This window comes from Streptomyces sp. NPDC054872, assembly GCF_053610705.1.
In genome coordinates this window covers 1-57,671 of sequence record NZ_JBSGYY010000051.1, presented here as the reverse complement: position 1 = coordinate 57,671, position 57,671 = coordinate 1, and the positions used below count along the sequence as shown (strand labels likewise).

The window sequence follows — 57,671 nt, the reverse complement described above, 5'->3', positions numbered from 1 at the left end:
CACCGCGGTACCGGCCCCTTCCGCGCGGCCGGACTTCGTGAGCTTCCCGGGCCCGCCGCCCGGACTTCGAGAGGAGACGTCATGGCCGAAGGCATCATCGACCTGCAGTACCCCAAGGTCCAGCAAGCCATCGAGGAACTGATGGAGCAGACCCAGCTGATCATCAACACCCTCAACAACCTCGAGGACGAGCTGAAGCCGCTCGTCACCTCCTGGGAGGGTGCGGACCAGGAGAAGTACCGCGAGGTCCAGGCGGAGTGGGACCAGGCCACCAAGAACATGGCCCGGCTCCTCGGCGACAACGGCGAGCTGATCCGCTCCATCCACGACAACCACTCCCGTGACGAGCGCAAGAGCGCCGACAACTGGGGCGGTGTGCGGGCCCGCTAGGCCCTCGCCCATCGGTCCGGCGGTCGCCCGCGCACGGGGCGGCCGCCGGACCGCCCGTGCCCCCGCCCGGCGCCGAGCAACAGGAGTACGTCCATGGCCGGTGAGAAAGCCGACGTCAAGCACTTCGATCTCAAGCAGATGGAGAACTTCCGCGACAACGAGGTACAGGTGGTCTACAACCGCGCCAAGACGCACCGCGAGGACGGCTCGAAGGCCGGCGTCCGCACGCTCGGCGAGCTCATCGACGGGCACGTCACCGCCGGCAACCTCGAGCAGGACCAGCAGCTTCTGCGTATCGGCAAGATGGTCAAGGGTCCCCTGATCTCGGGACCGAAGCTGATCGAGGGCGTCACCACCGCGGCCACGGCCCTCGACAAACTCCTCGGTGACCAGGTCGAGCTCTTCAAGGAGCTGAAGGAAGCGCTCACCGACACCATCGACGAGGCCGGCAAGACCAAGGACAAGAACCTGGACGCGATCGACGCGAAGACGCTGCTGCAGAGCTTCGAAGATGTCGACACGCTCACCGCCGGGAGCAGCGGCGGTGGCGACAGCTCGGACGACGACTCCTGAGTCCGCGCCGCGCGTAGCAGCCGGGCCACGGCCGCCCGGCGCGCCCGCGTGAGGAACATCCGGCTGCGCACCCCCGTGAGGACACGGTGCGGCGGCCCGGACGACAACAGATCAGAAAGGGCTCCCGGTGGCGGAAGACAAAGGCATTGACGGCAAGCACGACGAGCACCTCGGATATGTCGCCGACGCCAAAGAGATGCCGACCGACACATGGGCCGCCCTGGTCACCCACATCACCGGCTACCCGGTGCCGGACCGCGCCACCCTCTTCGACACGCTCCGCTCCGACAAGGGCGGCAAGCTCTTCCGGATGGACTTCCGGGAGAAGAGCATCAAGCACGCCGTCGAGGACTCCACCGGCTTCGCGATGAACGCGGACGACGACTACGACATCTGGTTCTTCGACAAGGGCGACAGGACGATCGTCAAGCAGGCCCGGATCGTCTTCGAGGGCCGCGTGAAGTCCGGCGACGAGGTCATCTTCGCCTCTGCCGGCTCCGACGACGTGAACAACGCGAATGTCCGGTCGGGCAACGAGTTCACGGACTACAACAAGGACAAGATGGACAGCCGGCCGCTCGCCCGTTACATGAACGGGCCGCGGGCGGCGCTGATGGCTCTGCTGGAAGGCGACACGGAGGGCACCAAGTTCAGCGAGCTGGGCGTTCCGGGCAACGACGCCGTGGTCCTTAAGTCCTTCGACGACACCGGAAGGTCCTTCGACTACGCCGCGAAGTTCTTCAAGGACCAGGCGCCGCTCCTGAAGGAGTGGGAGGACCGCTTCGGCGCGGACGACGCGAGCTGGAAGGGCGAGGCGGCGGACGTCTTCCGCAGCCTGCTCGGGAAGATCCGCGAGAACTACGACAACTATGTCGAGACCTTCAACTCCGCGGTCGGCGACGGCGAGACCAGCACCGAAGGCACGGTGTACTCACGCGCGCTCGCACAGGGCCGCAAGCAGTTGGAGGACGCCGCGAGGGATCTGCTCGCCGCGTGGCTGAAGTGGGCCAACTCCCCTCACTACGACCCGCATCAGGTACTGCGTTACGTCCTGGACGACGTCGCCACGTGGGTGAACGAGCACAACGTGAAGAAGACGGACATCGAGTTGGCGGGCAGCCGCTACTACACCACCTACAGGCACGTCCCGCACGGCGACTTCACTCAGGTGCACGAGTACGGCGACCTCACCGACTCCGCCACGTGGACGAAGATCGGCGACAAGGCGGTCGAGATCTGGTCCCAGGGTGTCGACAAGTACCTGGGCGAGGAAGCGGCCAAGGTGCAGGCCCGCCTGAACAACGCCTTCATCGACCTCGGCAAGGACTTCTCGGACAACGTCCCCAAGCCGAAGACGACCAGCACGGCTTCGGAGGACTACGCCGACAAGAAGGCGGACGACGCACAGGCCGCCGCCGACAAGGCGGCGGCGGAGGCCGCCGCGGCCGCGAAGAAGGCGGCCGACGACGCGGCCAAGCAGCGCGCGGAGGACAAGGCGTACGCGGACGAGCTGCGCGACGAGGCGAACAACCAGCGTGCGGAGGACAAGGCGTACGCGGAAAAGCTGCGCGCGGAGGCGGAAGCGCAGCGAGCCGAGGACGAGGCGAAGGCGGACAAGGCGCGCGAGGAGGCCGAGGCCGCGGCCAAGGCCAACAGCAAGGCCTTCCAGGACAGCCTCGGCAACCTCAATGGTCCCGGCGGGGGCAACGGCGAGAAGCTCAACCTCGACGACCTGCTGAATCCGGGCAACCAAGACAACCCGAACAAGCCGCAGACGGAGAGTCTGGGAAACCTGGGCGATCTCAACAACCCCGGTGGCGGTCCCGGCGGCCTGAACAACCCGGGTGGCGACGGGGGACAGCAACCCGCCGCGGCGCCCCCGATCCCCACGAACTTGGGCAGCCTCGGCAACCTGAACAGTCCGGGCGGTGACACCGGTGGCCTCAACGGCCTCGGTGGTGACGGAAGCCGGCAGCCTGCCGCCATGCCCCCGGCCCCGACGAACCTGGGCAGTCTCGGCAATCTCAACGGCGGCGCGAACAACCCTCTCAAGACTCCGACCGGCGGCAGCACCCGGCTGAGCGACGACAAGGTCACCACCGGCTTCCCGGACGGCAGCAAGAGCAGCTTCGACCCCGACAGCGGGACGCTCACCACCACCAACCCGGACGGTTCGACCACCACGCAGAACCTGGGCGACGGCACCAAGGTGACGAACCCGGACGGCTCGGTGACCTCCCTCGGCGACGACGGCAAGCTGACCACTACCTTCCCCGACGGCACCGTCCAGAGCGTGGACCCCTCGACCGGCCAGGGCCTCACCACCAACCCCGACGGCTCCACCACCACGACCAACCTGGGCAGCCTCGGCGACCTCAACGGCCTCGGCGGCGCGGACAGCGTGCTCAACTCGCCCACCGGTGCGGACACCCGCCTGACCGGAGGCGGCGACCTGGCCACCGACTTCCCGGACGGCAGCAAGAGCAGCTTCGACCCGGACACCGGGACGCTCACCACCACCAACCCGGACGGCTCGACCACCACCGCCGACCTGGGCAACGGAGCCGACGTCACCAACCCCGACGGCTCGGTGACCTCCCTCGGCGACGACGGCAAGCTGAACACCAGCTTCCCCGACGGCACTCGCCAGAGCGTCGACCCCTCGACCGGCCAGGCGGTCACCACCGACCCGGACGGCCGCACCACCACCCAGAACCTGGGAAGCCTGGGCAATCTCAACGGCGGCAACGGCGATACCGGCGCGGGGAATCTGGGCAACCTGGGAGACCTGGGGGACCTCAACTCCCGTCCGGACACCCAGTCCATCAGCGACCTGGGCAACCTCGGCGACCTCAACGGTGGCCCATCCGGTCTGGAGACCTCGACCGGCGCGCACACGTCGCTCGACCACGGCGACTTCGCCACCACGTTCGCGGACGGCAGCAAGGCCAGCTTCGACCCGGACAGCGGCATACTCACCTCCACGAACCCGGACGGCAGCACCACGCTGACCGATCTGACCCACGGGGCGAAGGTGACCAACCCGGACGGCTCCGTCACCACCCTCGACAACGGCATGCTCACCTCCACGAACCCGGACGGCAGCAAGCAGGTCATCGACCCCGACACCGGCATCGCCACCGTCACCGACCCGCAGGGCAACACCAAGACGATCGACCTGCACGACCTCAACTCCGCGGGGAACAAGAACACTCTCGACATCCCCGACGGCCTGAACAGCCCCGGTGGCGGCGGCTCCGACACCCGGAACATCACGCTCCCCGACCTGAACACCGGCGGCAGCGGCGCGGGCTCCGGCGGTGGCGGTGCGGCCTCCGTCGGTGGCGGCGCGGGCCTCGGCGGCTCCTCCCCGTCCCTGGACGGTCTCGGCGCGGGCGGAGCCGCCCCGCTGTCCGACGGGGCCTCCCCGAACAGCCCGGCCGCATCCGCGGGCGGCGCCGGCACACCGGGCGCCCCCGGTACACCCGGCTCGCCCGGCATGCCGATGGGCGGCGGCATGGGCGGCATGGGCGGGGGCGGTGAGAAGGGCAACGGCGAGCGGGTGCGCGCCGTACTGGTCGACGCCGTGGAGGAGAGCGAGCGGCGCAAGCGCCGCGGGCGCAGCCCCTGGAACCGCCAGGAGGACAGCGACACCTTCCTGGCGCCGGCATCGCGCGTGTCGACCACCGGCGGCGACACCTCCGAGGAAGAAGCGGACTCGGGCCGCAGGTCCACCACCTCCGCCGACTACCTGGAAGAGGACGCCGACGTGTGGGGCACCGAGGAGGGCGGCACCCCGGCGGTCATCGGCCGATGACCGCGCCGCGGACCCCGGCTTTCGTAACGGGCCCTCACCAGGCAAGATCAGATACGTAGTTGATGTACGGCAGACCAGGTACGCATGTGATGTACGGCAGACCAGGGCGTACGCGAAGAGCGAGGCGAAGGGAGGCGCGGGCCTGATGGAACCGTTGGAGAAGCGTCTGGAGAAGGCGATGGCCGAACTCCGCACGGCCCAGGAAGGGCTCGCGCGCACCGAGCGCGAGCTGCGGCAGGCGTCGTTCGCCGTGCTCTCCTCAGACCGCGCGGTCCGCGCCACCGCGGGCCCGCAGGGCGAGCTGACCGGGATCGAGTTCCTGGAGAACAAGTACCGCGACATGTCGCCCCAGGAACTGGCCGCCAGCGTCCTGGAGGCGGCGAGCGCCGCGCGCCTGAAGATGAACCGCCACGTGATGAAGGCGATGGCTCCCTTCACCGAACCCAGCAGCGAAGTGCCCGAGTTGAAGGGCTTCGAACTGGACTGGGAGAAGATGTTCGGCCCCGAGGTGCTCCGCGAGGACGCCGAGGACACGACACGCGGCAGTCAGCCGTCCCCCGCCTGGCGGGACGCGATCGGCGAGGACGGGGAGAACTGACCATGGGACAGCGGTACTACGCCGACCCGCAGCGCATCGAGGCCCTGGCGGAACAGCTGGAGGAGATCGGCACCCTGGCCAGGAGCATGACCGAGGAGTTCCTCGACGAGCTGGCCCCCACCGTCGGCTGGCCCGGCACGAGTGGTGATTTCGCCGAGAAGGCCAAGCCGCAGGAGCAGAAGGAGCGGCAGACCACCAAGGACACCATGCTGGCCATCCGCGACGCACTGACGGGCATCACCGAAGCCACCATCAGCCAGGTCCGCATGATGCAGGACACCCGCGACCACAACCTCGACAACATCGAGCAGGGCAACAACCGTCTCGAAGCGGGCGGTCTCGACGGCGGCTCGGGCGGGCATGGGCGACGCTGACCACCACCGCACCGCCGGCCGCTCCCGCACCATGCAGGGAGCGGCTGACGTGTGGTGCCCGTGCGGGCTCCCCGGCGGGCTCTCGGACGGGTTTTTGAGCGGGTTTTCGGGTGGGTCTTTGGGCGGATCGCGATGAGCATCCAGGTCTCGCCCGAGGTCAACGCGATGATCTTCATCCTCACCGGGGAGAAGCTCATCGACGCGGACGAAGACCTCGCCTTCGACAGCCGGATGCCCTACTCCGGCCTGGGCCGGAAGCTCAACAGGATCTCCTCGCTGATCGACAAGTCGGTCCACGACATCGCCGAGTCCATGCCGGACGACCTGTCGAAGTCGTACGCCAAGGCGATGGGCACGCTCACCGGCGACGGCGGCAAGAATTACCTGCTCGAATTCGCCGATCAGCTGGAGAAGATCGCCGAAGGCCGGCGCAAGACCTCCATGGACATCATGGAGTCCAAGTGGCAGGTCATCGCCGAAGTCATCCGGCTGCTCATCGAGATCGCCATCTATCTGGCGATGTCCTTCTTCACCGGCGGCGCGTCCGCAAGCCAGATCATGATGGCCAAGCTGCGCAGCCGGTTCATGATCCTCACCACGCTCACCCACCTGCTCCAGCGGCTGCACATCGCGCCCTCGCTGACCGAGGCGTTCGCCGAGGCGTTCACCACCTTCGCGGTGCGGCTCGCGATGATGAACTTCGCCCCCGACGGCCGGCGCCCCGACGGCTTCGACTGGAGCGACATCCTCAAGTCGGCGGCGTTCGGCGCCGCCGCCGGTGGCCTCACCAGCATCTTCAACGACTTCGCGAAAAACATCGTCAACAGCTACGACAACAACTTCTTCAAGAACGGCCCGGGCAACGACTTCAAGAACAACCCCAATGTCCCGAACACCCCGCCACCCGACATCAAGAACAACGTCCCGGATCCCAAGCCGAACCCCAAGCCGACCCCGGAACCCAGCCCCAGCCCGACACCCAGCCCCACGCCCAGCCCCACCCCGAGCCCCGGCCCGCACGGGAGCGGCCCGCACGGGAGCGGACCCAACCGCACCGACGATCCGCTCTCCTTCTTCAACAACCCCAACCTGTGGCGGAACAACTATCTGCTGAACAACTACAGCCACCAGCCCGGCGCGCTGGCGGGGCACTACGGGATCAAGGGGACGGCCGACTTCATCGCCGCCGGTGCGGGCGAGGCGCTGGCGGAGATCCTGATCAAGGGGGCCTTCGACGGCGACTGGTCCACCAGCTGGTCCACGTTCGTCGGCGCGGGCATCAGCAGCCAGGTCGAGTCCACGCTCACCGACGGGGCGCTGAACACCGGCGCCGAACTGCGCAACGCCATCGACAACTTGCGCAACCAGCCGCCGCCCACCGTGTCGGGCGGCAGCGCCGACTCCGACGGGTCCACGCGCTCCGGTGAGGGCTCCGGGCGCACGGACGGCGCCTCGCGCCCCTCGGACGCTTCGGGCAGTGAAGGCTCGGCGCCCAACTCGCCCCCGCCGGTCACCCAACAGACCACCGGGCAGGGCGATCTCACCGGCAGTCAGTCACCTCCGCCCTACGTCGCCGAGAAACCGCCGCCGTACTCGCCGGGCCCGATGCCCGTGACCGCCGCCGAGAACGAGCTGTGGCAGCAGGTCCACCACGGCTCCGCCGAGGTCCGCGACCAGGCCCTGCGCGATATCGCCGACCTGCGTGGATCCCAGCAGCCCGGCAGCACCGAGATCGGCGTACGCGACAGCCTGCACGGCAACCTGTCGCAGGTGCCAGAGGTCCGGGTGGTGCCCGCGGGGAACACCCCCGGCGGCCAAGTGGACGTCGACCAGGTCCGCCGGGCCCTCGACGGCTTCGGCACCCCGGTCACGGTGGACACGCCGATCACGTCGGAAACGGTGGGCGCGCCGCCGGTATCGGTGGACACACCGGTCAATACCGCCGCACCGAACGCTTCCGCTCCCGGGGCGACTCCCGAGAATTCGGGCGCGGGGGCCCTGGACAGCGACGGTCACAATGAGAACCCGGGCGTGGGTGCCCCGGACAGCGGTGTCCGGAACGAGAACCCCGGCGTGGGCGCCCCGGACAGCAGCGTTCAGAACTCTCCGGATGGGGTGGCCGGGCAGGGCGGCGATGGTGTGGTGTCGGGGCCGGAGCAGGGTGTCGGTGGTCCGGTCGGCTCTTCTGCCCCCAGCAACTCCGCTTCTTCCGGTGTGGACACCGGCGTTGCCCCCGGGCCGGCTGCCGAGAATCCGGGCGTGGGTGCCCTGGACGGCAACGTTCAGAACGAGAACTCCGGCGTGGGTCCGGATGAGGTGGCCGGGCAGGGCGGCGACCGTACGGTGTCGGGGCCGGAACAGGGTGTCGGTGGTCCCGTTGTCTCGCCTGCCCCCGTCAGCTCCGCCTCGCCCGGCATGGGTGCCGGTACAGGACCCGGCGCGGGTGCAGGCGCCCAGCCGAACGGTACTTCCACTGGCGGGGGCACCCAGACTCCCTCTGGCACCCAGCCCCCGGGTGCCCGTACCCCGGACGGTTCGCAGGCCAACACCACCGACGATGACCCGTCGGCCTCTCGACCCCCGGAGACCGCCACTCCTCCGGACGCCACTGCCTCGCCGGAGACCGCCAACTCAGGTCAGGGCAGCGGTACGTCGAGCTTCCCCGAGGCCCTTACCGTCCCCGGGGACTCCACCCCGGCCCCCGACCTCACCACCGTGCCGCCGAAGGTGAGCACCACCGGCTCCTACGCCGACACGGGCGACACGGACGGCAAGGGCGACATGAAGGTCAGCCCCGTCGATCCCGCAGGGAGCCTGTCGCCCACGCAGGCCTCTCCGTTGACGATCGTCGTCTCGGAGGTGCCGCCGCCGGGGGAGGGGGCGCCGGAGGCTGCGGAGGTGCTGGACGGGGCCGGGGTCGACCGCGCCGTCGTACTCGGCCCCGCGGTCGTGCCGGACGGGGCGGGGCCCCCGGTACGCGCCGCCGTCGAGCTGACGCGTGAGGGGCCGGGCGCTCCGGTCCGGGTCCGCCCGCTCACCGGACCGCCGACCGTCGCGCCGCCGGACGGCACCGGCGCCAGCACCCCGGACGCCGCGTTCCCCGGTGCGGACGTACTGCTGCCGCTCGCTGACGCCCTCGGTCCGGCACCCTCCGCGATACCTGATGCCGTCACGCAGAGCAGCGCGACGGCTGACGGCGACCATGCCGCCCCCGCCTCGGATGTCCGTCCCAAGACGGTCTCGGATGTTCCGCCAACTACCGTGAGCGACAACGGGGTTGGTCCGAACATCGTCAGCCCTGTCGACCCCGTTGTCACCAAGCTCGCCACCCTGTCCCGCCCCTGGGCCGAGCCCGCCACCGACCTGCACCTGGAGTCAGGCCAAGGCGACGGCAACGTAGGCGGCGGACGTGGACGCGGAACCGGGAACGGGGTCACCCCGCCGCCCCCACCGACCGTCACGCCGGGCCACACCCCGGCGGCACCCCCCGCCGCACTCCCGCCCACGGGACGGATCGTCGTGCGGCCCGCGACCAGTAGTGAGACCCCGGCCGACGGGACCGCCCCCGCGCGGCCCGCGGGCGAGCCAGTCGTCACCACCCTGGACGGCCACACCGTGCCCGTCGCGCAGCTGCGGCGCTGGGTACCGGACGCGAACGCCAAGCCCCAACCAGGGCGCGCCATACGGACGTTGATCATCTCGCAGAGCGCGGCCGAGGACGGTACGGCGCACAGTGCCGGGCGTCGCGCGCTCCTTGGCCAGGACACCTTCCGCGGCGTCCGCACCACCTCCACCCACCAGACCCCGGCCCCGGCCCCGACTCCGGCTCCGGAGACGGCGGCAGCCTCGCCCGTCAGCCGTACGGTGTTCACCGGTCCGCCGACCGCGCTGCCGGGCTCAGGCACCCACCAGGGCGCCGACTACTTCGCGGGGCACGGCACGCCCCGTACCGTCACGCTCGGTACCGAAGACATGCAGCACCCCACCATCAAGGTCAGCGGCGTACAGCTCGGTGAAGTACTCAAATCCTGGGCGGCGGACGGTGATCAGGACCGGCCCCTGGTGCTCTTCTCCTGCGAGACCGGACGGCAGCCCGAGATCGCGGGCCTGCCGGTGGCGCAGCACGTGGCGAACCGCACCGGGCGGCCGGTGTACGCGCCCACCACCGAGGTGGGCACGGCCCGTGACCGGGACGGCGATGTACGCGCGGTGCTCACCGAGGGCCCGGACGGGCCAGGACGCTGGCGGCTCTTCACCCCGGAGCCCAGCGGCGCCGACCTGGACGCACTCGCGCGTGTCGCGGGCCTGCACGCGGGACCGGACCCGGCCGACGCCTTCGCCCGGGCACGTACGCTTCAGCAGGTCCGCACCTTGCGCGACGCCTTCGGGTCCGACGCCGAACAGCGGTCGGAGAACGCCGATTTGCTCGCCGGGCTGGCATTCGTGGACGGCCTGCGCTGGCTCAGCCCCGACACAGCGGCCCGCTACGGCGACGGCCGGATGACCCCGGACCTGCTCCGTCGGATGGTCGTCGACCGAAGCGGTGCCACCGGCGGAGTCACCCCCGGCCAGGCGGCCGACCCCACCACCGAGCAGTACGCCGAATTCCTCGGCGCCGCAGCCCAGTTGCGCAACACCGCTGGCCCCGACACCACCCTGGACGCCCTGCTTCCCCCGCCGCCGCCCGCGCTCCCTCCGACCACTATGGTCTCGCCGGAGGACGTACGCGGACTGGCCTACGCGCCCTCCGCGCAGATCACCTGGTCGCTCTCCGGCACCCCGCTGCCGCTGTCCGAGCTGGGCCTGAGCCCCGAGGACACCGCCGAACTCGCCCGCCGCAGGCCCGATCTGGCGCCCGCGCCGAGCCGCCCGGAGAGCCTTGCCCAGGATGTGACCCTCCTCAGCAAGGCCACACCCGGCACCGCGGACACCGTGCACGCGGACGGTCTTGCCCTGCGGCGGCTCGACACGCCCGGCGGCGGCAACTGCCTCTTCCGGTCGCTGCTCGACAGCGCGCGGAGCCAGAACACACCGCCCGCCTGGGCCGCGCGGAACGTCGCGGGACTGCGCCGCCTGCTGAGCGACCGGATCGCCGGGTCCGAACTGGGCGACACCGTGGCCCTGGCGATCCCGGACCCGGTCTTCGCCGTGGTGGACGACCTGCGGATGCGCGCCATCGCCGGGGTGCGGGACCCGGCCGAGCAGAGCCGCATCACACGGATCTGGAACCGGATCGCGCAGGACGTCGTCACCGGCGGCGACACCGGCGAGTGGCAGCGGATCCTCCGGGAGAGCGACTACCCGCACCTCGCCGACGTGGCGCCCACTCCAGCCGACGCGAAGCGACTCGGCGCCAAGGGGCTCGTTGCCTCGGCGGCCGAGCTCCCCGCGCTGTGGGCCTCTCCCTTCGCCGACCTGCTCCCGGAGGCCCTCGCCCACACCCTCGACCTCGACCTGCGGCTCGTCCAGCCAGACCCGCAGGCACTCACACCGGGGAACACCCGCGTCAACACCCTCAACCCGGGCGGCCAAGGCCCCGCCCTGCACCTGGCCTACAACGGCACCGACCACTACGATGCGCTGATCCCGGCCTCGGCCCCGCTCACCCCCGTACCGGACCTGGACCCGACCCCGGACCCCGATCCGCACAGCACCTCGGACCCGGACCCGCACAACACCCCGGACCCGGACCCGCACAGCGCCCCGGCCCCGGACCCGACCCCCGACCCGACCCCGGAGCCCGCCGAGACCCCCGAGCGCGGCGACCCCGTACCCCTGGAGACCCAACTCGACCGGTACCGGCCGGCCCGGCTGCTCACCGGCCCGGACGCCAGGCCGCCGGGCCCGGCGCCGGCCACCGTCACCTTCGACGACGGCAGCCGACTGCCCACGGTCCTGATCAGCCCGGACACCGACCCGGCAGCCGGAGCTGTGCAACAAGGCCCCGCCGGACTGCTCACCGGGCCGGGCACCACCACCCTGCGCTCGCCCGAGCAGGTGGCCGAGGAGATCCTGGGCAAGCTGCCGACGAAGCTGCGCGGCCAGTTCGACGAGGCGGAACTGCTGCGCCTGCTCACCGAGCAGCCCGGAGCCTTCACCGCCCCGCGCGGCGCGCGTTTCGTGGGCCGCGAGAAGTCCGGGGTCGGCCACGAGATGACGGTCGAGGCCATCCCGTACAACCGGTGGGAACGCTTCTCCGACGTGGACGGCGGCACCGTCCGCCTCGACACCATGCGGCGCGGCCAGGCCGGTACGGGCGGCGGGCGCAGCGTCGGATTCGGGCGCCGGATCGCCGGCGGTCTGAGCATGGGTCCGCCGCTCAACTGGCTTCTGAAACTGGGCGTTTCGCTGGGATGGACCCGCAGGACCGACTACGCGCAGGGGACCGCGGCGTACAACCAGACCGAGTGGCGCGCCCACGAGGGCTCGCACCTGCACCTGGACGATGTCCACTACCGGGTGCGGGTCGACCGCGTGACCGAGGCGCCACCGGCAACGACGACCGGACCTGCCGCGACCGCCAACCCGGCGCATGAGACGCCCAGTTGGCGGCGCGAGCAAGTGCACACGGCCGAGTTCGCGATGCGTGACGGGCTGAGCTGGCGGCTGCCGGACGACCTCACCGTGCCGTACGGCGGGCCCCGGCGTGCGCCGGAGACGCTCACGTTCCCGGACGGGATCGAGCCGCGGATCACTGACACCACCGGGCTGCATCTCAAGGACCCGCCGGAGGATTTGGCGCTGGCCATCTCCGGTGCCAGGCCCGGCAGTTCGGCGCACCGCACGCTCGTCTCGTACGTCCGGCCGGGGCGGCTTCTCGCCCTGTTCGGCCGGTTCTCCGGGCCGGTCACCGGGCCCGAGCTGAGCCGGGGCAGCGGGCAGCATCCCCTCGGGCATCTGATCGTGGAGCGTTCGGTGCCGCACCGGGCCACCCTGGTCACCGAGTCGGTCAAGGCGGAGCTGCGTGAGCTCACCCAGACCACGTACCAGAACGAGCGCGGTCACGTCCGTGACACCCGCCTGGGCGTCCAGGTCACCTCGGGGCCGAACTACACCCTCGTCGGCCCGGACACCGACGTACGCCTCCAGGGCGGGCCGCTGGTCCGCGCGGACCTCACCACCGGGCGCGGCCACTACCTGGGCGCCGACGCGGCCCGGAAGACCACCGGCCGTCTCCGCAACACCCCGGTCGCGCTCTATCGGGTGGAGCGCACCCTGATGGTGCGCAAGCCCGGCGAGCTGCCGTCGGCGGCCCGTCCGGTCCGGGTGGTCAGCCTGGACTGGATGTCCACCCAGGACGCGCGGCGCCTCGCGGGCTGGGACAGCCGCACGCCCGGCCAGGCCGGGCCCGACCCGGACGCCGAGCCGCCGGTGCCGTGGTACCTCTCGCGGGAGGATCCGGTGCACCTGAGCGGCCAGGTCCGCGCCGAGGGCTTCCGGCCCGTACGGCCGCAGACCCGGCCGCAGGCTCTGGTGCAGCCGCAGCCCGAGTCTCAGCCGATGCCCGAGTCCCCCTCCCAGCCCGAGTCCCAGCAGCCCCAGCAACCCGCCCCCCAAGACCCCATGCGGGCCTTCGCGGACTCCGTCCTGGACACCTTGCACCGTGCCCATCCGTCGCTGTTCGTTCCGCCGATGATGCTGCGGCACCCGCGCCTCGCCAAGTTCTGGTACGGCGATGGCCGGATGCGGACGGCCCTGCACAACGACCGCCAGGTGCGCGAGGCGCTGAACCGGCCCACCTTGGCGCAGAGCCTGGACGACCTGACCACCACCGGAGTGCCGGTCGCCCTCACCGAGGACGGCAAGGTGCGCCGCGGCCACCACACGCTCATCCTGAAGGCGCGCCTGACCGACCGGCAGTTCGAGACGACGATCAGCGAACGCGCCCTGCGCAACGGGGTGATCGGCACCGAGGTCTCGGGGCAGGGGCAGCAGGCCTCCACCACCCTCTCCGGCGGTGTCGAGCTCGGCATCTCGCCGCGCGACCACGACAAGGTGGCCGAAGTCGGCCTGCCGCGCCGGGCGGGCAGCGTGGCAGTCGGCGTACGGCACGCGAGGACCGACCAGAAGACGACGAGGAACACGGTCGCGGTCACCCACGACCATCTGATGTTCCAGACGGGTGCCGACCTCTACAGCTACCAGGTGGAGTTGGGCGCCTCCTTCGAGGGTCACCGCCGCCCGCGCGGCTGGGCCAGGCTCGCCTCGGTCGGGCTGCTCGGCGCGGGTGTCTTCGTCAGCAAGGTCGAGCAGCAGCCGTTGTTCAGCCGGGGCAACGAGACCGTCGGCCGGGTGGAGCTCGCCGTGCCGTCCGCGCACGGCTCCGACCGCCACGCGTCCGCCGACCCGCCGCCCGGCACGACGGCGCCGGCGACCGTGGCCCCCGTACCGCAGCCCCTCTCCTCCGACGAGGCCGACCAACTCCTCGACGGTGCAACCCCGTTGCCTAGGTCGAACCCCGCCGACCGGCAGCTCACCGGAAAGCTGCTGAGCGTCCCGCACGTGGTGCTCAGCACCGAGGGCGGACCGCAGCGCCAGCAGCTCATGCAGGACACCGCCGACCGCGCCTCGGGCACCTCCTGGCACGTCAGCGCGCCCGGCGCCCCGGTGCGCACCGCGCTGCGACGGGCGATGGCGAACCTGAGCGTGGCCGGGCAACTGGGCCAGTACCTGGGCCCGTTCGGGTCCCGCGTCACCGGACTCAACGGCGCCGGGCCCTTCCGCACCCACTACCTCAAGGCAGCGGTCCGCGGCGAACTGGAGAATTTCCGGGTCAAGAGCGACCCGAAGCCCGCCAGCCTCGAAGCAACCGTCGGCAACGAGCACCGCGTCCTCGGCAGCGCGAGCACCGTCACCCACACCACCCTCGGCCTCCAGGGCACCGAAATGCCGCTGCAGCAGGCGCCGGGCCAACAGGCGGTGATCGGCTCCTACTCGACCGCCCTGCAGTACGCGTGGGGCAAGGGCCGCGGCATCTCGCAGACCCTCACCCGCGGTCGCAACACCACCCTCGCCTTCGCCGGGCGGATGTACCTGGTGGTCGCCGATGCCACCGAGACCGTCGCGGTACGGGACCGCTGGACGGCGGCGATGGGCACGGTCGGTACCGGCGCCGGGGCCCGCATCAGCTCCGCGGCCGGGCGGCTCTCCGGGCGCCTCGGCGACAGCCTCGCCCCGCGCCGGGCCGCCGCCGCGCTCCAGCGCATCCGCGACGCGGTGATGTTCCATCTGCCGATGCAGGACGTCATCGAGGCCGGTCTCGCCCCGGACGGCCTCGGCACCACCACCCCGCACAACCTCGGCGGCGGCTACCGGCTGCCCCCTTACTTGCGCGACCGCCGCTTCCCGACCCACCCCACCGGACGGCTCGACGCGAGCGGCGCGGCGCGGCAGCTGACGGACCAGCTGGCGAAGATCGGGGTGCCCTCGCACGACCGGGAGCAGGCCTTGCAGCGGCTCTCCCCGGACTTCCTCCAATCGCATCTGCACGAGCTGACGACCGGCGGGATGACCCTGCCGGTGCGCTACCGCACCTGGTCGAACCCGTTCCACCTGCCGGTCGGCGGGAGCCCCGGCAGGCTCCGGTTCGAGCTGACCCCGGTCACCACCACCGTGGACAGGCTGCGTACCGGGTTCGAGCTGGAGGACTACCGCACCACCGCCCGTGACGACGCCGCCGGCACCTCCCAGGACCGCGGCGCCGACGTGACGCTCAGCGGGGGCGAGCGCGCCGCGGACAGCGGCATCCTCATCGCCAATCCGTCCCTCCAGGGCACCGCGGCCAAGCAGCGGGCGAGCACCCGCACCCAGACCGCCGGCACCACCTCGATGCCGAACATCGCCACCACCCAGGCGCACGCCGAGATCGTCACCAGCTACACCCTGACCGTCACCATGACGGACGCGGCCGGCGATCCGCTCGCCCCCCGCGTCGACGCCACTCCCGTCGGCAGCCTCAACGAGATCCTCCCGGCGAGCCTGCTCACCCCGGACGGCGACGGCGCCGACGGTGCTCTCACCGAGCAGGACGTGCCGGAGCCCGAGCGCGCGGTGCGGATACTGACCGCCGAGCAGGCCCGCCCGGAGAACATCTCCGCCTGGCGCATCACCTCCACCGACGGCGCCGAATCCGACGTAGCGCCCTCGGACATCCTTCCCTTCGACGACCGGATCGGCTCCGGCATCCTCGCCGTGGACATCCGCGGCGCGGCCAACGTCCAGGACGCCCTGACACTGGCCACCGCCCGCGCCGACGGCATCGGCGACAGCGACCTCGGCGAGCGGCACACCGGCGCCACCCTCGACGGCCGCGTGCGCATGGCCCACCTCACCTCGCTGACCGGCATCGGCACCGCGCCCGCCCAGGCGCAGGAGGAGGCCACCACCCAAGTCGGCCTGACCGCGGGCTTCCGCGAGGCGCTCGGCACGCACGGCGCACCGCTGCCCACCCAGGCCTCGTCGCACCTCTTCGGCCAGTCCCACACCGCCGACTCCCGCCTCTACGCGAAGATGCACCGCAACGGCGCCCGCCTCCTCGCCGTGGAGAACAAGCCGCGCATGGAGGCCATGCAGCGGGCGAAGACCTCCGACGCGTCGGAGGCGGGCATCACCGACAACGTCGAGGGCGCCGTGGGCACCGCACCCCTCGCGGGCAACAGCAACGCCGGTGTGACCAACCCGGGCGCCACGGTCCCGATCGGCGGCACGAACGACGGCACCACGCTCAAGGGCGCCGCCGACACCACCCTCGGCACCCACGTCAAGGTCGTCACCGATCGCAGCATGCTCTTCGCGCTGCCGGTGAGCTGGCTCTCGGTCGCCGAGGTGGACCACCGGTTCACCGACAGCCGCCCGATGCACGCGCTCGGCAAGGCCAAGCGCGGCCCGCGCGCCGCCGAGGCCGAGACCACCGCCCTCGTCTGGCTGCGCGAGGACCTCGCCCGCGACTACGGCCTCCTGGACGACACCACGTTCACCCCCGAGGCCCGCACCGCCTGGGACGACCAGGCCAAGGCCGCGGCCGACCTCGCCACGGCCGAGAAGGGCTACTACGACGCCCGCGCGCGGGCCCGTGAGGCGTGGCTCGGCCTGAGCGCGAAGGAACGGGCCGCACTCGGCGACGACAACTCCGGCCCGCCGACCGATCTTCCGCAGGACATGATCTGGTCCCCGGCCGTCGTCTCCTGGCAGGCCGCCCGCCAAGAGGTCCACCGTTGGGGCCAGTACACCGACGCCGCCGCCGCGGACCACCACCGGCTGCACCTCGCCGCCTCCCGCCTCACCGCCCACCACCAGGGCCCGGCCTCGGGCCCGGCGCCGGACCTGCCGCAGAAGTACACCAAGCCGGCCTGGCAGTCCGAGGCACCCGAGCCGTACGTCATCACTGACGGCGTCAGCACCGAGGGCACCGCCCCCGGCCCGCGCACCATCATTTCGCCGGACGGCGCAACGGTGCGCGAAGTGCACGACATGCCGCACGACGGCGCCTCGTTCTTCCACGCGCTGCTTGCCGCCGCCGACAACCGGGACCGGCTGCCCCACCTGCTCGGCACCGACCTCGCCGACCGGTTCGCGAACGCCCCCGGCGACCCGGCGGTCACCGCCGAAGCCATCGGCGCCGCCCGCGACCGCCTCGCCCTGGCCCTCGGCGACGACGGCAACGAGGACCTGCTCGACGCCCTCGCCCTGGATGCCGCGGACACCTTCACACAAGACGAACTCGACTTCGCGGGGGTGGAGTTCACCCCTGCCCAACAGGCCGAGTTCGACGCCTTCGGCAGGCTCCCGCAAACCTACTGGCCGACTCCCGGACAGCGGGCGGCGCTCGCCGTCGCGGCCCTGGCACGCCCCTTCGCCGCCGAGCCGCGCCAGGACGGCACCCCGTCCCCGGACGGCACATCCCCCGAGCGCCGCGCGGGCGACCACGGGGGCGCCGACCTGCTGCCCGCCCTCGCCGCCCGCGTCCTCGGTACGCCGCTCACCGTGGTGACCGGTGAAGGCCGCGACCAGCTCTTCCTGCCACACGGCACCGACCCGGCCGCCGTCGACCCGGCCGCCGACCCGGTCCTCTTCGCCACCGGCGGCTTCTTCTCCGCCGCGCTCCCGCCCGGCACTCCGGTTCCGGTCGCCACCGCGCTGCCGGGTGCGACGACCGCCGCCGAGTCCGGTACGGAAACGGGGAACCTCGAGTCCGGTACGGAAACGGGAAACCCGAAGTCCGGTACGGAAACGGGGAGCTCCACGAAGCCGCCCGTGCACCGCAGCCACACCACCGCGCCCTGGCTGCCGCCCACCGACGGCAGCGGCCCGCGCTACCGCCTCGCTCGCGACGGCGTCCTCACCGCACCCGACGGCGCCACCTACACCCAGGGCGCCCCCACCGGCCGCGGCAACGGCTTCTTCGGCGCGCTGTCCACCACCATGCGCCAGGCCGCGCAGGAGCCGGGCCTCGACCCCAACGAGGCGGCGCGGCTGCGCATCCGCGCCGAGGCGACGCCCGCCCGGCTGATGCGCATGAACGGCTTGCCCGGCGACCGGGCGGAGCACGACTCGCTCTTCACGCCCCCACCCCTGCGGGTCCGCCCCGGCGCGCCGACGCCGAGCCAGGACGCCCGCGACGGCTACCTCCGCCGCCACCTCGCCGAAGCTCCGTGGGGCCCCGGGGCGGACCGTGCGGTGGCGGAGTGGGCCGCCACCGCGACCGGCACCACCATCACCCTGATCGAGGAGAACGGAACCGCCCACACCTACACGGGCCCGGGCGGCGCCAGCAGCCCGCACATCCGACTCCGCCGCCGGGGCGGAGACTTCGTACCCCTGACCCTGCACACTCCGGCACCCGACCCGGCACCCGCCCCGACCCCGCAGGACCCGGCGGCCATTCCGCTGCCCCCGTCGCCGACCGGCAGCGAGCTCCCCGGCCTCCTGGAGGAGGAGGCGTACGAGCTGAGCACGCTGTCCGGCAACGAGGCGAACGCGCACGTCCCCACGACCACCTCGGACGCGGACGCGGCGCCTGCGGCGCCGCCGGAGCCGACCCTCCGTTCCTTCAAGCTGGGCAATTACGAGTTCACCAACCTCAACCAGACGGACAGGTACGTCGAGAAGGCGATGCGGATCGTCGAGTTGCTGGACGAGCACGGCACGATCAAGGACTTTGTCGGTGGCCGTCCGGTCCGGATCACGCTGCATGTGCGGACGACGGAAACCCCGGCCGATGTGCATGACCGGGGCGACGCGGGTGTGGAGATCAACCTGGCGAGTTACTACTTCGAGAAGTACGACATCGGTTATGTGATGGGGATGCTGGCCCATGAGATCGGCCTGCACCCCCTGGCATCCGCGAACACCAAGATTCCCGAGGAAGAGGATCTGTATGCGGGCATGCCCTTGCTGGTGCCGGGCCTTGAGACGCTGAAGACGCCGCGTTTCATGAACACGGTGGGTGCGGGTCAGGCGGATCACGTGATGGCGGCGTTCCCGCACACCATCCGGCACGGCATCTATCGCGACATCGTTGTGGAGATGGCGCAGGTGCTGGCGCAGCATGCGAGGGTTGGGGTAGCGGGCGCCAAGGCCAAGGATGTCACCGACTTGATCGACACGTACCTGATGGACTTGGCGTCGATCGCGGTGACCAATGACCACCGGGCGAGGGCGATCACGGACCCCAGCTACACGGCCAGGTCCTACAACGCTTACAAGGCGCAACTCGCGGAGCACCTCGCGCCGGACAGCCCCCTGCACGCCCTGCTGCCCGCCGACAAGGGCAGGTTCGGTGTCCTCGGCGACTTCGCGGCCCTGGCCACGAGCGTCGGAACCAACAACCGCGGCGACAGCATCCAACAACCGGCACCCCCCGACCAGACCGGCACCAACACAGCAGGCAACCCAGGCGAGGCTCGCCCCAGACTGCCCTCGGCCAACACCGACACCACCCCGCAGGCCGCGCCGCCCACCAGCTCATCGGTGGGGGGTCCGCGTGACAGCCGCCCCCGATTTGTTGTGCGTTCCGCCTTCGACGCCCGGCGGTTCTCGTATCAGGGTGAGCCGGTCACCGATCTCACGGTCCGTGTCGCGCTGCGCGGCACGAACGACCAGGCTTCACATGTGTTTGACCAGCTCAGCGCGGGTGTAGAGGAGTTCCTGAACGGCCCGGAGTACCGCCTGTTCAACGGCGACCGGCTGCACGTGACCGTCGAGTACGTCGACCCCGCCGATGCCCCGCACCTGACCGTGAACCTGGCGGGCCGGGACCAGGGGATGGATCAAACCACCTGGTGGGCCGACGCCACCCCGGTGCAGCTGGTGCACGAACTCACCCACCAGTTGGGCCTGCGCGACGAGTACCGGGACACCGACACTCCGCACCGCCCCCACATCCTCGGCAGCCTCCTGGGCGACCTCAACGTGGCACCCGAGGATTCCTCCCTCGCTCCCGCCGGGCTGCGCGACAGGCACCTGGCCCTGCTCGGGGCGCTCATCGGCGACGTGACCTCTGCGCCTCAGCACGACACTGATCAGAGCTGGTCGGCAGCCCGGAGTTCCGCCGTCGAGGAACTGCGCGAGTCCATCTGGGTCGACCCGGTCTCCCTTCCCCGGCCTGACGACGGCATGGAGGCAACCGAGGTCCCGGCCCACGCCCCACAGGGTCCGGGCACGGCGACCGCCGCGCCGGAACCGACCCTTCGTACCTTCAAGTTGGGCAACTTCGAGTTCACCAACCTGAATCAGACGGACAAGTACGTCGAGAAGGCGGTTCGGATCATCGAGCTGCTGGACGAGCACAACACGATCAAGAGCTACGTCGGTAACCGTCCGGTGCGGATCACTCTGCGCCTGCGCACGACCGAAGCCCCCGCCGATGTGCGTGACTTGGGCGAGGACGGCGTCGAGATCAACCTCGCGAGTTATTACTTCGAGAAGTACGACATCGGTTATGTGATGGGGATGCTGGCCCATGAGATTGGTCTGCATCCGCTGGCTTCCGCGAATACGAAGATTCCCGAGGAAGAGGATTTGTATGCGGGGATGCCTTTGCGGGTGCCGGGTCTGGAGTCGCTGAGGACGCCGCGGTTCATGAACACGGTGGGTGCGGGTCAGGCGGATCACGTGATGGCGGCGTTCCCGGCCACCATCCGGCATGGCATCTATCGCGACATCGTGGTGGAGATGGCGCAGGTGCTGGCGCAGCATGCGCGGGTTGGGGTAGCAGGCGCCAAGTCCAAGGACGTCACCGACTTGATCGACACGTACCTGATGGACTTGGCATCGATCGCGGTCACCAATGACCACCGGGCGCGGGCAATCAAGGACCCCAGCTACACGGCCAGGGCGTACAACGCCTACAAGGCGCAATTGGCGGAGCACCTCGCCGAGGACAGCCCCGTACGACCCCTGCTGCCCGCCGACAAGGGCGCGGCGGGTGTGCTGGGCGACTTCGCCGGACTGGCCGCCGGTGTCGGGGTCAACAACCGCGGCGACAGCATCCAGAAGCCCGCACCCCCGGACCGAACCGGAGCCAACACCGGCGAAACCACCGGCGAAACCACTGGCGAAGCGCGCCCCAGACTGCCCCAGGCCGACACCGAGAACACGGAGCCCACCGCCGCCCCGGTCCCGGCCTCCTTCAAGTTGGGGAACTACGAGTTCACCAACCTGCGCCAGACGGACAGGTACGTCGAGAAGGCGGTTCGGATCGTCGAGTTGCTGGACGAGCACAGTACGATCAAGGACTTCGTCGGCGGCCGTCCGGTCCGGATCACGCTGCATGTGCGGACGACGGAAACCCCGGCCGACGTGCACGACCGGGGCGACGCGGGTGTCGAGATCAACCTGGCGAGTTACTACTTCGAGAAGTACGACATCGGTTACGTGATGGGCATGCTGGCCCATGAGATCGGCCTGCACCCCCTGGCATCCGCGAACACCAAGATTCCCGAGGAAGAAGAGCTCTACCAGGGCATGCCCTTGCTGGTCCCCGGCCTGGAAACCCTGAAGACGCCGCGTTTCATGAACACCGAGGGCGCGGGCCAGGCGGACCATGTCATGGCGGCCTTCCCGCACACCATCCGGCACGGCATCTACCGCGACATCGTGGTGGAGATGGCCCGGGTGCTGGCCCAGCATGCGCGGGTCGGGGTGGCGGGCGCCAAGGCGAAGGACGTCACCGACCTGATCGACACCTATCTGATGGACCTGGCTTCCATCGCGGTGACCAATGACCACCGTGCGAGGGCGATCACGGACCCGAGCTACACGGCCAGGTCCTACAACGCCTACAAGGCCCAGCTGGCGGAGCACCTCGCGCCGGACAGCCCCCTGCACGCCCTGCTGCCCGCCGACAAGGGCAGGTTCGGTGTCCTGGGTGACTTCGCCGCCCTGGCCACGAGCGTCGGCACCAACAACCGCGGCGACAGCATCCAACAACCGGCACCCCCCGACCAGACCGGCATCAACACCGGACCCAATACCGGCACTGACACCGGACCCAACACCGGACCCAACCCGGGCGAGGCACGCCCCCGACTGCCCCAGGCCAACACCGACAGCACGGCGAACGCCGACATTCCGGCCCCCTTCAAGCTGGGGAATTACGAGTTCACCAACCTGCGTCAGACGGACCGGTACATCGACAAGGCGGTCCGCATCATCGAGCTGCTCGACGAGCACAGCACCATCAACAGCTACGTCGGCGGCCGCCCTGTCCGGATCACCCTGCACCTGCGCACGACCGAGACCCCGGCCGACGTGCGCGACCTGGGTGAGGACGGTGTGCAGATCAATCTGGCCAGCTACTACTTCGAGAAGTACGACACCGGTTACGTGATGGGCATGCTGGCCCACGAGATCGGCCTGCACCCTCTGGCGTCGCGCAACACGGACATTCACGAGCAGGAGCAGGCTTACCACGGCATGCCGCTGCCGGTGCCGGGACTGACCGACCTGGCGATACCGCGCACCATGAACACCGAGGGAGCGGGTCAGGCCGACCACATCATGGCCGCCTACCCCCGCACCATCCGGCACGGCATCTACCGCGACATCGTCATAGAGATGGCCACGGTGCTCGCGCGGCGCGCACGCGTCGGTGTGGCGGGAGCCAAGTCCCAGGACGTCACCGACCTCTTCGACACCTACCTGATGGATCTCGCCTCCATCGCGGTCACCAGCGACTACCGGGTGAACGCCGTCAAGGAGCCCAATTACACGGCGAGGGTCTACAACGCCTACAAGGAGATGCTCCGCGCCCAGTTGGCGGAGAGCCCTGCGCTTCGGGGCCTTCTGCCGTCGAACAAGACCCTGTTCGGCGTGGCACGGTCCTTCACCCAGCTCGCCACCAGCATCGCGACCAACAACCGCGGCGACAGCATCCAACCGCCCGCTGCCCCGGAGACAGACACCACCACCGGCGAGGCACGCCCCAGGCTTCCGCAGACCGCGCCGTCCGCCACACCGCCGACCAGCGGGACGCGCGACAGCCGCCCCCGATTCGTGGTGCGTTCGGGCTTCGACGTCCGGCGGTTCTCGTACCAGGGCCAGCCGGTCACCGACCTCACGGTCCGTGTCGCGCTGCGCGGCGCCGACGACCAGGCCACCCACGTGTTCGACCAACTCACCTCAGGCGTTGAGGAGTTCCTGAACGGCCCGGAGTACCGCCTGTTCAACGGCGACCGGCTGCACGTGACCGTCGAGCGCGTGGATCCCGCCGATGCCCCGCACCTGACAGTGAACCTGGCGGGCCGCGACCAGGGGATGGACCAGATCACCTGGTGGGCCGATGCCGCCCCGGTGCAGTTGGCGCACGAGCTCACCCACCAGCTCGGCCTGCGGGACGAGTACCGCGACACCGACTCCCCGCAGCGCCCCCACATCCTCGGCAGCCTCCTCGGCGACCTCAACGAGGCTCCCGAAGACCCGTCCCTCGCCCCTTCCGGCCTGCGCGACAGGCACCTGGCCCTGCTCGGCGCGCTCATCGGCGGCGTGACCCCGGCGCCCCACAACACTGATCAGAGCTGGTCGGGCGCCCGCAGCTCTGCCGTCGAGGAAGTGCGCGAGTCCATCTGGGTCGACCCGGTCTCCTTGCCCCGGCCTGCCGGCGACGGCACGGCAGCAACCGACGTTCCGGCCCATATGCCGCCGGACTCGGAATCGGACACTGCCCCCGCCGCACCGGAGCCGGCCCTCCGCCCCTTCAAGCTGGGGAACTTCGAGTTCACCAACCTGAATCAGACGGAAAAGTATGTCGGGAAGGCGGTCCGGATCGTCGAGCTACTGGACGAGCACAGCACCATCAACAGCTTCGTCGGCGGCCGGCCGGTCCGGATCACGCTGCATGTGCGGACGACGGAGACCCCGGCCGATGTGCGTGACCTGGGTGACGCGGGTGTGGAGATCAACCTGGCGAGCTACTACTTCGAGAAGTACGACATCGGTTACGTGATGGGGATGCTGGCCCATGAGATCGGCCTGCATCCCCTCGCTTCCGCGAACACCAAGATTCCCGAGGAAGAGGATCTGTATGCGGGCATGCCCTTGCTGGTGCCGGGCCTTGAGACGCTGAAGACGCCGCGTTTCATGAACACGGAGGGCGCGGGCCAGGCGGACCACGTCATGGCGGCGTTCCCGCACACCATCCGGCACGGCATCTACCGCGACCTCGTCCTGGAGATGGCCCATGTGCTCGCCCAGCACGTCCGGGTGGGAGTGCCAGGAGCCAAGGCCAGGGACGTCACGGACCTGATCGACACCTATCTGATGGACCTGGCGTCGATCGCGGTGACCAATGACCACCGGGCGAAAGCCGTCACGGACCCGGGCTACACGGCGAGGTCCTACAACGCCTACAAGGCTCAGCTGGCCGAGCACCTCGCCGCGGACAGCCCCGTCCGCCCCCTGCTGCCCGCCGACAAGGGCAGGTTCGGTGTCCTCGGCGACTTCGCGGCCCTGGCCACCAGCGTCGGCACCAACAACCGCGGCGACAGCATCCAACAACCGGCAGCCGGTACGGACTGATCCCGTAGCGCGGTCAGCAGCGCAGCGAGTACGCGGAGTACGCCCCGGGTGGGTCAGGGCCGGTTGTACCACCCACACTTGAGTCCCATGCCCGCATCAAGGCAGATCCTGACGGACGCCGCCCCACCGGGCACATCCGCAGGGAGCATGGCACGGAACTGGTATGTCACGTTGCACCGAGTGGGGCTGCTCCACATGCCGAGTTCGTTGCCAGAGGCGCCGTACGTGCTGAACCACACCCTGCTGCAGCCGCCGGCCCGGTGTGTTCCAGCGGCCTCGACCGACCGGTCGCGCCACGTCAGGGTGCCGCGGACGGAGCTGGCACCGCTCGTGAGATCGAAAGGGGTGCTCGGGTAGGGGGCCGGCTGCGCGCCGGCGGCGGGAGCGCCCAGCAAGGCGCCCGCGGTCAGCACGAGGGAACCGAGGGCGGCGGTGACATGAGTCTTCATGTGATCTCCAGGATCGCGTGGCTGTGACCTGCCGGATGTGTCAGCCCCGCCCTCTCCGGACGGCCCGCCCAGGACACCGGCAACGTCCTGGACGACTACCGGATCCGCCGCTAGTGCAGGCCGTCGATGCAGCCGCCGGTGCGGTAACAGGTCTGTCCCTTGAGGTAGTTCAGGTTTTCGTCAGTCATGTAGACCCAGATTCTGTCGGCCCCACCGACGACGTTCGCGGAAAGGGCGAAGTCCGCCGGTCCGGATCGATTGCACCAAGTGCTGCTGCTCTTGAAGTCCAGTGAGGTGCTACCGGCGAACGCCCGCGCGTAGACCCGCCGGCAATTGCTGGCCTTGAACGACGCGTCGATGCCGACCGACCGGTTGGACCAGCTGGCCGTGCCCTTGTAGTAGCTCGCCCCGTACTCGATCGAGATGGTGGCGGCAGCGGCGCCGACGGCGGTGGCGGGTGTTGCCGCGAAAGCCATCCCGGCAATCGACGCGGCTGCGGTCACGGCCACGCCGACCTTCCTCGTGCGGCTCTTGACCTTCGATGCGTCCTTCAACCTCACCATGACAACCACTCCCAGGGTTCGTCGAGTTCCGGATGCGCAACCTCACCGCCATACGGAGGCGACCGCCTCAGATCGGGCAGTGAACGTTGCTGCCGTTGTTCGGCAACACGACTCCACCACGCGGGGACCACACGCCGGAAAGCATTTGAGCCCGTTCAAATCCATCGCGACGACTGCTAGCGTCGGGGCGGTGCTGACCCTGCGTGTAGACGCCAATACAGTGTCCAGGACCCGGTTGGCGCCTTCCCCTGCTGCGGAATCCATGGCGTGGCTGCAACTCACCGCCGCGTCGGGACGGCACCCGGTCTTCGGGGATCCCGGACCACGCGCCCGAGCCTCACTCGCCCATCCCGACGTTGCCTTGCTCGTTGACCTGTTACCGCAAAACGGCGACACCTACAGACCTGACCTGCTCACCCCTCAGCCGGGAACGGACGCACAGCGCCACGACCTGATCGACGAGCAGATCGCGCACATCGAGGCCGTAGCGCAGGACGACCTCGAAACCCAGGTCTTCACCCACACCCGGACCCACTGGAACAGGCCGCTGCTGCCCACCACCCGTCGGATCGCGGAGTCGGGGCAGATGCAGCGCCATCTCGCCAACGGTCTCGCCCGGTTCTGGCGTGACACCTTGTCCGAGGGCTGGCCCGAACTGCGCTCGATCATCCAACAGGACATCGCCCACCGCGCGGCAGCCATCGCCACCCACGGCGTCGGCCGGACGCTCGGAGCACTCCACCCCGACATGGCCTGGGCAGGCGACGCGATCACCCTGGCCAAGCCGTGGGAGGCGGAAATCGATGTCGCAGGCAGGGACCTGGTCCTCACCCCCAGCGTGCTCAGCCGGTCCGCCGTCGTCATCCAGGTCGACACCCCCGGGCAGTTCGTCTTCTACTACCCCGCCCAGCGGATCGGAGCCGACCGGGATCGCAGGTCCGGAAAGATCGCGCAAGTGGTCGGCAACGCCCGAGCGGCCTTGCTGGCGGACCTCGAAACCGCCCGGTCCACCGCGGAACTCGCCGCCCGAACCGGATACACCCCGGGCACCGTCTCCTACCACCTCAGCGCCCTGCACCGCGCACGTCTCGTCACCAAGGTCAGAGACGGGCGCTACGTGTTGTACCAGCGGACCGCGCATGCGGCAGGACTCCTGGAAGAAGCCCACTGCGGTACTCGACGTTCCTCGCTCTGACGGTTACCCCCCGCTGATCAAGGAGTTCGCCCGGCTGGATGCTGACGCAGGGCAAGTAACCGCTCACACAGGGGAGTTGAAGCGGCAGAGATCGAGTGTGTTACGCATACGCAATCCCGGGGGCGGGACAAGAGCCCTGGCCGGTGGCAGGATGCACCGCAGCTTGCGCAGCACACAGCGCTGTTGATCTCGCTCGCGCCCTGGTTCGAGCCTGCCCTGGAGGTCCTGTGTCCGCTCGTCCCCCGAAGTTTGTTCGTTCCCCGGTAACTGCCGTAGCCCTGACCGCAGTCGCCGGCCTGCTGATGACAGGCTGCACCAGCACCAAGTCCGACAGCGACGGCGACAAGGGCGCCTCGGGGATCAAGCTCGTCTCCTCCGGCAAGATCAAGACCTGCACGCATCTGCCCTATCCGCCGTTCCAGTCGAAGAAGGACGGCAAGATCGTCGGGTTCGACGTGGATCTGGTCGACCTGGTCGCCAAGGAACTGGGGGTCGAGCAGGAGATCGTCAACACCCCCTTCGAAGGCATCGAAACCGGCCAGGACTTCAACATCCGCAAGTGCGACCTGGCCGCCGCGGGCATGACGATCACCGACGAGCGCGACAAGGTCATGGACTTCTCGGACCCCTACTTCAACGCCACCCAGGCGCTGATCACCAAGAAGGGGCAGCCCTACAAGACCTTCGAGGATCTCAAGGGAAAGAAGCTCGGCTACCAGAAGGCCACCACCGGCGGCATCTACGCCAAGAAGGAGAGTAAGGGCCTCGACATGGAGCTCGTGGAGTACGAGGACGTCGGCTTGCTGCTCACGGCGGTCAAGGCCGGCAAAGTCGACGCGGGCATCAACGACAACGGCGTGCTCTTCGAATACATCAAGGACAACCCGGACACCGAGGTGACCGCGGAGTTCGACACCGGTGAGAAGTACGGAATCGGCTTCCGCACGGGCAACGACTCACTGCGCAAGAAGGTCAACGCAGTCCTCAAGGAAGCCCGAAGCGACGGAAGTTACGACAAGATCTACAAGAAGTGGTTCGGCACCACTCCGCAGAGCTGACCTCGAGCATTCAAACGGCTGACCAGAGGAGTTCTGCACGTATGTCCATGTCCCGACGGCGGCGGGCACGGCTGTTCCGCGGCGTCCAGTACGCCGTGCTGCTCATCGCCATAGCCGTGTTCGCGCTGGTGGCCGACTGGGGGACACTGCGCCAGGCGTTCTTCGACGTGGAGATCGCCAAGGCGCTGTTCCCCGAGGTGATCACCACCGCGCTGGTCAACACCGCCTACTACACGCTGCTCGGTTTCGGCTTCGGCCTGGGGCTCGGCGTCGTCCTTGCGCTGATGCGGCTGTCCACGGTGCCTCCGTACCGCTGGCTCGCGATCGCCTACATCGAGTTCTTCCGCGGCATTCCCTCCCTCCTTGTGTTCATCGCGCTCGGCTTCGGTGTGCCGCTGGCCTTCGAGGTCGCGCTCGACATGGACATCACGGTGATGCTGTCCCTGGGCCTGGTGGGCGCCGCCTATATGGCCGAGACGATCCGCGCGGGCATCCTGGCGGTGCCCAAGGGGCAGACGGAGGCGGCCCGTTCGCTGGGCATGTCACCGGGGCGTGCGATGGTGTCGATCGTGATGCCGCAGGCGTTCCGGATCGTGCTGCCGCCGCTGACCAACGAGCTGATCCTGCTCACCAAGGACTCCTCACTGGTGTATCTGCTCGGCCTCTCGCTCGGCCAGTTCGAGCTGGCCAACTTCGGCCGGGACGCGCTGAACGAGCACAAGAGCCTGACCCCGATCCTGATCGCCGGACTGTTGTATCTCGTCATCACCCTCCCGCTCGGCCATCTGGTGCGGCGGCTCGAGGCCCGTACGGCGAAAGCCAGGTGAGCACCATGAAGTTGGACAAGGCACCCGACGCGCCCGCACCTTCGGGCCAGGCGATCGAGGTGCGCGAGCTGCGCAAGTCGTTCGGCGATCTGGAGGTGCTCAAGGGCATCGACCTCACGGTGGGGCGCGGTGACGTGGTCTGTGTCATCGGCCCTTCGGGCTCCGGCAAGTCGACCCTGCTGCGCTGCGTCAATCTTCTGGAAGAGCCCACGTCGGGCACGGTGACGGTGGCCGGTACGGAGGTCACGGACCCCGATGTGGACATCGATCGCGTACGCCGTCGGATCGGCATGGTCTTCCAGTCCTTCAACCTCTTCCCGCACCTCACGGCGCTGGAGAACCTGACCATCGCGCAGCGCCGTGTGCTGCGGCGCGGCAAGGAGGAGGCCGAGCGCATCGCGCGGGCCAACCTCGCGCGGGTGGGCCTCGTCGGCAAGGAGCGGTCCTATCCTGCGCAGCTCTCCGGCGGCCAGCAGCAGCGGGTCGCGATCGCTCGGGCGCTGTCCATGGATCCCGAGTTGATGCTCTTCGACGAGCCGACCTCCGCGCTCGACCCCGAACTGGTCGGGGACGTACTCGCGGTGATGCGCTCGCTCGCCCAGGAGGGGATGACGATGCTGGTCGTCACCCATGAGATGAGCTTCGCGCGCGAGGTCGCCGACCGGGTGGTCTTCATGGACGACGGAGTGATCGTCGAGGAGGGCACGGCCGAACGTGTGGTGGGCGACCCGCAGCACGAGCGGACCCGGACGTTCCTGGCGCGCGTGCTCGATCCTGCGGCGGCGGAGGTGGGCGAGGTCCCGGACACAGGACCTCACGAGAAGCGCGTGGACCGCTGACCTGCACGGATATCAAGTTCGGCGGGGCTGTCGGACACATTTCCCCGCGTCCTCGGGAAGCGGGGCCTTGGGCGTCGGGGAAAGCCTTCGAGTCAAAGGCGCGCCGATGTACAGTGAGGAACGCCCTTGACCTGCAGAAAGCAGGCAGGGAGCCGTCTTCTAGGAGACCAAAAAATGCTGCGTACCATGTTCAAGTCCAAGATCCACCGTGCCACGGTGACCCAGGCGGACCTGCACTACGTGGGCTCCGTCACCATCGACGCCGATCTTCTCGACGCGGCCGACCTGTTGCCCGGCGAGCTCGTGCACATCGTCGACATCACCAACGGCGCCCGCCTGGAGACGTACACCATCGAGGGCGAACGCGGCAGCGGCGTCATCGGCATCAACGGGGCGGCCGCGCACCTCGTGCACCCCGGCGACAAGGTGATCATCATCAGCTACGCCCAGGTCGACGACGCCGAGGCCCGCACCCTGCGGCCCAAGGTCGTGCACGTCGACGGCGTCGACGGCGCGGTCAACCGCATCGTGGCCCTCGGTGACGACGCGGCCGCGCCGGTGCCGGGCGCCGAAGACATGGCCCGCAGCCCGCAGGCCGCGCCTGCCCTCCAGGAGAGCCGATGAGCACGAAGTCGGACCCGGCCGCATGGTGACCGCCACGCTCGCCCTGCTGCACACCTCGCCCGTGCACGTCCCCGTCTTCGAGGGGCTGCGGGACCAGGACCACCCGGGGTTCGCGCTGCGGCACCTCGTGCACGAGGACCTGCTCGCGCGGGCCCGCGCCGAGGGACCCGACGCGGTGGCCGACGACGTCCAGGAACTGCTGGTGCGGGCCGTCGCCGAAGGGGCCGACCTCGTGCTCTGCACCTGCTCGACGATCGGCGCCGTCACCGAGGCCCGCGCCGCCGCCGTCGGCGTCCCCCTCGTACGCGTCGACCGGCCCATGGCGGCCGCCGCCGTGGCCGCGGGGCGGTCCGTGGCCGTCGTCGCCACCCTGAAGAGCACCCTGGGGCCGACCCGCGCGCTGGTCGAGGAGGAGGCCGCCCGCGCCGGGCGGCCCGTCGATGTCACCGAGGTCCTGGTGGACGGCGCCTGGGAGAGGTTCGAGGCCGGTGACAGGGAAGGTCACGTCCGTCTGATCGTGGATGCCGTCGACGCCCTGCGGGGCGTCGACTCCGTCGTCCTGGCGCAGGCGTCGATGGCGGACGCGGCGGACCGCGCCGCTCTCCCCGTACCGGTCGTCTCCAGCCCGCGCCCCGGTCTGCGCGAGGCCGTTCTCCGGTGTGGTGTCGGCGCCAAGTCGTAGGCTGACAGCGGGAGGTGAGTGACCGCTCGCCTCCCGCGTACTCCTTCGACTCGCACTTCACACACTCAGGCTTCACACTCACGCTTCACGGGAGCGGACATGGCGCAGCAGGACGAAGAGGCCGTGATCAGTCCAACCGGCTGGGTGGGCAAACAGGCCCGCCTGTACGAGGAGTCGGGTGGCACGAAGGGCACCGGGGTGCAGGGCGTCCCCTGCCTCCTGCTCGACTACCGCGGACGGCGCACGGGCCAGTTGCGCCGCACCGTGCTGATCTACGGCCGCGACGGCGACGACTACCTGATCGTGGCCTCGAACGGCGGCGCCGACGAGCACCCCCTGTGGTACCGCAACCTCGTGGATGAGCCCGGCGTACGACTCCGCGTCGGCACCGAGGAGCGATTCGCCGCCCGCGCCGAGACACTGTCGGCCGAGGACAAGGCCAGGGTCTGGCCGAGCCTCGTCGAGCTGTTCCCCCTCTATGCGGACTACCAGGCCAAGACGGATCGGGACATCCCCGTCGTGCGGCTCAGCCGCACCTGAGACCGAGGTCGGACGGCGCGGGGACGCGTGGACTCGGCAGGCGTGGGCACGCGAGGCGGGAGAGAGTGGACACGACCGATCTCCGACCCGACGGAGGAGACATGACCGTCCCGTATCCCGACCCCACGCCGCCCAGCCCCATCCCCGACCCGGGCGGACCCAATCCGATGCCGGACCCCGAGCGCCCCATGCCGGGCCCGGGCCCCGGCCCCGTGCCGCGCCCCACGCCGGACCCGCCGCCGACCCCGCTCCCGCCGCCGGGACCGGAGCCCGAGACCGAGCCCAAGCCGGTCTGACGGCGGAGGGAGACCGACAGGCGCCGGACCTGCCGGACACCGGCAGGTCTCAGGCCTGTACCTCCGAGCGGTCCCCGCCCCACAGGGTGTGGAACGACCCCTCACGGTCCGTACGCCGGTAGGTGTGCGCCCCGAAGAAGTCCCGCTGCCCCTGCGTGAGCGCGGCCGGCAGGCGGTCCGCGCGCAGCGCGTCGTAGTACGCGAGGGCCGCCGAGAAGCCCGGCGTGGGGACACCCTGCCGGGTGGCCGCGACCAGGACCGCGCGCCAGTCGTCCTGGGCCGCACCGATCTCCTGCGCGAACGTCTTGTCCGACAGCAGGCTCGGCAGATCCGCGCGCGCGTCGTACGCGGCGCGGATGCGGTCCAGGAAGGCGGCGCGGATGATGCAGCCGCCGCGCCAGATGGCGGCGACCGCGCCCAGGTCGATGTCCCAGCCGTACTCCTCGCTGCCCGCGGCGACCTCGTGGAAGCCCTGCGTGTACGACACGATCTTCGAGGCGTACAGCGCCTGCTCGACCTGGTCGGCGAAGGCTGCCGCCTCGGCCTCGTCCAGCGGACGAGCGGTGGGACCCGCCAAGTCCTTCGACGCCGCCCGCAGTTCGGAGTGGCCGGAAAGCGACCGGGCGAACACCGCCTCCGCGATCCCCGACACCGGAACGCCCAGATCGAGGGCGATCTGCACCGTCCAGCGGCCGGTGCCCTTCTGCTCGGCCTGATCCTGGACCACGTCCACGAACGGCTCACCCGTCGCGGCGTCCACGTGCTTCAGGACCTCCGCCGTGATCTCGATCAGATAGGAGTCGAGGCGGCCGGTGTTCCAGGTGCGGAAGATGTCCGCGATCCGCGCGGGGGAGTAGCCCGCCACGTCGCGCAGCAGCTGATACGCCTCGGCGATCAGCTGCATGTCCGCGTACTCGATGCCGTTGTGCACCATCTTCACGAAGTGGCCCGCGCCGTCAGGGCCGACGTGGGTGACGCAGGGGGAGCCGTCCTTCGCCTTCGCCGAGATCTTCTCCAGCATCGGGCCGAGCGAGGCGTACGACTCCTCGGAGCCGCCCGGCATGATGCTCGGGCCGAGCAGCGCGCCCTCCTCGCCGCCGGAGACGCCCGTGCCGACGAAGTGGATGTCCTGCTCCCGCAGTTCACGCTCGCGGCGCCGGGTGTCCGCGAAGTGCGCGTTGCCACCGTCAATGATCATGTCGCCCGGCTCCATGAGCGGCGCGAACTCCTTGATGACGGCGTCCGTGGGATCGCCGGCCTTCACCATGATCACCAGGCGCCGGGGGCGTTCGAGCGCCGCCACGAACTCCTTGGCGGTCTCGGTGGCGATGAACTCGCCCTCGTGGCCGAACTCCTCGACCAGTGCGTGCGTCTTGGCCGCCGTGCGGTTGTGCAGGGCGACGGTGTAGCCGTTGCGTGCGAAGTTGCGGGCCAGATTGCGCCCCATGACCGCGAGGCCCGTGACGCCGATCTGGGCTGACGTGCTGCTCATGCCGTGGCTCCTGGAGGTGGAAGTGCCAGTGGTGTTCGCCAGTATTGCCCCGCGGCGTAGCGTGACATTCCGACACTGTGTCCGACGAAGGAGCCGCCCGTGCCCCATTTCGACATGCCGCTCGACGAACTGCGCCGCTACCGGCCCGAGGTGACCGAGCCCGAGGACTTCGACGCGTTCTGGCGGAAGACCCTTTTGGCCGCACGCGAGCATGACCTGGACGCCCGCTTCACTCCCGTCGACGCGCACCTGAGCACGGTCGACGTCTTCGACGTGACGTTCGCCGGGTTCGGCGGCCACCCGGTCAGGGGCTGGCTGATAGTGCCCGCCGGGACGACCGAGCCGCTGCCCACCGTCGTCGAGTACATCGGATACGGCGGCGGCCGCGGTCTCCCGCACGAGCGTCTGCTGTGGTCGGCCGCGGGCTTCGCGCACTTCGTGATGGACACCCGGGGGCAGGGCAGCGGCGGTTCGGCGGGCGACACCCCCGACCCGGTCGGCAGCGGGCCCGCCTACCCCGGCTACATGACGCGCGGCATCGAGGACCCCCACGAGTACTACTACCGGCGCGTCTTCACCGACGGCGTACGGGCGGTCGAGGCGGCCCGCGCGCACCCGCTGGTGGACTCCTCGCGGGTCGCGGCGGTCGGCGGCAGCCAGGGCGGCGGGATCACCCTCGCCGTCGCCGGACTCGTCCCGGATCTGGCGGCGATCGCGGTCGACGTGCCGTTCCTGTGCGACTTCCCGCGCGCCACGACCCTCACCGACCGTCCGCCGTACCGGGAGATCGCGCTCTACATGAAGGCGAAGCGCGGCGTCGAGGAGCGCGTCTTCCGTACGCTCTCCTACTTCGACGGCGTGAACTTCGCGGCCCGGGGCACGGCGCCCGCGCTCTTCTCGGCGGCTCTGGAGGACATGACGTGCCCGCCGTCCACCGTCTTCGCCGCCCACAACGCCTACGCGGGGGCGGAACGTTCGATGGAGGTGTACTCCTTCAACGATCATGAGGGCGGTGGCCCCTACCAGCAGGATGTCCAACTCCAGTGGCTCCCGGAGCACTTGAAGGCCTGACGGGTGGTGCGTTCCCTCGGTCGCGCGCCCTTGTCACGGTTCGGTCGGAACGGCTAACTTGCCGCCTTGTCGTGTGTCCGACGTGACTGTGATCAGTGTGACTGAGGGAGCTCTCATGGCCGTACGCGGTCGGCACCGCCGGTACCAGCCGAACCGGATCAACCGAGCTTCGCTGACCGTCACGGCGGGTGGCGCGGGGATGGCGCTGCCGCTGATCGGCACGGGCACGGCGGAGGCGGCCGACGTCGACACCTGGAACAAGGTCGCCGCCTGCGAGTCCACCAGCAACTGGAGCATCAACACCGGCAACGGCTACTACGGCGGTCTCCAGTTCAAGCAGTCCACCTGGGAGGCGTACGGCGGCACCGCTTACGCCCCGCGCGCCGACCGCGCTACGAAGCACCAGCAGATAGCCGTCGCCGAGAAGGTCCTCAAGGCACAGGGACCACAGGCCTGGCCGGTCTGCTCGGAGCGGGCCGGTCTGACGCGGGGCGGTGACGCGCCCGACATCACGCCGATGAGCGCGCCCAAGAAGGCGGCGCCGAAGGCCCCGCAGCGCCAGGTCAAGGACGTCAAGCCGGAGGTGACCCCGCAGTCCACCGCGGGCCGCGGCCAGATGTACACCGTCGTCCGCGGCGACACGCTCTCCGGGATCGCCGACGAGCGCAGGGTGAGCGGCGGCTGGCGGCAGCTGTACGAGGCCAACCGCTCGACGATCGGCGACGACCCGGACCTGATCACGCCGGGCCAGCGGCTGGCGACGCGGGCCTCGCAGAAGCAGGCCGAGAAGCCCCAGGCCGCGCCGAAGCCGCGTACGCAGCCCAAGCAGCGGGTGGAACCCAAGGCCGAGCCCAAGCCGAAGCCCAGGGCCGAGAAGGCCGAGCCGAAGAAGGCGAAGCCCGCCCAGGCCACGCAGGGCATGTCCGCACCCGTGGCCGCCTCACCCAGCACCCCCTACCGTGCCGCCGGCGGCTCCTGGTCGAAGGGCTATCACACGGGTGTGGACTTCCCCGTCGCCACCGGTACTTCCGTGAAGGCCGTCGCCGCGGGCACGGTCGTGTCGTCCGGCTGGGGCGGCTCGTACGGCTACGAGGTGGTGATCCGGCACGGTGACGGCAAGTACTCCCAGTACGGCCACCTCTCCGCGCTCACCGTGAAGGCCGGGCAGAAGGTGGGTGCGGGGCAGCGCATCGCGCGCTCGGGGTCCACCGGCAACAGCACGGGCCCGCACCTGCACTTCGAGATCCGTACGGGGCCCGGCTTCGGCGCGGACGTCGATCCGCTGGCGTATCTGCGGGCCGGCGGCGTCCGGATCTGACGCGTCCGCCGCACGTGAACGACCGAAGCCCCTGGGGATTACCCAGGGGCTTCAGGATGCGCGCGAGGCCGCCCTGCGGGCCTCAGGAACCGATGCGTTCACGGCCGTGGCCATGGCGGAACAGCACCCGCCGGTGCGGTCCGGCCGCGGGCTGGGAGGGCAGCGCGGGCAGTTCGTGCGCCCGCTCGTCGGGCCGCTTCTCGTGAGCCACGGCGTCCGCCGCGACAGGTCCGCCCTTGGCCACCTGGACCGTCGAGGCGGCGGCACCCTGCGCCGCGCCGATCCGCTCCGTGGTCAGCAGGATCAGACCGCCGGCCGCGACGACCCCGAAGCCCAGGGCGACGGCTGTGCCCGCCGAGCCGTAGCGGAACGATTCGCCGAAGAGTGTGAGGCCCACCGCGGCCGCCACGACGGGGTTCACGACCGTCACGGTCGACAGCGGGGCCGCGAGGCCCGCGCCGCGGTAGGAGGCCTGCGAGATCAGGACACCGGCACCGGCCAGGACGGCGATCACGGCGAGGCTCGGCACCTGCCGCGTCAGCGAGACGCCCGCGTCCAGGTCCACCGCGACCGTCTTGGTGAACACCGAGGCGATGCCGAAGGCGACGCCCGCCGCGCTGGCGAGCAGCACACTGCGCACCACCGGATGACGGTGCACCGCGTGCGCCACGACCATGAGCGCCACCACGGCGCCCGCGGTCATCAGCGCCACCATGACCCGCTCGGTGCCGTCCAGGGACTGCACGTCCGCCGACTGCGTCAGCGACAGCAGACCGGCCAGACCCACGGTCGCCATGATCGCCCCGCGCCACGCGGTGGCCCCCGCCTTGCGGCGCACGAAGAGGGCGGCCATCGGCAGCGCGAAGACGATGGTGAGGGCGCCGAGCGGCTGCACCAGGCTCAGCGGCCCGTACGCGAGCGCCACCACGTGCAGCAGCGCACCCAGGCCGTTCAGCGCGATGGCGACCCACCAGGCGCCGCGGCGCAGCGGAGCGTACCGCCGCTCCGGCGTGCTGACGGCGACGCGCTCCTGCAAAATGGCCCCGCCCGCATACGCCACGGCGGAGACGAGGGAGAGCAGCACGGCGAGCGTGAGGGCACTCATGAGGTGCTCCACGGCTTGCGGTGCGCCCTGTGGTGGGCCCGGGGCGTCCGGCGCGGCGAACGGTCGGCTTCCATACCCACCACGATCTCGCGAATTTCGCTCCACGTCGTCGTACCTCAGCAGGCATTGGGTCCTACTGCCGATGGAGTACGACCAGAGAGATGTCCTCCCCCGGGTGGGTTACGCGTCGGTTCGGTGGATCATCTGAAATCTCGAAAATTCTTGCGCCCGCGCCCCGTCCAACGCCCCCGTACGAGCCCCTGGGCACGCCGTGGGCGCGTCGGCACACCGCTTCCGGACCGCTGCCCACACGGGCCGCTCCCATCCCCTCCAGCGACTGCCTGCGCGCTTCCACTCATGCCATGTGACCTGGGCTTTTGCAGGGCCCGGCCCTATTCTCGGACCCCGTGGAAAGGGGCCCGGATGCACCGGAACATACGCACTGTTGACGACGTCCTGAAGCTCATGGACGGTCTGTTCGCGCCGGAGGCCGACCGCTGGACCGCCGACGCGGCGACCTGGTGGGACGGCTTCTACACCGACCGCGACCGGCCGGTGCCGTTCTTCGTGGCGAAGCCGGACGAGAACCTGGCCTCCTACGTCGAGCGTGGACTCGTCACCCCGGGGCGCGCCCTCGATCTGGGCTGCGGTCCCGGCCGCAACTCCCTGTATCTGGCCTCCCTGGGATTCCAGGTGGACGCCGTCGACCTCTCCCCGGCAGCCGTGGACTGGGCCGAGGAGCGGGCCCGCGAGACCGGGGCGGACATCCGCTTCCACCGCGGCGACGCGTTCGCGCTCACCGACACCGAACTGCGCGGCCCCTACGACCTGATCCATGACTCGGGCTGCTTCCACCACCTGCCGCCCCACCGCCGCGTCAGCTATCTCTCCCTGCTCGACCGCGCCCTGGCTCCGGGCGGCCACCTCGGTCTCACCGCCTTCGCCTCCGGAGAAGCGGGTTCCGGCTCCGAGCTGCCCGACGCGGACTTCTATCACGCGTCCGCACTCCACGGCGGCCTCGCCTACACGCCGGAGTCCCTGCGCTGGATCTTCTCCGACCTGACGGAGGTCGAACTGCGCCGCATGCGCGACGAACCCGAGGACTCCGCGTGCTTCGGCGAGTCCTTCCTGTGGACGGCACTGTTCCGGCGGGACGCCTAGGCTCTGCTGTCGTGAAAGCCCCTCTCGACCTGACCGAAGTCGGCTCCGTCGGCGGATTCTTCGCCCTGCGCACGGGTGAGCCACCCGCAGGGCCCCAAGTGACGCCCCTGGCACGGCTGTACGCGGGCGACGACGGGCCCCTCGGGTTCCGCGTCGACAAGGTCGCCGCCCGGCTCGGGGCGCCCGACGCGCGCGTCGCGGTGTCCGTGGCGCAGCTGGGGCTCGCGGCGCGGCTGTGGTCGGTGGCGCTCGGCTCGGCCGCGCTCCACGGCGAGGTGCCCGACCTCGATCCGGGGCGGCTGCACTGGGACGCGGACGGCAGCTCCCCCGATGACCTGTGGCTGACCGAGGTGCGGACGCGGCCGGGCGACGCCGCGAACATCCGGGAGGTCGTGCAGCACGCCCATCTGGTGCCCCTGGCCGACGCCTTGCGCACGCGCCACCGGATCTCCGCGCCCCTGCTGTGGGGCAACGCGGGCTCCGCGCTCGCCGGCGCGGCCCGCGAACTGGACACCTGGGCCCGCCGCACCGGACGTACCGACGTGGGGGAGCGGGCACGGACACTGGCCGCCGAACTCTTCGACCATCCCGACCTGCGCGACACCGGAACGCTGCGCGGCACGGCCTTCCGCCGCCGCAGCTGCTGTCTCTACTACCGGTGCCCGGGCGGCGGCCTGTGCGGCGACTGCTGCTTCGACCGGCCGCCCCGGAGGTCGGTGCGGGCCTCTTCCCCACCGGGCGCTTCTGGGTGACCATGAGGGGGCGGGAGACCGGCGGCTGGGGTGGACGGACGGAGGTTCTGCGTGCGAGTAGGACTGCTCACCCGGGAGTACCCTCCGGATGTCTACGGCGGAGCGGGCGTCCATGTCGAGTTCCTCGCACGGGAGTTAGAGGCCCTCGTCGACGTCGACGTGCACTGCTGGGGAAACGGCGCAGCCGACGGCGGCCCCACGCGCCATCAGGCCTGGGACGCCCTTGACGGCGCCAACGACGCCCTGCGCACCTTCTCCGTGGACCTCTCCATGGCGGCGGCACTCACCGGCTGCGACCTCGTCCACTCCCACACCTGGTACGCCAACCTCGCGGGCCACCTCGGGAAGCTCCTGTACGGCATCCCGCACGTCATGACCGCGCACTCCCTGGAGCCGCTGCGCCCCTGGAAGGCCGAGCAGCTGGGCGGCGGTTACGCCCTCTCCGGCTGGGCCGAGCGCACCGCCGTCGAGTCCGCGGACGCCGTGATCGCCGTCTCGCGGGGCATGCGGACCGACATTCTCGGCTGCTATCCCGCCATCGACCCGGCGAAGGTGCACGTCGTCCACAACGGCATCGACACGAACCTGTACCGCCCCGACCCCGGCACGGACGTCCTGGAGCGCCTGGGGATCGACCCCGACCGGCCCTACGTCCTGTTCGTCGGACGCATCACCCGGCAGAAGGGCGTGCCCCATCTGCTGCGCGCGGCCAAGGAGTTGGACCCCGCCGCGCAGCTCGTGCTCTGTGCCGGAGCGCCCGACACACCGCAGATCGACGCCGAGTTCCGCACCCTCTTCGAGGAGCTGAGCCAGGCCCGCGGGGGAGTGCACTGGATCCCGGAGATGCTGCCGCGCGAACAGGTCGTCCAACTCCTCACCCACGCGCGGGCGTTCGTCTGCCCGTCGGTGTACGAACCGCTCGGCATCGTCAACCTGGAGGCGATGGCGTGCGGCACCCCGGTCGTGGCATCGGACGTCGGCGGCATCCCCGAAGTCGTCGCCGACGGAAGCACGGGCCTCCTCGTCCCGTACGAGGAGAAGGAGCCGGCGGCCTTCGAGGCGCGGCTCGCACAGGCCCTGAACGAACTGGTCACCGATCCGCGCGCCGCGACCCGCATGGGCGCGGCCGGACGCGACCGTGCCGTCAGGGAGTTCGGCTGGGACGCGGTCGCGCGACACATGACCCGCGTGTACGAGGAGTTACTCGAGTCCAAGTGATCCCAGTTAAGGGGGCGGCGCGATGCGCGGTGGACCTTCGGTGCTCGGAATCGTCCTGGCGGGCGGTGAGGGAAAGCGCCTGCAGCCCCTCACGGCCGACCGGGCCAAACCAGCGGTCACGTTCGGCGGCACCTACCGCCTCGTCGACTTCGTGCTCTCCAATCTCGTCAACGGCGACGTCATGCGGATCTGCGTGCTGACCCAGTACAAGTCGCACTCCCTGGACCGGCACGTCACCACCACCTGGCGGATGTCCAGCCTCCTCGGCAACTACGTCACCCCGGTCCCGGCGCAGCAACGCCTGGGCCCGCGCTGGTACTTGGGCAGCGCCGACGCGATCCTGCAGTCCCTCAACCTCGTCCACGACGAACAGCCCGATTACATCGCGGTGTTCGGGGCCGACCACGTCTACCGCATGGACCCGCGACAGATGCTCAACCAGCACTTCGAGAGCGGCGCCGGGGTCACGGTCGCCGGGATCAAGGTGCCGCGCTCGGACGCGTCCTCCTTCGGCATCATCACTCCCGCGCGGGACGGCACCCGCGTCGACCGCTTCCTGGAGAAGCCCACCGACCCGCCGGGCCTGCCGGGATCGCCCAACGAGGTGTTCGCCTCCATGGGCAACTACGTCTTCACCACGAAGACCCTCGTCGACGCGATCCAGCAGGACGCCGAGGACGACGACTCCAAGCACGACATGGGCGGTTCGATCCTGCCGATGCTCACCGAACGCGGCCTGGCCCAGGTCTACGACTTCGACGACAACCACGTGCCCGGGGAGACCGCGCGCGACCACGGCTACTGGCGTGACGTCGGCACGCTCGACGCGTACTACGAAGCGCACATGGACCTGATCTCCGACCAGCCGGTCTTCAACCTGGACAACCGCCGGTGGCCGATCTACACGCACCCGGGCGGCCTGCCGCCCGCCAAGTTCTGCGCGGCGGGCATCGCGAGCGAGTCCATCGTCAGCCCCGGCTGCGTCATCCGGGGGCAGGTCACGCGCTCCGTGCTCTCGCCCGGCGTGACGGTCGAGGACGGGGCGGTCGTGCAGGGCTCGGTGCTGCACGACAACGTACGCGTGGGCAGGGGAGCGGTGGTGCGGGGAGCCGTTCTGGACAAGAACGTGGACGTCCCGCCCGGGGCGACGATCGGCGTCAACCCCGAGCGGGACGAAGAGCTCTACACGGTGTCGAAGGGCGGCGTGATCGCGCTGGGGAAGGGGCAGATCGTTCCCATGTAGTCCCCTGTGGCCCCGGCGTCCGTACCCGCTACAGCACCCTGCGCCTGCGTCCCAGCCACGTCTGCGCGATCACCACGAGCGCCAGGAAGGCGCCGCTGACCACTTGTTGGTAGGCGGAGTCGAGCGAGCCGATCTGGTTGATGACGTTCTGGATGACCTTCAGGAGCAGCACGCCGACGAGTGATCCGCTGATGAAGCCGAATCCGCCGGTCAGCAGTGTGCCCCCGATGACGACCGCGGAGATCGCCTCCAGTTCCATGCCCGAGCCGAGGATGGTGACGCCGGAGACCAGCCAGGCCGCGTTGAGCGCGCCCGCGAGTCCCGCGCAGAGGCCGGAGAGGGTGTAGACGGTGACCTTGGTGCGGGCCACGGGGGCGCCCATGAGGGCCGCCGCGTCCTCGTTGCCGCCGACCGCGTACACGTACTGGCCGAAACGGCTGCGGCGCAGGACCACGGCGCCGGCGACGAAGAGGGCGACAGTGATCCAGACCGGGGCCCCGATGCCGAGGAACTTGCCCTGGCCGAGCGTCGCGAAGAAGGAGTCCTTGTCGACGAGATAGGTCGTGGAGCCCTCGTCGGTGATGGACAGCAGGATGCCGCGCGCGCCCAGCATCGCGGCCAGCGTCACGATGAAGGGGGCCAGGCGTGAGCGGGCGATGAGGAGGCCGTTGACGAGGCCGATGAGTCCGCACACGGCCAGGGGCAGGAGCAGTGCCACCGCCGTCCCGTACCGCGAACCCCAGGCCGCGAGGACGCCGCCGAGCGCGAACAGGGACCCGACGGAGAGATCGATGCCGCCGGTGATGATCACGAAGGTCATGCCGAGGGCGACGACCGCGAGGAAGGCGGAGGAGACCGCCATGTTCTCCAGGTTGTCGGCGGTCAGGAACGTGTCGAAGCTGAGTGACGCCGCGATGACGGCGACCACCAGGGTGACCAGGGCGCCGTGCTGCTGGGCGAGTGCGCTGACGCGCTCGGAGCGGCTCGCTCCTGTCTCCGCGTCCTCGGGGTCCTCGGGCTTCTTCATGGGCTTGGCCTTGGATAGGACGGTGCCGGTCACCGCTTGCCCCTCTCCCGTGCCGCGTAGACGGCGAGAATGATCACTACGGCCTGGGCGATCTGTGTCCAGGAGGGCGGCAGATCGTGCTTGATGAGCGTGGCGGTGAGCAGCTGGATCAGTACGGCGCCCGCGACGGTGCCGCCGATCCGTATGCGCCCGCCGCTGAGCGGAGTGCCGCCGACCACGACGGCCGTGATCGCGGACAGTTCCATCAGGTTGCCGAGCGAGGTCGGGTCACTCGCGGTGAGCCGGGCCGTCGCCAGGACACCCGCGATGGCGGCGAGCACGCCCGAGCAGACGTACACGAGGATCAGGACGCGTCGTACGGGGAGACCCGCGAGGCGCGCGGCCGGGCGGCTGTCGCCGATGGCCAGGAGCTGGCGGCCGAAAGTGGTGCGCCGCACGACGAAGGCCACGATGAGCGCGAGGGCCGCCGCGATCAGGACGAGGTAGGGGATCCCCAGGACGGCACCGGATCCGAGCGACCCCATGGTCGGGTCGTGTACGTCCTTGAGCTGGGGCAGGAACACGAGAGCGAGGCCCCGGCCGGCGACCATCAACGCCAAGGTGGCGACGATGGGCTGTACGCCGATGAAGGCGATGAGGGAGCCGTTCGCGACGCCGATGGCCGCACCGCCGATGAGCGCGACGATGATCGCGATCCATGTCCCGTAGCCCAGGTAGAGGGAGAGCAAGGACGTGGACAGCGCCATCACCGAACCCACGGAGAGGTCCACGCCCTCGCTGCCGATGGCCAGGGCCATGCCCAGGGCGACGATGAGGACGGGGGCGACCTGGACGGCCTGGGTGCGGAAGTTCTCGGCGGACAGGAAGTGCGGGGTGAGGGCGATGTTCAGGATCAGGAGGACGGCTACGCCCAGGTAGACGCCGTAGTTCTGGAGGTGGCCGAGGATGCGGTCGCGGTCGGCGTGGGCTTTCGCGCCGACGGCTTCCGTGGCGAGGTCAGTCATGGTGGTCTCCGGGGCCTCCGGTGGTGGCTATCGCCCGCATGAGGGCGTCTTCCGTGACCTTGGAGCCCGTCAGTTCCTCGATCACCGTGCCGTCCTTGAGGACGATGACCCGGTCGGAGCCTTCGATGAGTTCCTCCATGTCGGAGGAGATGAGGAGCACCGCGAGGCCGTCGTTGGCCAGTTCGTCTATCAGCTTCTGGACCTCGGCCTTCGCGCCGATGTCGATGCCTCGGGTGGGCTCGTCCAGGAGGAGGACCTTCGGGTTCATCGCCAGCCAGCGGGCCAGGAGGACCTTCTGCTGGTTGCCGCCGGACAGTTCACCCACCTTCTGGTGAGGTCCCGACGCCTTGATGCGCAGGCGCTTCATGAACGTGTCCACGATCGAGTCGATCGCCGCCTCGTTCACCAGACCGAGGCGGGAGAGGCGGGGGAGTGCGGCGAGTGCGATGTTCTCGCGGACGGAGAGACCGGGGACGATCCCCTCCGCCTTGCGGTCCTCGGGGAGCAGGCTGATGCCGGCGCGGATGGCGGCGGGTGGCGAGCCGGTGCGGACCGCGTCGCCCGCCACCACCACACGTCCGGAGTCGGGCGACAGCGCGCCCGCGATGGCCTTGGCCGTCTCGCTGCGCCCCGAGCCGAGCAGGCCGCCAAGGCCCACCACTTCGCCCGGGCGGATGTCCACGGAGACGCCGTGCAGGTGGTGGCGCAACGTCAGATCGCTTGCCTGCAACACGGGTTGTGTCTCCGGTGCGTGTTCCCCGGAGAACTTGGTGACGCCCTCCTCGCGTACTTCCCCGATCTCGCGGCCCAGCATCAGCGAGACGAGGCGGAGCCTGTCGAGTTCCACGATGGGCCCCGTGTGCACCAGCTTGCCGTCGCGCAGCACGGTGACCGCGTCGCACACCTCGTAGAGCTCCTCAAGCCGGTGGCTGACGTAGATCACCGCGATCCCGCGGTCCCGCAGCATGCGGATGACGCCGAACAGGGTCTGCACCTCGCGGGGTTCGAGCGACGACGTCGGTTCGTCCATGATGACGACCTGCGCGTCGACCGAGACCGCTCGGGCCAGGGCCACCATCTGCTGGGTGCCGACGCCCAGTTCACGCAGCGGGCGGCGCACGTTTACGCGGATGCCGAGCCGCCGCAGGGCCTCGTCCGCCTCGCGGTGCATGCGGCGGAAGTCGATGAGGCCGAGTCGCCCGCGAGGCTCGCGGCCGAGGAAGAGATTGCGGGCCACGCTCATCAGGGGGACGAGGTTGACCTCCTGGTAGATGGTGGAGATGCCCGCGTGCTGTGCATCGAGTGGCGTGGCGAACGTGACCTGTTGCCCGTTGTACGTGAGCTCGCCCGCGTCCGGCGCGTACACGCCCGTCAGCACTTTGATCAGCGTGGACTTGCCCGCGCCGTTCTCGCCGATCAGGGCGTGCACCTCACCGGCGCGTGCGGTGAAGTCGACCCCGTCCAGGGCCCGTACGCCCGGGAACGTCTTGCTGAGGCCGGTGACCGAGAGGACGTCGGACATCTCAGTACGCCTTGCCGAGGTCCGCCTTGGCGTTGTCCTTCGTGTACGCGCTGTCCTTGATGACGATGTCCTGCGAGACCTTCGTGCCCTTGGTGAAGGTGTCCAGGGTCTGGAAGGCCAGCGGGCCGAAGCGCGGGTTCGACTCGATGACGCCGGAGATCCAGCCGTCAACGATGCCCTGCACGGCGTTGCGCGTGCCGTCGACCGTCACGATCTTCACGTCACCGGCCTTCTTGCCCGCGCCCTTGAGGGCGTTGACCGCGCCGAGGCCCATCTCGTCGTTCTCGGCGTAGATGCCGTCGATGTCGGGCTTGGACTGGATGAGCTGCTCGGTGACCTGCTGGCCCTTCTCGCGGGCGAACTCGCCCGTCTGCTTGAAGACGACCTTCAGGTCGGGGGCCTTCTCCTTGACGCGGTCCTCGAAGCCCTTGGTGCGCTCCGTGGTGACGTTGTTGCCCGCGGCGCCGAGCAGGATCGCGACCTTGCCCTTGCCGCCCGTCGACTCGATCATCTGGTCGGCCGCCCGCTTGCCCTGCTCCACGAAGTCGGAGCCGATGAAACTGACGTAGTCCTTGCAGGCCTTGGCGTTGATCTTGCGGTCGATGGTGATGATCGGGATGTGCTTGGCGGAGGCCGAGCGAAGGACCGGCTCCCAGCCGTCGGAGTTCAGCGGTGCGATGACAAGCAGGTCCGCGCCCTTGGCGATGAGGTCCTGGACGTCGCTGATCTGCTTGGAGAACTGCGACTGGGCGTTGGCGGTGAGGAGTTTGACACCGCGCTTCTTCGCCTCGGCCTTGATGGACGCCGTCTCCGCGATGCGGAAGGGGTTGGCCTCCTTCTCGGACTGGGAGAAGCCGACGGTGGCGCTCTTGAGGTCGAGCTTCTTGCCGCCGTACGCGTCTATCGCACAGGTCGGTCCGCTGCCCTCGCTCGGTTCCGAGACGACCTGACCGGAGTCGCCCTTGTCCTGTGACGCGGAGCTCTTGTCGCCGTCGTCCTCGGACTTGGCGCATCCGGTGGCGAGCGCGAGGCTCGCGGCGAGACCGGCGGCGAGGAGGGTCCTGGCTGAGGTGCGGCTAAGGCGTGTGGTCGGCTTCATGGAGTCCCCAAAACGGCACGGCCCCGGCGCTGAGAGCGCTCACGGGAGGATCGGCTCTTACGGTCAACTCGGCGCTACGGGGAGCTTTTTACATCGTTGAAAGGGGGCTGTAAACCCTCCGCGCAGGGTGAGGACTCGGCTGACGACCCGCCAGTTCAGCGTCGTCCCAGTGTGCTCTCCCGCTCCACCAGGCGGAATTCGGCGGTGAGTTCACGTCCTTCGGCTGCTCCCGAGCCCTCCAGGCTGCGCAGCAGCGAGGCCACCGCGAGCCGGGCGATGGCCTGTTTGTCCGGCGAGACCGTGGACAGCGTGACCGCCCCGAACTGTCCCTCGGCGATGTCGTCGAAGCCGACCACCGCCACGTCCCACGGCACGCGCAGGCCGCGTTCGTGCAGCACCCGCATGGCGCCGATCGCCACCAGGTCGTTGTACGCGAAGACCGCGTCGGGCCGCACCCCCGCGTCCAGCATCCTCGCCATCGCCTTCGCCCCGTCCCAGCGGTTCCAGCCGCCGACCGGACCCACCAGACTGTCCGGTGCGGCGATCCCCGCCTGCGTCAACTCCTCGCGCCAGCCCTGGAGCCGGAGGTTCGCCGGTCGGTTCGCGGAGTCCGTGCGGGCGCCGAGATACGCGATGCGGGAGCGCCCGCGGCCGATGAGGTGACGTACCGCGGTGCGGGCCGCCGCCACGTTGTCGATCGCGATGTGGTCGTAGGGCAGGTCGTACTGGCGCTCGCCGAGCAGCACCAGCGGCACGTCATCCTCGCGGCCGAGCAGGTCGGCCGACTCCAGCTCCAGCGGGCTCATGATCAGACCGTCGATCACCCGGGCCCGGAAACCCTGGCTGACCAGGACCTCCTGCTCGCGTTCGCCGCGGGTGTGGTCGAGCAGCACGGTGAAGTCGTGCTCGGCCGCCGCGTCGATGACCGCGCCCGCCAGCTCGGCGAAATAGGGGTTCCCCAGCTCGGGGACGGCGAGCGCGATGATGCCCGTACGCCCTTTGCGCAGGTGGCGCGCCGTCAAGTTCGGTCGGTAGCCCAGCTCGTCGATCGCCTCCTGCACGCGCGCCCGCATCGCCGGGGTGACGTGCTGATATTTGTTCACCACGTTCGAAACGGTCTTGATGGAGACGCCCGCGCGCTCCGCGACGTCCTTGAGGCTAACCCGCACGTGCAGCTCCCTGCGTCGAGGTGCACCCCTGTCCTGGGGTGTTTGTCATGGCCCTGGACAGCGCGCCGGGGAGCGTGCTGTCATGCCAACTGCCGTTCCTTCCAACGTTGTACAGATTCGTTGTACAGACTGCGGCGGTCGGCCGCCACCCCCTTCCTCAGCCTTCAAGCACCGCTTCGAGCTACGGAGGATCTGTGCGCCCCACCCGACCCGGACGAGTGAGGCAGCGACTGATTTTGCTGCTCACCGTCGCCCTCGCCTTCGCCGGACTCACCGCGGTCCCCGCCGCGACAGCCGCCGACGAACCCCCCGAGATCCACGGCCTGAAGGGCGAGTACTACACGCAGTCCGCCCCCGGAGCCTTCGACTTCCACGAGCTCAAGGCCACCGGCTTCGACCAGAAGATCGACTTCGACAACCTCGACCCGCGCCTGGCCTTCGCCACCGGCAAGGCCGACGACGCCACCGTCCGCTGGACCGGCAAGGTCGTCCCGGAGAAGACCGGCTCCCACACCTTCTCCATGATCGGCGACAACGGCTTCAGGCTCTGGGTCGACGGCAAGCTCGCCATCGACCACTGGGTCGACGACTGGGACAAGGAACAGACCGCGCAGCCGGTCGAGTTGACCGCGGGCAAGGCCTACGACATCAAGGTCGAGTACTTCGAGCACTACGGCGGCTCCAACCTCCACCTGCGCTGGACCGAGCCCGGCGGCAGCAAGAAGGCCGTCCCCCAGTCGGCCTTCCGCCTCCCCGACGGCTTCGAGTACGACGGCGCCACCTCCGCCACCGTCCTCAAGGACGGCCGCACCCTGAAGCTGGACTTCGCCCAGAAGCTCGGCACACCCCCGAACGGCCTCGCGGACCACATCGAGGCGGTCATCGGCGGCGCCAAGTGGCCCATCGGCACGATCAAGGCCGACCCCGAGGACCCGCGCGCGCTGCTCGTGGGCCTCAAGGAGCCCGTCGTCGGCAACAAGACGGGCACGGCCAAGGGCACCGCCGACATCCGCTACGACGGCAAGGGCGGCCTCACGGGCGACGACGGCAAGGAGGTCGCCGCCTTCTGGAGCAGCGGGCCCAACCACTCCGAGCACCAGCTGCGCACCAAGTTCGCCGACGACGTGAACCCGGACAACGCGCTCCCCGAGTACCCGCGCCCCCAGCTGACCCGCGACGCCTGGCGCAACCTCAACGGGACCTGGCAGTTCGCCCCGGCCAAGGCCGGCGAAGAGCCCCCGTTCGGCAAGCAGCTCGGCGAGAAGATCCTCGTCCCCTACCCGGTGGAGTCCCAGCTCTCCGGGGTGGAGCGGCACGAGGACCGCATGTGGTACCGCAGGACCTTCACCGTCCCGCAGGGCTGGAAGGTCGGCGACGGCAAGCGCCTCAAGCTCAACTTCGGAGCGGTCGACTGGCAGTCCGAGGTCTTCGTGAACGGCAAGAAGGTGGCCGAACACAAGGGCGGCTACGACAAGTTCAGCGCCGACATCACGGACGCGCTGAAGCCGGGCAGGACGCAGGAGCTGATCGTCGGCGTCTATGACCCGACCGACTCCAAGGACGGCGAGAACCCGCCCGTCGGCAAGCAGCGCCTCGACCCCAGCGGCATCTGGTACACCCCGTCGTCCGGCATCTGGCAGACGGTGTGGATGGAGCCGGTGGCGGCCGACCACGCCGACTCGCTGAAGATCACGCCCGACGTGGCCACCAAGCAGGTCACCGTCGAGCCCAAGGGCGTACGCGACGGAGTGCCGGTCAGGGCGGTCGCGTACGAGGGCAAGAAGAAGGTCGCGGAGGCGAGCGGACGCACGGGCAGCCCGCTCAAGCTGAAGATCGCCGAACCGCGTCTGTGGTCGCCGGACAACCCCTTCCTCTACGACCTGAAGGTGACCGTCGGCCGCGACAGCGTCAAGAGCTACTTCGGGATGCGCACCATCGCCGTGGAGAAGGTGAACGGCACCCCGCGCACGATGCTCAACGGGAAGCCGCAATTCCTCATGGCCACGCTCGACCAGGGCTTCTGGCCGGACGGCCTGCACACGGCGCCGACCGACGAGGCGCTCGCGTACGACCTGAAGATGCACAAGGAGATGGGCTTCAACTCGGTGCGCAAGCACATCAAGGTGGAGCCCGACCGCTGGTTCTACTGGGCGGACAAGCTGGGCCTGATGGTCTGGCAGGACATGCCGTCGATGGACGCGGGCCGCAACCCGGGCACGGCTGCCCGCGCCCAGTACGAGTCCGAGATGAAGCAGATGATCGACGAGCACGCGAACCACCCGTCGATCGTCATGTGGGTCACGTTCAACGAGGGATGGGGCCAGTACGACGAGGGCCGCATCGCCACCCAGGCCAAGTCCTGGGACCCGACCCGCCTGGTCAACGGCATGTCGGGCCTCAACCTCGGGCGCGACGGCGGCACCGGCGACATCATGGACGAGCACGGTTACCCGAGCCCGGCCCTGCCGCCCAAGCCCGACGGCGTGCGGGCCCAGATCAACGGCGAGTACGGAGGTCTCGGACTCGCGGTGCCGGGCCATGCCTGGTCCGTGCAGCAGAGCTACGTCGACGTGGACCCGGCGACGTACACGGACGACTACCTCACCAAGCTGGACGAGGTGCGCGCGCTCGCCTGCAAGGGCGGCAACGGCGCCGTCTACACCCAGATCTCGGATGTGGAGGGCGAGTTGAACGGCCTGCTGACGTATGACCGCAGGGTCGTCAAGCCCGACGTGAAGCGGCTCAAGGCAGCACATGAGGCCTTGATCGGTGACGCGTCGCGGCCGGACCCGGCGGGGTGCTCGGGCTCCTGACCCCGCGAGGGCGCTCCGGTCCGGTGGGCCGGAGCGCCTTATCCCGTGGACGTCGACCCACTCGCTTGGCACCATCAGCCCGTGATCAGCGAGAGCAAGAGCAACAGCAAGATCCAGTGGGCGGGGCCCGCGGCCCGCAACAACGCCGAGTGGTGCGACGCGGTCTGCCGTGCGCACGGCCTGCCGGGGGAGTTCGGCGGCGGGGCGTGGAGCAGCGCGCGTCGGACGCCGCCGCTGTATCCGGATGCCGTCTCGCTCATCCCCGAGGTGTCGGCCGCCGACCTGGTGGCGCGCATCGACACGGCGTCGCCTGGCTGCTCCGTCAAGGACAGCTTCGCCTGCCTGGACCTGGAACTGCTGGGCTTCGAGGTGCTGTTCGAGGCCCAGTGGATCCACCGGGAAGCGGGCGCACCTTCCGCTGCCGCGCACCTTGGATGGGAGCCGCTCAAGAGTGCCGAGTCCCTGCCCGCGTGGGAGACCGCGTGGAACGACGGCGAGGAGAGCACGGGCCTGTTCCGCCCGGGGCTGCTCTCCGAGGACACACGGTTCCTGGCCGCCTACGCCGAGGGGCGGATCGTGGCGGGGGCCGTCGCGAGCCGCGCCGCGTCGGTGGTCGGTGTCTCCAACCTGTTCACCTCGGCCGACGAGGAGTCCGCCTGGGCCGGCTGTCTGGCGGAGGTGGCCCGGCTCTGGCCGGGTCTGCCCGTCGTCGGGTACGAGAGCGGCGAGAGCCTGGATGCCGCGGTCAGTCAGGGGTTCACCCCGGTCGGGCCGCTGAGGGTGTGGCTGCACCCCGGCTGAGAGCCGACGTCGTCTCGCGGCCTCCCACCCCTTGACGCCAGCGACGCGACCGCCGAAGAATGATCGCGTTCCGCGCTTTGACAACGTTGTCCAAGGAGGCGTTCCCACCCATGAGATGGACCCAACGGCTACGCGGTACGGGGGTGGCGGTGGCCGCGGCCACGCTCCTCGGGGGAGCCCTCGCCATACCGGCGGCGCAGGCCGCCCCGGCGGCGGATACAGCGCAAGCGGCGGGCGGTCGGCTGACCGACCTGGTCAACCCGTTCATCGGCACCGAGAATGAGGGCAACACCTATCCCGGTGCGGCCGTGCCCTTCGGCATGGTCCAGTTCTCGCCCGACACCGGGCACAACACCGGTTACGACCACTCGGACACCCACATCCGCGGGTTCTCGACCGTGCATCTCTCGGGCGTGGGCTGCGGGTTGGGCGGCGATCTGCCGGTGCTTCCCACGACGGGTGACGTCAAGGAGACGGACTACGCGAAGTACGCGGCGGAGTTCAGCCACGACGACGAGAAGGCGAGCCCCGGCTCCTACCAGGTGGGCCTGAAATCCGGGATCGAGGCCGAGCTGACGGCCACCGAGCGCACCGGCGTGCAGCGTTACACCTTCCCCGCCACCGACAAGGCCAACGTCCTGCTCAACGCGGGCCAGTCGCTGCACAAGACGGGCAGCACCGAGGTCGAGATCCTCGACAGCCGTACGGTCCGCACGGCGATCACCGGCAGTGGCTTCTGCCAGGACACCAAGCCGTACACCGTCTACACGATCACCCGCTTCGACCGCCCCTTCACCACGTCGGGCACCTGGAAGGGCGACACCGTCACCGCGGGCTCCAAGAAGTCGTCGGCGGGCGAGGAGCGCAACGGCGCCTACGTCCGTTTCGACACCTCCAAGGACCGCACCGTCGAGGCGACCACCGCCCTCTCGTACGTGGACGCCAAGGGTGCCGCGCTCAACCTCCGTGCGGAGGGCGGGCGTTCGTACGACCGTGTCGCCAAGGCCGCGCAGGCCGCGTGGGAGGACCGGCTGGACGACGTGAAGGCCAAGGGCGGCAGCGAGACCGTGCGCCGCACCTTCTACTCGTCCCTCTACCGTTCGTTCCTCGCGCCGAACATCGGCAGCGACGTCGACGGCCGGTACACGGGCTGGGACCAGAAGACCCACCGGGCTGCCGATGACGGGGGGTTCACGTACTACCAGAACTGGTCCCTGTGGGACACGTACCGCACCCAGGCCCAGCTCCTCTCCCTGCTCGCGCCGCACGAGTCCCGTGACATGGCGCTCTCCGTCCTGAAGATCGACGAGGAGAGCGGCTGGCTGCCCAAGTGGGGCTACGGCACGGTCGAGACGAACATCATGACCGGCGACCCCGTCACCCCCTTCCTCACCAATGCCTACCAGCAGGGTCTGCTCAAGGGGCACGAGGAGGAGGCGTACCGCGCCCTGAAGAAGAACGCGGACGGTGTGCCGCCCGCCGCATCGGCGCCCGTGGGCCGTGAGGCCAACAAGGAGTACCTGAGCGAGGGCTTCGCGCCGTACATCAAGGGCCGCCCGCACGCCAAGCCCGGCGACTCGGACTACGACCACGGCGCTTCCGCGACGCTGGAGTACGCGCTCTCGGACGCGATGCTCGGCCAGATGGCCGCCGACCTGGGGCACAAGGCCGATGCCGAGCGGTACGCGGACCGTGCGCAGAACTACCGGAAGATCTTCGACAGTTCGACCGGGTTCTTCCGGGCGCGGGACGCCGCCGGCGCCTTCACCGGGCCCGCCGACCCGGCCAAGAGTGAGGGCTTCCACGAGGGCACGTCCTGGCAGTACCAGTGGCTCGTCCCGCAGGACCTGCCCGGCATGGTCGATCTCATCGGCGGCAAGCAGGCGGCCAACGACCGTCTCGACTCCTTCTTCGCCTACGAGCAGCTCCTGAAGGACCCGGCGAAGACCGCGCGCGAGGTGTGGGTCAACGGCCCCTACGACTACTACAACGCGGACAAGTACAACCCGCAGAACGAGCCCGACCTCATCGCCCCGTACACCTACCTGTCGACCGGCCAGCCGTGGAAGACGACCGACGTGGTGCACGCCGCGCTCACCCTCTTCACGGACACCCCGACCGGCATGACCGGGAACGATGACCTCGGCACCATGTCCGCCTGGAACGTGCTGTCCTCGATCGGTGTCTTCCCGGTCCAGCCCGGCACGGACACGTGGGGCCTCTCGACGCCCGTCTTCGAGCGCGTCGACCTGAAGCTCGACCGCCGCTACTACCCGAAGGGCCGTCTCACGGTGAAGGCGCCGGGCACCTCGGACACCAAGCGGTACATCCAGTCGGCGAGCGCGGACGGCGCCGACTACGGCAAGACGTACCTGACGACCGACGACATCCGTGACACCCGCGAACTCTCCTTCTCGGTGGGCGACAAGCCCTCGGAGTGGGGCACGTCGCAGGATGCCGCGCCGCCCGCGCTGAAGTGACGTACCCCACCCCTGCCGAAGTGACGTAGTCGACACGTCACTTGTGCACCATCAGGCCCGCCTCTCCCAGAGAGGCGGGCCTTAATCTGTTGTTAACTGTGCGTAGCTTGATCGTACTTGACCGTAGTCGCGCAACGGCGATTGACTGCACGTTCACGCCACCCCCCGCATCGTCCTCGACGCGAGAGCAGCCCGTTGAACCCGTTGAAAGCGCAGACTGCTGAGTCCTCCGACCTGCTCGCACCTCTCGACCTCGCCTTCTGGAACCTCGAGTCCGCCGAGCACCCCATGCACCTGGGGGCCCTCGGTGTCTTCGACGCCGACTCGCCCGACGCGGCCGAGCGCGCCGCCCGGCTGCTCGCCGCACGCGCGGCCGCCGTGCCCGGACTGCGGCTGCGGATCCGCCCGGTCTGGCTTCCGGTCGGCGGGGCCGTCCGCGCCACCGCGCCCTCTTTCGACCCGCTGGACCACGTCCGCCTCGCCGAGCCCGCGGAGGACTTCCACACCGCGGCGGGCGCGCTCATGCAGCGCCCGCTGGAGCGCGAGAGGCCGCCGTGGGAGGCGCATGTGCTGCCGGGCGGCGACGGCACCTCCTTCGCCGTCCTCTTCAAGTTCCACCACGCCCTCGCCGACGGGCTGCGCGCCCTGATGCTCGCCGCGGCCGTCATGGACCCCACCGACCTGCCCGCCGCCCGTCCGGCGCCCGCCGGGCCCGAGGCCTCCCGGTGGTCCTGGCTGCCCGACCCGCGCAAGCTGCCGGGCCTGGTCCGCGACACCGTCGGCGGCATGGGGCAGGCCCTGGACATCGGCTCCTCGGTCGCCCGCGCCACCTGGGGCGCACGGTCGTCGGCCGCTCTCACGTCGCAGGCCACCGGGACCAGGCGCACCGCGGGGGTGCTGCTCGACCTGGACGACGTGCACCGGGTGCGCAAGACCGTGGGCGGCACCGTCAACGACGTACTGATCGCCGTGGTCGCCGGAGCGCTGCGCCGCTGGCTCGACGAGCGGGGCGACGGCAGCGAGGGGGTCGAGCCGCGCGCCCTGGTCCCCGTCTCCCGGCGCAGGCCGCGCGGCGCGCAGCCCGCGGGCAACCGGCTCTCCGGGTATCTGGTCCGGCTGCCCGTCGGCGATCCGGACCCGGTGGCGCGGCTGCGGACGGTGCGGGCCGCCATGGACCGCAACAAGGACGCGGGCCCGAACCGCGGCGCGGGCGCGGTCGCCCTGCTCGCCGATCATGTGCCGCCGCTGGGCCATCGCATCGGCGGTCCCGTCGTCGCGCAGGCGGCCCGGCTGCTCTTCGACATCCTCGTGACCAGCGTCCCGCTGCCCAGCCTCGGCCTGCGGCTCGGGGGCTGCCCGCTCACCGCCGTCTACCCCTTCGCGCCGCTCGCCCAGGGGCAGGCACTGGCCGTCGCGGTGTCGACGTACCGGGGCCGGGTGCACTTCGGTCTGGTCGCGGACGCGGCCGCAGTGCCCGACCTGGACGTTCTCGCGCGCAGCGTGCGGGAGGAACTCGCGGGGCTCGTCGAAGCGTGCGTAAACCGTCCGCGTTTGGTAGAGGGGCCCGTCGCTACGTAAAGTTCTCTTCTTTGGAGCTTCCGCGGTCACCCAGACGAGCCGCGGCATGAGTGACGCGAGGACAGCGGCGATGACGGTGACAGAGGACAGCCCGGGGGCCGGCGGTCCGGCCGAGCCCCAGGAGGCCGGGTCGGTCTCCTTCGGCCCCGGCATCGACCCCGACCGTCTCGCCGTGTGCCTCGGTGTGCTCGACGAGCTCGACAAGCTGGACGTCGACCACCCCGACGCGATCGCCGTGCGCCGGGCCACGGCCGGGATCTACCGGACCGTGAAGCAGCGCCGCCGGCAGGAGCGCAGGGCCGCCAAGACCGCGCACGACAAGGCCGTCACCGAAGCCACCGCCACCGGCTCCGCCGAGCGCATCGACGACGAGACCGAGGGTCTGCTGCCCTCCTCGCAGACCGAGGAGGGCCGGATCGCGGGGATACTCCAGCGCCCCCGCTCCTGCTACACCTGCAAGACCCGGTACGTGGAAGTCGACTACTTCTACCACCAGCTGTGTCCGGACTGCGCCCGCCTGAACCGGTCCAAGCGCGACGCCCGCACCGACCTCACCGGCAAGCGCGCGCTGCTCACCGGCGGCCGGGCCAAGATCGGCATGTACATCGCGCTGCGTCTCCTGCGCGACGGAGCGCACACCACCATCACGACGCGCTTCCCCAAGGACGCCATCCGCCGCTTCAAGGCGATGGACGACTCGGCCGACTGGCTGCACCGCCTGGAGGTCGTCGGCATCGACCTGCGTGACCCGGCGCAGTCCGTCGAGCTCGCCGAGCGGCTGGCCGCGGCGGGCCCCCTCGACATCCTGATCAACAACGCGACGCAGACCGTACGCCGCCTGCCCTCCGCGTACGCCGCCCTGGTCGACGGGGAGGGGGCGCCGCTGCCCGCCGGGGAGCTGCCCGCCCACTCCGTCATCGGCGCCTTCAACTCCGGTGCGGTGGACGGCCTGGCCGCGCTGCCGGTCGGCACCAGCGCCCTGGACGCCCAGCAGGTCGCCGACCTCGCCCTCGTCGCGGGCAACGCCAGCGTCGCCCGGCACCTCGACGGCACCGCCATCGACGCGGGCGGCCTGGTCCCGGACGTGGTCGACAGCAACACCTGGGTGCAGACCATCGAGCAGATCTCCCCGGTGGAGCTCCTCGAGACGCAGCTGTGCAACTACACCTCGCCGTTCATCCTGATCAGCGCGCTGCGTTCGGCGATGGCCGACGCGGCGAAGAAGGCGTCGAGCGGCCGCTCCTACGTCGTCAACGTCTCGGCGATGGAGGGTGTCTTCGGCCGCGGTTACAAGGGCGCGGGCCACCCGAACACGAACGCGGCGAAGGCCGCCATGAACATGGTGACGCGGACCAGCGCGCAGGAGATGTTCCAGACCGACGGCATCCTCATGACGTCGATCGACACCGGCTGGATCACCGACGAGCGCCCGCACTACGACAAGCTGCGCCTGGCCGACGAGGGCTTCCACGCCCCGCTGGACCTGATCGACGGCGCGGCCCGGGTCTACGACCCGGTCGTGCGGGGCGAGGCGGGCGAGGACCTGTACGGGATCTTCCTGAAGGACTACGCACCCGGCAAGTGGTAAAAGGCGGGCGGCTGCGGCTGCCTCCCATGGCCCGGGCGCGCGTCACGCCTCGCCCGTCGCCGCCCGCAGTCGCTCGTGCACGGCGTACGGGGACGTCGTCCCGGCGGCGGCCCGCACGCGCGTGCCGCCGTCGACGAGTACGTCCGCGCCCGTCACCCATTCGGCCGCGTCCGAGACGAGCCAGGCAACGGCACGCGCCACGTCCTCCGGTTCGCCGATGCGGCCGAGCGGCAGGCTCGCGGCGAGCTGTTCCTCGGCGCCGTCCCACACGAAGCGGGCCATCTCGGTGCGGATCAGGCCGGGGGAGACGGAGTTGACCCGTACCAAGGGCGCCAGTTCGCCCGCGAGCTGGGCGGTCAGGTGCAGGAGCGCCGCCTTGCTGGTGCCGTACGCGCCCACGTTCGGGCCCACGTGGGACGCGCCCTCGGTGCAGATGTTCACCACCGCGCCGCCGTGCTCGCCCATCCAGGCCCGCCATGCGAGCTGCGTCAGGCACAGCGCGGCCTCGACGTTCACGGTGAAGGCGGTGCGCCACCGGGTGAGGTCGACGTCCATCAGCGCGCCGTAAGGGGCGTTCGTCGCGGCGTTGTTCACCAGTACGTCGAGCCGCCCGAACTCCTGGATCGCGAGCGCCACGCAGGCCTGCGCCCGACCGGAATCAGCCACGCCGCCCGCGCACCCCACGGCTTGGGCACCGTCCGCCCGCAGCCGGGCCACCGCCGCCTCCAGGGCGTCCGGTCCGCGGGCGGTCAGGACGAGGCGGTGCCCCGACTCCGCGAGTGCCCGCGCGACGGCGAGCCCGATCCCTCGCGAGGCCCCGGTCACCAGGGCCACCGCGCCGTCCCTTGCCTGGGCGGAAATCATCTGCGTACGGTCCCATGGAGGCCTGGAAAGGCCCATGGCCTCGACCCGTTGGGGAAATTTCGGCTCGCGGGCCACCCCCACACCGGGATCAACTGTCCGAAATACACTCCTTCGGCGGACCCCATAGAGCGCGGGCGCGCTCATTTGGTTAATGTGAGGCGAACGGACGGTCTCCAGGGGATCCACAAGCACCCCCTCGGCCGCCCCGGGACAGGCTCGCCACCGTGGCCGCGATCCCGCCTGAACAACGGCGCCACCGCGACCGAACAGCACTTGTCCTTCCGTTACGCGACACAAAGGAGTGCGCGGTGACACCAGATCTGACGAAGCAGGAAAAGCGACCGGCGGAACGCGGCAGTGAGCGGGCCGGCAGACCACGCAAGCTGAGCAACCTGGATTCGTGGGCGAAAGCGGCCCCGATCCGCCTTGCCGGCTACGAGGACGACCTCGCCGAGCCGCACATCCTCCCCGGTATCGACTGATCCCACCGCTTTCGCCGCGCGCCCCCTGCCGATTCCGGCCGGGGG

Annotated in this window: 35 protein-coding genes; 26 read left to right on the top strand and 9 right to left on the bottom strand. The window is 70.2% G+C overall.

Features of this window, described 5'->3' with window-relative positions:
- Positions 1 to 81 precede the first annotated feature (81 nt).
- From ACWGIH_RS39110 to ACWGIH_RS39085, 6 genes are all read left to right on the top strand, one after another.
- On the top strand, positions 82 to 390 hold the full coding sequence (locus ACWGIH_RS39110) for a WXG100 family type VII secretion target (RefSeq protein WP_453449037.1): 309 nt from the start codon (positions 82 to 84) through the stop codon (positions 388 to 390).
- A 93-nt stretch (positions 391 to 483) separates the two neighbouring features.
- A complete protein-coding gene (locus tag ACWGIH_RS39105; protein WP_453449036.1) occupies positions 484 to 963 on the top strand; it encodes a type VII secretion system-associated protein in 480 nt (159 codons plus the stop codon).
- 127 nt (positions 964 to 1,090) lie between these two features.
- Entirely contained in the window at positions 1,091 to 4,780 is a 3,690-nt protein-coding gene (locus ACWGIH_RS39100; RefSeq protein WP_453510404.1) for an AAWKG family protein, read from the top strand.
- A gap of 142 nt (positions 4,781 to 4,922) precedes the next feature.
- Complete coding sequence (locus tag ACWGIH_RS39095) at positions 4,923 to 5,378, top strand: YbaB/EbfC family nucleoid-associated protein (RefSeq protein ID WP_453449058.1); 456 nt, start codon at positions 4,923 to 4,925, stop codon at positions 5,376 to 5,378.
- A gap of 2 nt (positions 5,379 to 5,380) precedes the next feature.
- On the top strand, positions 5,381 to 5,752 hold the full coding sequence (locus ACWGIH_RS39090) for a hypothetical protein (protein WP_453449035.1): 372 nt from the start codon (positions 5,381 to 5,383) through the stop codon (positions 5,750 to 5,752).
- A 132-nt stretch (positions 5,753 to 5,884) separates the two neighbouring features.
- On the top strand, positions 5,885 to 24,766 hold the full coding sequence (locus tag ACWGIH_RS39085; RefSeq protein ID WP_453449034.1) for a WXG100-like domain-containing protein: 18,882 nt from the start codon (positions 5,885 to 5,887) through the stop codon (positions 24,764 to 24,766).
- A 559-nt stretch (positions 24,767 to 25,325) separates the two neighbouring features.
- Here ACWGIH_RS39085 and ACWGIH_RS39080 read toward each other — a convergent pair.
- Positions 25,326 to 25,778 (bottom strand): hypothetical protein, encoded by a 453-nt coding sequence (locus ACWGIH_RS39080; protein WP_453449033.1) that lies wholly within the window; start codon positions 25,776 to 25,778, stop codon positions 25,326 to 25,328.
- A gap of 262 nt (positions 25,779 to 26,040) precedes the next feature.
- Here ACWGIH_RS39080 and ACWGIH_RS39075 point away from each other — a divergent pair, with 262 nt between their 5' ends.
- The 8 genes from ACWGIH_RS39075 to ACWGIH_RS39040 all read left to right on the top strand — a co-directional run bounded on the left by ACWGIH_RS39075 (position 26,041) and on the right by ACWGIH_RS39040 (position 31,839).
- Positions 26,041 to 26,973, top strand: coding sequence for a helix-turn-helix domain-containing protein (locus tag ACWGIH_RS39075; protein WP_453449032.1), 933 nt, complete (start codon positions 26,041 to 26,043; stop codon positions 26,971 to 26,973).
- A gap of 302 nt (positions 26,974 to 27,275) precedes the next feature.
- Entirely contained in the window at positions 27,276 to 28,031 is a 756-nt protein-coding gene (locus ACWGIH_RS39070) for an ABC transporter substrate-binding protein (RefSeq protein ID WP_453449031.1), read from the top strand.
- A 41-nt stretch (positions 28,032 to 28,072) separates the two neighbouring features.
- Positions 28,073 to 28,858, top strand: coding sequence for an amino acid ABC transporter permease (locus ACWGIH_RS39065; protein WP_453449030.1), 786 nt, complete (start codon positions 28,073 to 28,075; stop codon positions 28,856 to 28,858).
- A 5-nt stretch (positions 28,859 to 28,863) separates the two neighbouring features.
- Positions 28,864 to 29,697, top strand: a complete 834-nt coding sequence (locus tag ACWGIH_RS39060; RefSeq protein WP_453449029.1) for an amino acid ABC transporter ATP-binding protein — start codon at positions 28,864 to 28,866, stop codon at positions 29,695 to 29,697.
- 174 nt (positions 29,698 to 29,871) lie between these two features.
- On the top strand, positions 29,872 to 30,321 hold the full coding sequence (gene panD / locus ACWGIH_RS39055; RefSeq protein ID WP_453449028.1) for an aspartate 1-decarboxylase: 450 nt from the start codon (positions 29,872 to 29,874) through the stop codon (positions 30,319 to 30,321).
- A gap of 22 nt (positions 30,322 to 30,343) precedes the next feature.
- Entirely contained in the window at positions 30,344 to 31,003 is a 660-nt protein-coding gene (locus tag ACWGIH_RS39050; protein WP_453449027.1) for an aspartate/glutamate racemase family protein, read from the top strand.
- A 99-nt stretch (positions 31,004 to 31,102) separates the two neighbouring features.
- Positions 31,103 to 31,543, top strand: coding sequence for a nitroreductase family deazaflavin-dependent oxidoreductase (locus tag ACWGIH_RS39045; protein ID WP_453449026.1), 441 nt, complete (start codon positions 31,103 to 31,105; stop codon positions 31,541 to 31,543).
- A 101-nt stretch (positions 31,544 to 31,644) separates the two neighbouring features.
- Positions 31,645 to 31,839, top strand: a complete 195-nt coding sequence (locus ACWGIH_RS39040) for a hypothetical protein (RefSeq protein WP_453449025.1) — start codon at positions 31,645 to 31,647, stop codon at positions 31,837 to 31,839.
- A 49-nt stretch (positions 31,840 to 31,888) separates the two neighbouring features.
- Here the strand turns inward: ACWGIH_RS39040 and gndA are convergent, their stop codons facing one another.
- Entirely contained in the window at positions 31,889 to 33,331 is a 1,443-nt protein-coding gene (gndA, locus tag ACWGIH_RS39035) for an NADP-dependent phosphogluconate dehydrogenase (RefSeq protein ID WP_453449024.1), read from the bottom strand.
- A gap of 99 nt (positions 33,332 to 33,430) precedes the next feature.
- Here gndA and ACWGIH_RS39030 point away from each other — a divergent pair, with 99 nt between their 5' ends.
- Both ACWGIH_RS39030 and ACWGIH_RS39025 read left to right on the top strand, forming a co-directional pair.
- The gene (locus ACWGIH_RS39030; RefSeq protein ID WP_453449023.1) at positions 33,431 to 34,402 is read left to right on the top strand and encodes an acetylxylan esterase; all 972 of its coding nucleotides are present in this window, start codon (positions 33,431 to 33,433) and stop codon (positions 34,400 to 34,402) included.
- Between the two features lie 115 nt (positions 34,403 to 34,517).
- Positions 34,518 to 35,720 carry a transglycosylase family protein gene (locus ACWGIH_RS39025; protein WP_453449022.1) on the top strand — a complete coding sequence of 401 codons (1,203 nt, stop codon included), beginning with the start codon at positions 34,518 to 34,520 and terminating at the stop codon, positions 35,718 to 35,720.
- A gap of 82 nt (positions 35,721 to 35,802) precedes the next feature.
- Here the strand turns inward: ACWGIH_RS39025 and ACWGIH_RS39020 are convergent, their stop codons facing one another.
- On the bottom strand, positions 35,803 to 36,825 hold the full coding sequence (locus ACWGIH_RS39020) for a DMT family transporter (protein ID WP_453449021.1): 1,023 nt from the start codon (positions 36,823 to 36,825) through the stop codon (positions 35,803 to 35,805).
- A gap of 423 nt (positions 36,826 to 37,248) precedes the next feature.
- Here ACWGIH_RS39020 and ACWGIH_RS39015 point away from each other — a divergent pair, with 423 nt between their 5' ends.
- The 4 genes from ACWGIH_RS39015 to glgC are packed head-to-tail and all read left to right on the top strand — an operon-like array spanning position 37,249 to position 41,199.
- Entirely contained in the window at positions 37,249 to 37,986 is a 738-nt protein-coding gene (locus ACWGIH_RS39015) for a class I SAM-dependent methyltransferase (protein WP_453449020.1), read from the top strand.
- An 11-nt stretch (positions 37,987 to 37,997) separates the two neighbouring features.
- Positions 37,998 to 38,738: a (2Fe-2S)-binding protein gene (locus ACWGIH_RS39010; protein WP_453449019.1), complete on the top strand. Its 741-nt coding sequence runs from the start codon at positions 37,998 to 38,000 to the stop codon at positions 38,736 to 38,738.
- A gap of 51 nt (positions 38,739 to 38,789) precedes the next feature.
- Positions 38,790 to 39,956, top strand: a complete 1,167-nt coding sequence (gene glgA / locus ACWGIH_RS39005; protein ID WP_453449018.1) for a glycogen synthase — start codon at positions 38,790 to 38,792, stop codon at positions 39,954 to 39,956.
- Positions 39,957 to 39,978: 22 nt separating this feature from the next.
- Positions 39,979 to 41,199 (top strand): glucose-1-phosphate adenylyltransferase, encoded by a 1,221-nt coding sequence (gene glgC, locus ACWGIH_RS39000; RefSeq protein ID WP_453449017.1) that lies wholly within the window; start codon positions 39,979 to 39,981, stop codon positions 41,197 to 41,199.
- Positions 41,200 to 41,227: 28 nt separating this feature from the next.
- On the opposite strand, the gene ACWGIH_RS38995 is transcribed toward glgC, so the two are convergent.
- The 5 genes from ACWGIH_RS38995 to ACWGIH_RS38975 all read right to left on the bottom strand — a co-directional run bounded on the left by ACWGIH_RS38995 (position 41,228) and on the right by ACWGIH_RS38975 (position 47,020).
- Positions 41,228 to 42,226, bottom strand: a complete 999-nt coding sequence (locus ACWGIH_RS38995) for an ABC transporter permease (RefSeq protein WP_453449057.1) — start codon at positions 42,224 to 42,226, stop codon at positions 41,228 to 41,230.
- A 29-nt stretch (positions 42,227 to 42,255) separates the two neighbouring features.
- Positions 42,256 to 43,230, bottom strand: coding sequence for an ABC transporter permease (locus ACWGIH_RS38990; RefSeq protein WP_453449016.1), 975 nt, complete (start codon positions 43,228 to 43,230; stop codon positions 42,256 to 42,258).
- A complete protein-coding gene (locus ACWGIH_RS38985; RefSeq protein WP_453449015.1) occupies positions 43,223 to 44,752 on the bottom strand; it encodes a sugar ABC transporter ATP-binding protein in 1,530 nt (509 codons plus the stop codon). Before ACWGIH_RS38985 ends, ACWGIH_RS38990 begins: the two co-directional genes overlap by 8 nt.
- A 1-nt stretch (position 44,753) precedes the next feature.
- Positions 44,754 to 45,851: an ABC transporter substrate-binding protein gene (locus tag ACWGIH_RS38980; protein WP_453449014.1), complete on the bottom strand. Its 1,098-nt coding sequence runs from the start codon at positions 45,849 to 45,851 to the stop codon at positions 44,754 to 44,756.
- Between the two features lie 155 nt (positions 45,852 to 46,006).
- Entirely contained in the window at positions 46,007 to 47,020 is a 1,014-nt protein-coding gene (locus ACWGIH_RS38975) for a LacI family DNA-binding transcriptional regulator (RefSeq protein ID WP_453449013.1), read from the bottom strand.
- Positions 47,021 to 47,214: 194 nt separating this feature from the next.
- On the opposite strand from ACWGIH_RS38975, the gene ACWGIH_RS38970 reads away from it, so the two are divergent.
- The 5 genes from ACWGIH_RS38970 (at position 47,215) to ACWGIH_RS38950 (ending at position 56,280) form a co-directional block, all read left to right on the top strand.
- The gene (locus tag ACWGIH_RS38970; RefSeq protein ID WP_453449012.1) at positions 47,215 to 49,833 is read left to right on the top strand and encodes a PA14 domain-containing protein; all 2,619 of its coding nucleotides are present in this window, start codon (positions 47,215 to 47,217) and stop codon (positions 49,831 to 49,833) included.
- Between the two features lie 81 nt (positions 49,834 to 49,914).
- Positions 49,915 to 50,634: a hypothetical protein gene (locus ACWGIH_RS38965; protein ID WP_453449011.1), complete on the top strand. Its 720-nt coding sequence runs from the start codon at positions 49,915 to 49,917 to the stop codon at positions 50,632 to 50,634.
- Between the two features lie 110 nt (positions 50,635 to 50,744).
- Entirely contained in the window at positions 50,745 to 53,114 is a 2,370-nt protein-coding gene (locus ACWGIH_RS38960; RefSeq protein WP_453449010.1) for a GH92 family glycosyl hydrolase, read from the top strand.
- Between the two features lie 204 nt (positions 53,115 to 53,318).
- Positions 53,319 to 54,692, top strand: coding sequence for a wax ester/triacylglycerol synthase family O-acyltransferase (locus ACWGIH_RS38955; protein WP_453510402.1), 1,374 nt, complete (start codon positions 53,319 to 53,321; stop codon positions 54,690 to 54,692).
- Positions 54,693 to 54,762: 70 nt separating this feature from the next.
- Positions 54,763 to 56,280, top strand: a complete 1,518-nt coding sequence (locus ACWGIH_RS38950; RefSeq protein ID WP_453449008.1) for an SDR family NAD(P)-dependent oxidoreductase — start codon at positions 54,763 to 54,765, stop codon at positions 56,278 to 56,280.
- Between the two features lie 42 nt (positions 56,281 to 56,322).
- Here ACWGIH_RS38950 and ACWGIH_RS38945 read toward each other — a convergent pair whose 3' ends face one another.
- Positions 56,323 to 57,144 carry an SDR family oxidoreductase gene (locus tag ACWGIH_RS38945; RefSeq protein ID WP_453449007.1) on the bottom strand — a complete coding sequence of 274 codons (822 nt, stop codon included), beginning with the start codon at positions 57,142 to 57,144 and terminating at the stop codon, positions 56,323 to 56,325.
- A 308-nt stretch (positions 57,145 to 57,452) separates the two neighbouring features.
- Between ACWGIH_RS38945 and ACWGIH_RS38940 the strand changes: the two genes are divergently transcribed.
- Positions 57,453 to 57,626, top strand: a complete 174-nt coding sequence (locus tag ACWGIH_RS38940; RefSeq protein WP_361831645.1) for a hypothetical protein — start codon at positions 57,453 to 57,455, stop codon at positions 57,624 to 57,626.
- The last annotated feature ends 45 nt before the right edge of the window (positions 57,627 to 57,671 follow it).

Coding starts and splice junctions, on each gene's coding strand:
- ACWGIH_RS39110 (WP_453449037.1), top strand. CDS start 82: ATGGCCGAAGGCATCATCGACCTGCAGTACCCCAAGGTCCAGCAAGCC.
- ACWGIH_RS39105 (WP_453449036.1), top strand. CDS start 484: ATGGCCGGTGAGAAAGCCGACGTCAAGCACTTCGATCTCAAGCAGATG.
- ACWGIH_RS39090 (WP_453449035.1), top strand. CDS start 5,381: ATGGGACAGCGGTACTACGCCGACCCGCAGCGCATCGAGGCCCTGGCG.
- ACWGIH_RS39085 (WP_453449034.1), top strand. CDS start 5,885: ATGAGCATCCAGGTCTCGCCCGAGGTCAACGCGATGATCTTCATCCTC.
- ACWGIH_RS39080 (WP_453449033.1), bottom strand. CDS start 25,778: ATGGTGAGGTTGAAGGACGCATCGAAGGTCAAGAGCCGCACGAGGAAG.
- ACWGIH_RS39075 (WP_453449032.1), top strand. CDS start 26,041: ATGGCGTGGCTGCAACTCACCGCCGCGTCGGGACGGCACCCGGTCTTC.
- ACWGIH_RS39070 (WP_453449031.1), top strand. CDS start 27,276: ATGACAGGCTGCACCAGCACCAAGTCCGACAGCGACGGCGACAAGGGC.
- ACWGIH_RS39065 (WP_453449030.1), top strand. CDS start 28,073: ATGTCCATGTCCCGACGGCGGCGGGCACGGCTGTTCCGCGGCGTCCAG.
- ACWGIH_RS39060 (WP_453449029.1), top strand. CDS start 28,864: ATGAAGTTGGACAAGGCACCCGACGCGCCCGCACCTTCGGGCCAGGCG.
- panD (WP_453449028.1), top strand. CDS start 29,872: ATGCTGCGTACCATGTTCAAGTCCAAGATCCACCGTGCCACGGTGACC.
- ACWGIH_RS39050 (WP_453449027.1), top strand. CDS start 30,344: ATGGTGACCGCCACGCTCGCCCTGCTGCACACCTCGCCCGTGCACGTC.
- ACWGIH_RS39045 (WP_453449026.1), top strand. CDS start 31,103: ATGGCGCAGCAGGACGAAGAGGCCGTGATCAGTCCAACCGGCTGGGTG.
- ACWGIH_RS39040 (WP_453449025.1), top strand. CDS start 31,645: ATGACCGTCCCGTATCCCGACCCCACGCCGCCCAGCCCCATCCCCGAC.
- gndA (WP_453449024.1), bottom strand. CDS start 33,331: ATGAGCAGCACGTCAGCCCAGATCGGCGTCACGGGCCTCGCGGTCATG.
- ACWGIH_RS39025 (WP_453449022.1), top strand. CDS start 34,518: ATGGCCGTACGCGGTCGGCACCGCCGGTACCAGCCGAACCGGATCAAC.
- ACWGIH_RS39020 (WP_453449021.1), bottom strand. CDS start 36,825: ATGAGTGCCCTCACGCTCGCCGTGCTGCTCTCCCTCGTCTCCGCCGTG.
- ACWGIH_RS39015 (WP_453449020.1), top strand. CDS start 37,249: ATGCACCGGAACATACGCACTGTTGACGACGTCCTGAAGCTCATGGAC.
- glgC (WP_453449017.1), top strand. CDS start 39,979: ATGCGCGGTGGACCTTCGGTGCTCGGAATCGTCCTGGCGGGCGGTGAG.
- ACWGIH_RS38995 (WP_453449057.1), bottom strand. CDS start 42,226: ATGAAGAAGCCCGAGGACCCCGAGGACGCGGAGACAGGAGCGAGCCGC.
- ACWGIH_RS38990 (WP_453449016.1), bottom strand. CDS start 43,230: ATGACTGACCTCGCCACGGAAGCCGTCGGCGCGAAAGCCCACGCCGAC.
- ACWGIH_RS38985 (WP_453449015.1), bottom strand. CDS start 44,752: ATGTCCGACGTCCTCTCGGTCACCGGCCTCAGCAAGACGTTCCCGGGC.
- ACWGIH_RS38980 (WP_453449014.1), bottom strand. CDS start 45,851: ATGAAGCCGACCACACGCCTTAGCCGCACCTCAGCCAGGACCCTCCTC.
- ACWGIH_RS38960 (WP_453449010.1), top strand. CDS start 50,745: ATGAGATGGACCCAACGGCTACGCGGTACGGGGGTGGCGGTGGCCGCG.
- ACWGIH_RS38950 (WP_453449008.1), top strand. CDS start 54,763: ATGACGGTGACAGAGGACAGCCCGGGGGCCGGCGGTCCGGCCGAGCCC.
- ACWGIH_RS38945 (WP_453449007.1), bottom strand. CDS start 57,144: ATGATTTCCGCCCAGGCAAGGGACGGCGCGGTGGCCCTGGTGACCGGG.